This is a genomic window from Roseicella frigidaeris (assembly GCF_003258945.1).
GTDB classification, from domain to species: Bacteria; Pseudomonadota; Alphaproteobacteria; order Acetobacterales; family Acetobacteraceae; genus Paracraurococcus; species Paracraurococcus frigidaeris.
Map to the genome: position 1 here is coordinate 334,380 of NZ_QLIX01000001.1, position 55,424 is coordinate 389,803.

Annotated in this window: 51 protein-coding genes (2 of these 51 cut by a window edge); 40 read left to right on the forward strand and 11 right to left on the reverse strand. The window is 73.5% G+C overall.

Annotation, left to right across the window (positions count from 1 at the left end; translation table 11 throughout):
• Positions 1 to 108, reverse strand: partial view of an ABC transporter substrate-binding protein gene (locus DOO78_RS01530; protein ID WP_111467950.1) — the beginning only. 1,227 nt of this gene lie to the left of the window's left edge; only the first 108 of its 1,335 coding nucleotides appear in the window; it begins with the start codon at positions 106 to 108; the stop codon falls past the left edge of the window.
• A 640-nt stretch (positions 109 to 748) separates the two neighbouring features.
• Between DOO78_RS01530 and DOO78_RS27295 the strand changes: the two genes are divergently transcribed.
• Positions 749 to 1,486, forward strand: a complete 738-nt coding sequence (locus DOO78_RS27295) for a transglycosylase SLT domain-containing protein (RefSeq protein WP_165838668.1) — start codon at positions 749 to 751, stop codon at positions 1,484 to 1,486.
• Between the two features lie 177 nt (positions 1,487 to 1,663).
• Here DOO78_RS27295 and DOO78_RS01540 read toward each other — a convergent pair whose 3' ends face one another.
• Positions 1,664 to 2,635, reverse strand: coding sequence for a Bug family tripartite tricarboxylate transporter substrate binding protein (locus DOO78_RS01540; RefSeq protein ID WP_243634299.1), 972 nt, complete (start codon positions 2,633 to 2,635; stop codon positions 1,664 to 1,666).
• Between the two features lie 160 nt (positions 2,636 to 2,795).
• On the opposite strand from DOO78_RS01540, the gene phnC reads away from it, so the two are divergent.
• The 12 genes from phnC (at position 2,796) to DOO78_RS01600 (ending at position 17,298) form a co-directional block, all read left to right on the forward strand.
• Positions 2,796 to 3,578: a phosphonate ABC transporter ATP-binding protein gene (gene phnC, locus DOO78_RS01545; protein ID WP_111467953.1), complete on the forward strand. Its 783-nt coding sequence runs from the start codon at positions 2,796 to 2,798 to the stop codon at positions 3,576 to 3,578.
• A 179-nt stretch (positions 3,579 to 3,757) separates the two neighbouring features.
• Complete coding sequence (phnD, locus tag DOO78_RS01550) at positions 3,758 to 4,675, forward strand: phosphonate ABC transporter substrate-binding protein (RefSeq protein ID WP_111467954.1); 918 nt, start codon at positions 3,758 to 3,760, stop codon at positions 4,673 to 4,675.
• A gap of 4 nt (positions 4,676 to 4,679) precedes the next feature.
• Entirely contained in the window at positions 4,680 to 5,582 is a 903-nt protein-coding gene (phnE, locus tag DOO78_RS01555; protein WP_111467955.1) for a phosphonate ABC transporter, permease protein PhnE, read from the forward strand.
• The gene (phnE, locus tag DOO78_RS01560; protein WP_111467956.1) at positions 5,579 to 6,451 is read left to right on the forward strand and encodes a phosphonate ABC transporter, permease protein PhnE; all 873 of its coding nucleotides are present in this window, start codon (positions 5,579 to 5,581) and stop codon (positions 6,449 to 6,451) included. The genes phnE (DOO78_RS01555) and phnE (DOO78_RS01560) overlap by 4 nt, the downstream gene beginning before the upstream one ends.
• A gap of 103 nt (positions 6,452 to 6,554) precedes the next feature.
• Positions 6,555 to 8,192: a GMC family oxidoreductase gene (locus DOO78_RS01565; protein ID WP_111467957.1), complete on the forward strand. Its 1,638-nt coding sequence runs from the start codon at positions 6,555 to 6,557 to the stop codon at positions 8,190 to 8,192.
• Positions 8,193 to 8,285: 93 nt separating this feature from the next.
• Positions 8,286 to 8,891, forward strand: coding sequence for a hypothetical protein (locus tag DOO78_RS01570; protein WP_111467958.1), 606 nt, complete (start codon positions 8,286 to 8,288; stop codon positions 8,889 to 8,891).
• A 99-nt stretch (positions 8,892 to 8,990) separates the two neighbouring features.
• Positions 8,991 to 10,619, forward strand: a complete 1,629-nt coding sequence (locus DOO78_RS01575; protein ID WP_279387762.1) for a long-chain fatty acid--CoA ligase — start codon at positions 8,991 to 8,993, stop codon at positions 10,617 to 10,619.
• 89 nt (positions 10,620 to 10,708) lie between these two features.
• Positions 10,709 to 12,325 (forward strand): ABC transporter substrate-binding protein, encoded by a 1,617-nt coding sequence (locus tag DOO78_RS01580; RefSeq protein WP_111467960.1) that lies wholly within the window; start codon positions 10,709 to 10,711, stop codon positions 12,323 to 12,325.
• A gap of 63 nt (positions 12,326 to 12,388) precedes the next feature.
• Positions 12,389 to 13,699 carry an NtaA/DmoA family FMN-dependent monooxygenase gene (locus tag DOO78_RS01585; protein WP_111467961.1) on the forward strand — a complete coding sequence of 437 codons (1,311 nt, stop codon included), beginning with the start codon at positions 12,389 to 12,391 and terminating at the stop codon, positions 13,697 to 13,699.
• A 67-nt stretch (positions 13,700 to 13,766) separates the two neighbouring features.
• Complete coding sequence (locus DOO78_RS01590; protein WP_111467962.1) at positions 13,767 to 15,371, forward strand: ABC transporter substrate-binding protein; 1,605 nt, start codon at positions 13,767 to 13,769, stop codon at positions 15,369 to 15,371.
• 286 nt (positions 15,372 to 15,657) lie between these two features.
• Positions 15,658 to 16,128 carry a GcrA family cell cycle regulator gene (locus tag DOO78_RS01595; protein ID WP_111467963.1) on the forward strand — a complete coding sequence of 157 codons (471 nt, stop codon included), beginning with the start codon at positions 15,658 to 15,660 and terminating at the stop codon, positions 16,126 to 16,128.
• A 525-nt stretch (positions 16,129 to 16,653) separates the two neighbouring features.
• The gene (locus DOO78_RS01600; protein ID WP_111467964.1) at positions 16,654 to 17,298 is read left to right on the forward strand and encodes a class I SAM-dependent methyltransferase; all 645 of its coding nucleotides are present in this window, start codon (positions 16,654 to 16,656) and stop codon (positions 17,296 to 17,298) included.
• Between the two features lie 39 nt (positions 17,299 to 17,337).
• Here the strand turns inward: DOO78_RS01600 and DOO78_RS01605 are convergent, their stop codons facing one another.
• Together DOO78_RS01605 and DOO78_RS01610 are read right to left on the reverse strand one after the other, a co-directional pair.
• Positions 17,338 to 18,060: a transglycosylase SLT domain-containing protein gene (locus tag DOO78_RS01605; protein ID WP_111467965.1), complete on the reverse strand. Its 723-nt coding sequence runs from the start codon at positions 18,058 to 18,060 to the stop codon at positions 17,338 to 17,340.
• Positions 18,060 to 19,391, reverse strand: coding sequence for an Nramp family divalent metal transporter (locus DOO78_RS01610; protein ID WP_111467966.1), 1,332 nt, complete (start codon positions 19,389 to 19,391; stop codon positions 18,060 to 18,062). The genes DOO78_RS01605 and DOO78_RS01610 overlap by 1 nt, the downstream gene beginning before the upstream one ends.
• Before the next feature lie 176 nt (positions 19,392 to 19,567).
• Here DOO78_RS01610 and DOO78_RS01615 point away from each other — a divergent pair, with 176 nt between their 5' ends.
• The 12 genes from DOO78_RS01615 to DOO78_RS01665 all read left to right on the forward strand — a co-directional run bounded on the left by DOO78_RS01615 (position 19,568) and on the right by DOO78_RS01665 (position 31,213).
• Positions 19,568 to 19,894 carry an ArsR/SmtB family transcription factor gene (locus DOO78_RS01615; RefSeq protein ID WP_207802754.1) on the forward strand — a complete coding sequence of 109 codons (327 nt, stop codon included), beginning with the start codon at positions 19,568 to 19,570 and terminating at the stop codon, positions 19,892 to 19,894.
• Positions 19,895 to 20,116: 222 nt separating this feature from the next.
• Positions 20,117 to 20,986, forward strand: coding sequence for a cytochrome c oxidase subunit II (gene coxB, locus DOO78_RS01620; protein ID WP_111467968.1), 870 nt, complete (start codon positions 20,117 to 20,119; stop codon positions 20,984 to 20,986).
• Positions 20,987 to 21,037: 51 nt separating this feature from the next.
• Positions 21,038 to 22,678: a cytochrome c oxidase subunit I gene (ctaD, locus tag DOO78_RS01625; protein ID WP_111467969.1), complete on the forward strand. Its 1,641-nt coding sequence runs from the start codon at positions 21,038 to 21,040 to the stop codon at positions 22,676 to 22,678.
• 121 nt (positions 22,679 to 22,799) lie between these two features.
• Positions 22,800 to 23,738: a heme o synthase gene (locus DOO78_RS01630; RefSeq protein WP_111467970.1), complete on the forward strand. Its 939-nt coding sequence runs from the start codon at positions 22,800 to 22,802 to the stop codon at positions 23,736 to 23,738.
• A gap of 46 nt (positions 23,739 to 23,784) precedes the next feature.
• Positions 23,785 to 23,934, forward strand: a complete 150-nt coding sequence (locus tag DOO78_RS27300) for a hypothetical protein (protein ID WP_165838641.1) — start codon at positions 23,785 to 23,787, stop codon at positions 23,932 to 23,934.
• Positions 23,935 to 23,971: 37 nt separating this feature from the next.
• A complete protein-coding gene (locus DOO78_RS01635; protein WP_111467971.1) occupies positions 23,972 to 24,601 on the forward strand; it encodes a cytochrome c oxidase assembly protein in 630 nt (209 codons plus the stop codon).
• 138 nt (positions 24,602 to 24,739) lie between these two features.
• Positions 24,740 to 25,585 (forward strand): cytochrome c oxidase subunit 3, encoded by an 846-nt coding sequence (locus DOO78_RS01640; protein ID WP_111467972.1) that lies wholly within the window; start codon positions 24,740 to 24,742, stop codon positions 25,583 to 25,585.
• A 1-nt stretch (position 25,586) separates the two neighbouring features.
• Complete coding sequence (locus DOO78_RS01645; RefSeq protein WP_243634300.1) at positions 25,587 to 25,958, forward strand: DUF983 domain-containing protein; 372 nt, start codon at positions 25,587 to 25,589, stop codon at positions 25,956 to 25,958.
• Positions 25,955 to 26,686, forward strand: a complete 732-nt coding sequence (locus DOO78_RS01650) for an SURF1 family protein (protein WP_111467973.1) — start codon at positions 25,955 to 25,957, stop codon at positions 26,684 to 26,686. Before DOO78_RS01645 ends, DOO78_RS01650 begins: the two co-directional genes overlap by 4 nt.
• Positions 26,670 to 28,151 (forward strand): carboxypeptidase M32, encoded by a 1,482-nt coding sequence (locus DOO78_RS01655; RefSeq protein WP_111467974.1) that lies wholly within the window; start codon positions 26,670 to 26,672, stop codon positions 28,149 to 28,151. Before DOO78_RS01650 ends, DOO78_RS01655 begins: the two co-directional genes overlap by 17 nt.
• Positions 28,152 to 28,214: 63 nt before the next feature.
• Positions 28,215 to 29,006, forward strand: a complete 792-nt coding sequence (locus DOO78_RS01660; protein WP_111467975.1) for a hypothetical protein — start codon at positions 28,215 to 28,217, stop codon at positions 29,004 to 29,006.
• 215 nt (positions 29,007 to 29,221) lie between these two features.
• Positions 29,222 to 31,213, forward strand: coding sequence for an HWE histidine kinase domain-containing protein (locus DOO78_RS01665; protein ID WP_165838669.1), 1,992 nt, complete (start codon positions 29,222 to 29,224; stop codon positions 31,211 to 31,213).
• Between the two features lie 54 nt (positions 31,214 to 31,267).
• Here the strand turns inward: DOO78_RS01665 and DOO78_RS01670 are convergent, their stop codons facing one another.
• The 5 genes from DOO78_RS01670 to DOO78_RS01690 form a co-directional block, all read right to left on the reverse strand.
• The gene (locus tag DOO78_RS01670; RefSeq protein WP_207802755.1) at positions 31,268 to 32,020 is read right to left on the reverse strand and encodes an SIR2 family NAD-dependent protein deacylase; all 753 of its coding nucleotides are present in this window, start codon (positions 32,018 to 32,020) and stop codon (positions 31,268 to 31,270) included.
• 172 nt (positions 32,021 to 32,192) lie between these two features.
• The gene (locus DOO78_RS01675) at positions 32,193 to 33,785 is read right to left on the reverse strand and encodes a GMC family oxidoreductase (RefSeq protein ID WP_111467977.1); all 1,593 of its coding nucleotides are present in this window, start codon (positions 33,783 to 33,785) and stop codon (positions 32,193 to 32,195) included.
• Between the two features lie 36 nt (positions 33,786 to 33,821).
• Complete coding sequence (locus DOO78_RS01680) at positions 33,822 to 34,427, reverse strand: DUF938 domain-containing protein (protein ID WP_111467978.1); 606 nt, start codon at positions 34,425 to 34,427, stop codon at positions 33,822 to 33,824.
• Positions 34,428 to 34,448: 21 nt separating this feature from the next.
• Positions 34,449 to 35,420, reverse strand: coding sequence for a tripartite tricarboxylate transporter substrate binding protein (locus DOO78_RS01685; RefSeq protein WP_111467979.1), 972 nt, complete (start codon positions 35,418 to 35,420; stop codon positions 34,449 to 34,451).
• 149 nt (positions 35,421 to 35,569) lie between these two features.
• Positions 35,570 to 37,111: an FAD-dependent monooxygenase gene (locus tag DOO78_RS01690; RefSeq protein ID WP_111467980.1), complete on the reverse strand. Its 1,542-nt coding sequence runs from the start codon at positions 37,109 to 37,111 to the stop codon at positions 35,570 to 35,572.
• A gap of 96 nt (positions 37,112 to 37,207) precedes the next feature.
• On the opposite strand from DOO78_RS01690, the gene DOO78_RS01695 reads away from it, so the two are divergent.
• The 3 genes from DOO78_RS01695 (at position 37,208) to DOO78_RS01705 (ending at position 40,429) form a co-directional block, all read left to right on the forward strand.
• On the forward strand, positions 37,208 to 37,903 hold the full coding sequence (locus tag DOO78_RS01695) for a TetR/AcrR family transcriptional regulator (protein ID WP_207802756.1): 696 nt from the start codon (positions 37,208 to 37,210) through the stop codon (positions 37,901 to 37,903).
• A gap of 12 nt (positions 37,904 to 37,915) precedes the next feature.
• Positions 37,916 to 39,322 carry a threonine synthase gene (gene thrC / locus DOO78_RS01700; RefSeq protein ID WP_111467982.1) on the forward strand — a complete coding sequence of 469 codons (1,407 nt, stop codon included), beginning with the start codon at positions 37,916 to 37,918 and terminating at the stop codon, positions 39,320 to 39,322.
• 258 nt (positions 39,323 to 39,580) lie between these two features.
• On the forward strand, positions 39,581 to 40,429 hold the full coding sequence (locus DOO78_RS01705) for an urea carboxylase-associated family protein (protein WP_111467983.1): 849 nt from the start codon (positions 39,581 to 39,583) through the stop codon (positions 40,427 to 40,429).
• Between the two features lie 10 nt (positions 40,430 to 40,439).
• On the opposite strand, the gene DOO78_RS01710 is transcribed toward DOO78_RS01705, so the two are convergent.
• Complete coding sequence (locus tag DOO78_RS01710) at positions 40,440 to 41,396, reverse strand: TIGR03557 family F420-dependent LLM class oxidoreductase (RefSeq protein WP_111467984.1); 957 nt, start codon at positions 41,394 to 41,396, stop codon at positions 40,440 to 40,442.
• A gap of 151 nt (positions 41,397 to 41,547) precedes the next feature.
• On the opposite strand from DOO78_RS01710, the gene ligD reads away from it, so the two are divergent.
• The 7 genes from ligD (at position 41,548) to DOO78_RS01745 (ending at position 48,596) form a co-directional block, all read left to right on the forward strand.
• On the forward strand, positions 41,548 to 43,098 hold the full coding sequence (gene ligD / locus DOO78_RS01715) for a non-homologous end-joining DNA ligase (protein ID WP_111467985.1): 1,551 nt from the start codon (positions 41,548 to 41,550) through the stop codon (positions 43,096 to 43,098).
• 207 nt (positions 43,099 to 43,305) lie between these two features.
• Positions 43,306 to 44,571, forward strand: coding sequence for a M16 family metallopeptidase (locus DOO78_RS01720; RefSeq protein ID WP_111467986.1), 1,266 nt, complete (start codon positions 43,306 to 43,308; stop codon positions 44,569 to 44,571).
• A gap of 236 nt (positions 44,572 to 44,807) precedes the next feature.
• Positions 44,808 to 46,136, forward strand: coding sequence for a TldD/PmbA family protein (locus DOO78_RS01725; protein WP_111467987.1), 1,329 nt, complete (start codon positions 44,808 to 44,810; stop codon positions 46,134 to 46,136).
• Positions 46,137 to 46,221: 85 nt separating this feature from the next.
• On the forward strand, positions 46,222 to 46,629 hold the full coding sequence (locus tag DOO78_RS01730; RefSeq protein WP_111467988.1) for a hypothetical protein: 408 nt from the start codon (positions 46,222 to 46,224) through the stop codon (positions 46,627 to 46,629).
• A 97-nt stretch (positions 46,630 to 46,726) separates the two neighbouring features.
• Positions 46,727 to 47,737 (forward strand): Tim44 domain-containing protein, encoded by a 1,011-nt coding sequence (locus DOO78_RS01735; protein WP_111467989.1) that lies wholly within the window; start codon positions 46,727 to 46,729, stop codon positions 47,735 to 47,737.
• Between the two features lie 192 nt (positions 47,738 to 47,929).
• The gene (locus tag DOO78_RS01740) at positions 47,930 to 48,112 is read left to right on the forward strand and encodes a hypothetical protein (protein ID WP_111467990.1); all 183 of its coding nucleotides are present in this window, start codon (positions 47,930 to 47,932) and stop codon (positions 48,110 to 48,112) included.
• A gap of 202 nt (positions 48,113 to 48,314) precedes the next feature.
• Positions 48,315 to 48,596, forward strand: a complete 282-nt coding sequence (locus DOO78_RS01745; protein ID WP_207802757.1) for a hypothetical protein — start codon at positions 48,315 to 48,317, stop codon at positions 48,594 to 48,596.
• A 58-nt stretch (positions 48,597 to 48,654) separates the two neighbouring features.
• On the opposite strand, the gene DOO78_RS01750 is transcribed toward DOO78_RS01745, so the two are convergent.
• Positions 48,655 to 49,560 (reverse strand): diacylglycerol/lipid kinase family protein, encoded by a 906-nt coding sequence (locus tag DOO78_RS01750; RefSeq protein WP_111467992.1) that lies wholly within the window; start codon positions 49,558 to 49,560, stop codon positions 48,655 to 48,657.
• Between the two features lie 267 nt (positions 49,561 to 49,827).
• Between DOO78_RS01750 and DOO78_RS01755 the strand changes: the two genes are divergently transcribed.
• The 5 genes from DOO78_RS01755 to DOO78_RS01775 all read left to right on the forward strand — a co-directional run.
• Complete coding sequence (locus tag DOO78_RS01755; RefSeq protein ID WP_111467993.1) at positions 49,828 to 50,637, forward strand: UDP-2,3-diacylglucosamine diphosphatase; 810 nt, start codon at positions 49,828 to 49,830, stop codon at positions 50,635 to 50,637.
• Between the two features lie 11 nt (positions 50,638 to 50,648).
• Entirely contained in the window at positions 50,649 to 51,707 is a 1,059-nt protein-coding gene (locus DOO78_RS01760) for a glycosyltransferase family 4 protein (RefSeq protein WP_408887553.1), read from the forward strand.
• A 242-nt stretch (positions 51,708 to 51,949) separates the two neighbouring features.
• The gene (locus DOO78_RS28355; RefSeq protein WP_165838670.1) at positions 51,950 to 53,194 is read left to right on the forward strand and encodes a hypothetical protein; all 1,245 of its coding nucleotides are present in this window, start codon (positions 51,950 to 51,952) and stop codon (positions 53,192 to 53,194) included.
• 291 nt (positions 53,195 to 53,485) lie between these two features.
• On the forward strand, positions 53,486 to 54,208 hold the full coding sequence (locus DOO78_RS01770; protein ID WP_111467995.1) for a lysophospholipid acyltransferase family protein: 723 nt from the start codon (positions 53,486 to 53,488) through the stop codon (positions 54,206 to 54,208).
• Positions 54,205 to 55,424 carry the 5' portion of a 3-deoxy-D-manno-octulosonic acid transferase gene (locus DOO78_RS01775; protein WP_111467996.1) on the forward strand. Its footprint extends 181 nt past the window's final position, so only the first 1,220 of its 1,401 coding nucleotides appear in the window; it begins with the start codon at positions 54,205 to 54,207; its stop codon lies off the right edge, out of view. Before DOO78_RS01770 ends, DOO78_RS01775 begins: the two co-directional genes overlap by 4 nt.

The window sequence follows — 55,424 nt, forward strand, 5'->3', positions numbered from 1 at the left end:
CGTCTCGGCGCGCGGGATGCCGCCGGGCGGGGCGGTCTGGGCGAAGGCCCGCCCGGCGAGCGCCGCGGCGCCCAGCCCGAATGTCGCGCGGCGCGTGAAATCCTGCATCTGCAACCCTCCCTGGCCGATCTTGGCCGGAGCGGTCCAGGCCGCCCGGCAAACGGAATGATGTGGGCGGCGGGGGAGGGCCATCCAGGAAATCCGCCCGGCGGCCGGTGATGCTCTCTAATTGGTGACATGCGAGGGCGAAGCCCCGCCGGTCCCGCTCCCATCGGCCTTCGAGGCCTCGCAACGCCTGCTGGCGTCGGCGACCTCGCCTGGGCTCGCGGTTGACTCCCGGTGCCGCATGGCTCACCAGATTTGGCGCGACCGCTCTCGTAACCGAGATTGTGGCGGAACCTGCGTCCCCCCCTGGCGCTTTTCCGTCCGCGACGTCGATCCCGCACTCCCCAACCCCCCAGGGAGCTCGGCCATTATGCGACCGACTGATTTACGCGCCGTGCCCCCACGGCGCGGCAGGTTTGCCTGTGCCTTCGCCATGGCGGCGGCACTCCTCACCCTTCCCGGACCGGCCTCCGAGGCCGCGGCGGCATCGCGTTCGGGCAAGAGCCAGTCCGAACACCGCGCCGAGCCGGCGCATCCCCGCCGGGCGGCCGCGTCGCCGGCCCGCGCCGCGCGGTCGAAGCCGGCCATGCCGGCCCGGCAGGCCGCGCGGCGCGGACCTGCGGCACCAGCCAAGCGCCAGGTCATGGCGGCGGCGCCCAGGCCGGCCGCCGCGGCGCCGGCCGAGGAGGTGCCGGGCGTTCGGCCGATCGTCGTCTCCGCCCTCGGCGGCGCCGTCCGGAGCACCGGCATCGAGCCGACCCTGCTCGCCGCCCTGGCCTGGCAGGAAAGCCGCTTCGACCCACAGGCGCGCAACGGCCGCTCGACCGCCCGCGGCCTGATGCAGTTCACCGAGGGCACCTGGCTGCAGGCGGTGCGCGACCATGGGGCGCAGCACGGCCTGCCCTATGAGGCGGCGATGCTCTCGACCGATCCGGCGAGCGGCACGATCAGCGCCCGCAAGCCGAAGGTGCAGGCCCGCATCCTCGCCCTGCGCAACAACCCGCGCTATGCGGCGGCCCTGGCGGCGGCGCGGATCAACCGGGCCCAGGCGGCGCTCGAGCTCGCCCTGATGCGCCCCGTGGGGCCGGCGGATCTCTATCTGGTGCATCTGCTCGGCCCGGCCGGGGCGCAGCGCTTCCTCGCGGCCCTCGACCGCACGCCGAACCGCCCGGCGACCGAGGTGGTCGGCGCCGACAGCGTGGCGCTGAACCGCGAGGTCTTCGCCGATCGCGGCAGCGGCAAGCCGCTCACCCTGGCGGAGGTGCATGCCTGGATCGCCCGCTCCATCGCGGCGCAGCGCCAGATGCATGCGCCGCTCCTCACCGCGCTCGGCGACCGGCCCACGGGGCGGCAGGTCGTCGAGGTCGCGGATGCCCGCTGAGACCGGGCGCAGGACGGTACACCCTCCGGTTTGCCTGGGCCTTCGCGGCGTCGCGCGAACAGCACGCCTTCGGCATGGCGCGCCTTACGGCGCGACCCGCGGCGCCCGTTCAGGCGCTCGGCCCTGCGGGCCGCGGGCCGGCGCGGACCCTGCCGGGCGGCGTAGGCCAGCCGCGCCCTAATCCGGCCGGATGTTGGCCGTACGGATCAGCTCGCCCCACAGCGTCGTCTCCGCCGCCAGGGTCTGGCGCAGCGCCGCCGCATCGCCGGTGGTGATGACCACGCCATGCTCGGCCATCCGGGCGCGCAGCGCGGCATCCCCGGTGGCCGTGGTCAGCGCCCCGCCGAGCCGTGCCAGCACCGGCTCCGGCGTGCCGGCGGGGGCGAAGAGGCCCTGCCAGAACACCACGTCGAAGCCGGGCACCGCCTCGGCCACCGGGGGCAGCTCCGGCAGCAGGGCGCTGCGCTCGGCCGAGGAGATGGCGAGGCCGCGCGTGCCGCCCTCGCGCAGGCTCGGCAGCGCCTCCAGCACCGCCTGGAACATCGCCCCGATCCGTCCCGCCCTGAGGTCGAGCAGCGCCGGCGCGCCGCCCTTGTAGGGGATATGCGTCACCTCGATGCCGGCGCGCTGCGCGAAGAGGGCCAGCGCCAGGTGGTTCACCGCGCCGGTGCCGCTGCTGCCGAAATTGAGCTTGCCGGGATTGGATCTGCACCAGGCGATGAGCTCGGCGGTGGTCTTCGCCGGCACCGAGGGATGGACATGCAGCACGAAGGCGGTGCGGAAGACCATGCCGATCGGCGCCAGCTCGCGCATCGGCTCCTTCGGCGTCAGGCTCGGCTGCAGGGCCGGGTTGATGGCCAGCGTCGAGGTGCCCATCAGCAGCGTGTAGCCATCCGGCCGGGCCTGGGCGACGGCGGTGTTGGCCACCGCCGTCGCCGCGCCGGCGCGGTTCTCCACCACCATCGGCACGCTGAGCGCCTGGCCCATGCGCTCGGCGACGGCGCGGCTGGTGATGTCGGTGACGCCGCCCGGCGCATAGCCCGAGACCACGCTGATCGCGCGCTCGGGGAAGGCCTCGGCGGCGCCGGCGCGGGCGAGGGGCGACAGCAGCAGCGGCGCGGCGAGCAGGGCGCGGCGGTGGAGTGGCATGGGCATCTCTCCCGGAGTCTGGTTGCGCGCAGGCTGCGGGCCGCCCGCCGGCCGATCAAGCCCCCGGTTCGCGCCAGGCATCGCAATAGGTTTGTCATCGCAGCGTCATCGCAGCGTCATCGGCGGCCCGTATAGGCCCCCCTCGGGACGAGGGATGCCGATGCTCGAATTGCAGGGCCTGACCCGGCGCTTCGGCGCCGCGACCGCGGTGGAAGCCGTCGATCTGCGCGTGCCCGAGGGCCAGATGCTCGGCATCATCGGCCGCTCCGGCGCCGGCAAGTCGACCCTGCTGCGGATGATCAACCGGCTGACCGAGCCGAGCGCCGGCCGCATCCTGCATCGCGGCCGCGACGTCACGGCGCTGCGGGGCGCGCCGCTGCGCCGCTGGCGCACGGATTGCGCCATGATCTTCCAGCAATTCAACCTGGTCCCCCGGCTCGACGTGCTGACCAACGTGCTGGTCGGGCGGCTGAACCACCTGCCGGCCTGGCGCAGCCTCAGCGGCGCCTGGCCGGAGGCGGACCGCGCCATCGCGCTGGCGGCGCTGGAGCAGCTCGATATCGGCAACCTGGCCGGGCAGCGCGCCGGCAGCCTCTCCGGCGGCCAGCAGCAGCGCGTGGCGATCGCCCGCGCCCTGGTGCAGGAGCCCTCGATCATCCTGGCCGACGAGCCGGTGGCCTCGCTCGACCCGCGCAACGCCAAGCTGGTGATGGACGCGCTGGCGGAGATCAACCGCCGCTACGGGATCCCGGTGCTGGTGAACATCCATTCCCTCGATCTCGCCCGCACCTATTGCGAGCGGCTGGTCGGCCTCGCCGCCGGGCGGCTGGTCTTCGACGGGCCGCCCGAGGCGCTGACCGAGGAGGCCGCCCGCCGGCTCTACGGGCTGGAGGCGGCGGAGGCGGTCGGCGCCGAGCCGCCGCGCATCCCGGTCGCGGCCTGATGCGGCACGGCCCCACCCCGAAGGACGGGTGCCAACGGACCGGTCGCCCGACCGGTCCGAGGCCCCGAAGGGGGCCCGCAGCCCGTGCTGCAGAGCCAGGCGAACCGGAGGGTCGCGCCCGGCGCCTGAGGGCCGTGCACACGGGCCGCGGCCTGATTCCCTGACGGAGACGAACATCCATGCATAGCCGCCGCACCCTGCTCGGCGCCGGCGCCGGGCTGGCCGCCACCGGCCTGTTCGCGCCGCGCCTCGCCCGCGCCCAGGCCGCGAAGGCCCCGGCCGAGCTGGTCTTCGCCATCATCCCGGCCGAGAACGCCTCCGGCGTGCTGGAGCGCTGGTCGCCCTTCACCGACCATCTGAGCAAGGCGCTCGGCACCAAGGTGGTGCTGCGCATCGCCAGCGACTACGCGGCGGTGATCGAGGGGCAGCGGGCGGGCAACATCCACATCGCCTCCTACGGCCCGGCCTCCTTCGCCCGGGCGCTGAAGACCGGCGCGCCGATCGAGGCCTTCTGCATCGAGGTGAACCAGGACGGCACCAAGGGCTACCACTCGGTCTTCTACGTGAAGAAGGACAGCCCCTACAAAAAGATCGAGGAGCTGAAGGGGAAGAATCTCGGCCTCGTCGATCCGAACAGCACCTCCGGCAACAACGTGCCGCGCTTCGCCCTGCACAAGATGGGCATCAACCCGGACCAGTTCTTCGGCAAGGTGATCTATACCGGCAGCCATGAGAACGCGATCATCGCCCTGCAGCAGGGCACGATCGACATGGCCGCGAACTGGTGGAACAACGCCGAGGAGAGCAACCTGCGCCGCATGGAGCGCAAGGGGATGGCGCAATACGACGACTTCCGCATCCTCTACACCTCGGACCTCATCGTGAACTCGCCGATGGCCTATCTCACCACGCTGCCGGCCGAGCTGCGCGCCGCCATCCGCAGCGCGGTACTGGAGCTGCCGCAGACGCAGCCCGCGCTCTTCGAGCGGCTCTACGACGGCAAGGCGCAGCCCTGGGCGCCGGTCGACAACGCCGCCTACCAGCCGGTGATCGAGCTGATCACCTTCGTCGATGGCCTGCGCCGGCAGAAGAGCTGATCCCATGGCGCAGGGCGGGGCGCGGCCGGAGCCGCCGGCGGCGGACCGGCTGGCGCCGCTCGCCGAGCGATATCGCGGCGGCCAGGGGCGCCGGCGCCGCCAGGCCTGGCTCGCCATCGCCCTGACCCTGCTGCTGGCCTGGCTGGCGGCCTGGGTGGCGCAGGTCGATCCCGGGCTGATCTGGGCCAAGGGCGGCAACATCCTCGACTATTTCCGCCGCCTGCTGACGCTCGAGAGCGGCGCCGCGGCCGGCGCGCCGGTCTGGCAGGACCCGGCGGAGTGGTTCTGGGGCTGGCGGCGCTGGCTGCGGCTGCTCGGCGACACGCTGCTGATGGCCTATCTCGGCACCCTGGCCGGGGCGCTGGGCGGGTTCCTCTGCGGCCTGCTGGCCGCCCGCAACATCGGCCCCGGCCAGGGGCTGCGCTGGGTGGTGACGCGCGGGCTGGAGGTCTGCCGCACCGTGCCCGACATCGTCTTCGCCCTGGTCTTCGTCATCGCCTTCGGCCTCGGGCCGCTGCCCGGCGTGCTGGCGATCGCCATCCACACCCTGGGCGCGCTGGGCAAGCAGATCACCGAGGTGGTGGAGAACATCGACATGCGCCCGGTCGAGGGCGCCATCGCCGCCGGCGCCGCCTGGCCGCAGATGGCCGGCTTCGCGGTCGTGCCGCAGGTGCTGCCGGGCGTGCTCGGCTATGCGCTGCTGCGCTTCGAGATCAATGTCCGCAGCGCCGCGGTGCTGGGCTTCGTGGGCGCGGGCGGCATCGGGCAGGAGCTGATCGAGGCCATCCGCAAGTTCTATTACAACGACGTCTCGGCCCTGCTGGTCCTCATCATCCTGACCGTGATGCTGATCGATGCCACGACCAGCCGGGTGCGCCTTCGGCTGCTGGAAGGGCATGCGGCATGAGCGGCGGCACCGCCTCCCTCTCGCCGCTGCGGGCGGCGGCGCGGGCGCGGCTGCCGGCGCTGCGGGCGGCGCATCCGGCGGCCTTCCGCCGCTTCGGCCCGGGCCAGCGCCGCGCCGCCGCCCTGCTGCTGGCCGGGCTGGCGCTGCTCGGCCTCGGCCTCTGGCGGCTCGATGTCGCCCCGGCGCGGCTGCTCGCCGGCCTCGGCGCGCTCGGGCATTTCCTCACCCTGATGCTGCCGCCCGATCCGGGCTCGCCGGCGCAGTTCCGCGGCATCCTGGCGGCCCTGGCCGAGACGCTCGCCATCGCCTATCTCGGCACCCTGCTCGCCGCCATCCTCGCCCTGCCGCTCGGCCTGCTGGCGGCGCGCAACGCCACGCTGCACGCGCTGGTCCGCTTCGCGTCGCGGCGGCTGCTGGATGGCATCCGCGGCATCGACGCGCTGATCTGGGCGCTGATCTGGGTGAGCGTCGTCGGCCTCGGGCCCTTCGCCGGGGTGCTGGCGATCATGACCTCCGATATCGGCACCTTCGGCAAGCTCTTCTCCGAGGCGATCGAGGCGGCCGACCGGCGGCCGCAGGAGGGGGTGGTGGCCGCCGGCGGCGGCGGCCTCGCCCGGCTGCGCTACGGCGTGCTGCCGCAGGTCCTGCCGGTGATGGCCGGGCAGGTGCTCTACCTGTTCGAATCCAACACCCGCTCCTCCACCATCATCGGCATCGTCGGGGCGGGCGGCATCGGGCTGATGCTGGCGGAGATGATCCGCATGCTGGAATGGCAGAGCGTCTCCTGCATCGTGCTGCTCATCCTCCTCATGGTGGCGGCGATCGACCAGCTCTCCTCCCGGCTGCGGCGGCGCCTCATGGGGGGGTGAGCCCCCAACGACCGCCCCTGTCGCCACCCCCTGTCACCGCCCCTGTCAGCGCCGCGGGCGGCATGCCATCCTCCGGGCAAAAGAACCCAGGAGGAAACGGCGGATGCCCGAAGGCGCCCTGCAGCGCGACCCGGTGGCCACGGTCCACAGCACCGACGTGCTGGTGCTCGGCGCCGGCTCGGCCGGCTGCGTCATCGCAACCCGGCTCAGCGAGGACCCGGCCACGCAGGTGGCGCTGATCGAGGCCGGCCCGACCGCCTGGAACGATCCCTGGATCCGCATCCCGGCCGGCTTCGCCCGGCTCTATTCCAGCGGCCGCTACGACTGGCGCTTCCACACCGAGCCGGAGCCGGGGCTCGACGGCCGCAGCATCCACTGGCCGCGCGGCAAGGTGGTGGGCGGCTCGGGCGCGGTGAACGGCCTCGTCTTCCTGCGCGGCTCGCCGCGCGACTACGACCGCTGGGCGCAGTCCGGCGCCCGCGGCTGGGGCTATGACGACGTGCTGCCCTTCTTCCGGCGGATGGAGACCTGGACCGGCGAGGCCTCGGAGGAGCGCGGCACGGACGGGCCGATCCACGCCGCCGAGGCGCGCCACACCTCGCCCGGCGCCGAGGCCTTCATCGCCGCCGCGCGCGCCATGGGGCACCAGCGGGTGAAGGATTTCAACGGCGCCTGGCACGAGGGCGTCGGGCCGATGCAGATGAACGTCCGGGGCGGCTTCCGCAGCCATTCCGGCGACATGTTCCTCCGCCCGGCGCGCCGGCGGCCCAATCTCCGCATCATGCCGGAGCGGACCATCCAGCGCCTGCTCTTCGAGGGACGCCGCTGCATCGGCGCGCTGGTGCGGGGGCCGGCCGGGCTCGAGCGCTGGGAGGCGCGGCGCCAGGTGGTGCTCTGCGGCGGCGCCATCGGCACGCCGCAGATCCTCATGCTGTCGGGCATCGGCGACGGCGCGCAGCTGCAGGAGATGGGCATCGAGACCCTGGTGCACGCGCCGGGCGTCGGGCAGAACCTGCAGGACCATTTCCTGCAGCGCATGCGCTACCGGGTGAAGCCCTGCCGCACGGTGAACGAGTACTGGCACGGGCCGCTCGGCAAGCTGCGCATGGCCGCCCGCTACGCCTTCGACCGGCGCGGGCCGATGGCGATCGGCGCCGCCGAGGCCAATCTCTTCGCCCGCGTGCTGCCCGGCGCCGAGGAGCCGGATATGCAGTACCTCTTCGTCAACTTCACCGTCACCACCTACGACCAGGGGCCGGATCCCTGGCCGGGCTTCATGTTCAGCGCCTGCCAGTGCCGCCCGGACAGCCGCGGCAGCATCGCGCTGCGCAGCCCCGACCCGGCGGACAAGCCGGTGATCCGCGCCAATTACCTGGAGGCGCCGCACGACCAGCACCTGATGGTCGAGGGGGTGAAATACGCCCGCCGGATCGCCGCCCAGGCGCCGCTCGCCGCGCTGATCGAGGAGGAGCTGACTCCCGGCGCCGGGGTGCAGAGCGACGAGGCGATCCTCGCCCATATCCGCCGCGACGGCGGCACGGTCTACCACCCCTGCGGCACGGCCCGCATGGGCGAGGACGCGCTGGCGCCGGTGGACAGCCATCTCCGGCTCAAGGGGGTGGAGGGGCTGATGGTGGCGGATGCCAGCGTCATGCCGCTGGTGCCCTCCTCCAACATCCAGCCGGCGGCGCTGATGATCGGCGAGCGGGCGGCGGCCTTCCTGCGGGCGGCCGGCCGGTAGGGCGGTTCCCAAGGGCGGCCGGCATGCCCGATGGGGCGCCCGGCGGCAAGGGATGGGTTGCGGTCCCGGCCCCGCTGCCCCGAGGATCGCCGCATGCCCGACGACGCTTCCGCCCGCCCGCTGGTCGCCTTCCTCGGCGGCGCCGGCGACCGCCTCTTCCAGCCCTGCCGCAGCGTCTTCCGGCGCGTCGAGGCCATGCCGGAGGCCGCCGGGTGCGAGCTGCTCTATGCCGTGCACTGGCAGGCGGGGCGCGTCCTCGACCGCATCGAGGCGCGGCCGGCCGGGGCGCTGGTCCGTCTGGTCGGCCATAGCTGGGGCGGCAACGCCGCCGCCCGCCTCGCCGCGCGGCTCGGCGAGGCGGGGCGGCCGGTGGAATTGCTGCTCACCATCGACCCGGTGGCGCGCTGGATCGATCCTGCCTTCCTCGCCAGGGTTCGGGCCGGGGCGCGGGTCTGGGTCAATGCCCGGGCGGTGGGCGGGCCGCATTTCCACTACTCGGACGTCGTCGCCGCGATCGGCGGCCCCTATGGCGAGGCGCCGCGCCGCTTCGCCGACCTGCATCTCGACCTGCCGCAGCCGCATTCGGCCTTCGGGGCCATGCTGGCCGCCCGGCTGCCGGATGGCCGGAGCCTGCTCGACCTCGCGCTGCAGGGCCCCGCCCTGGCCGAACCCGGCGCCGGCGACCCCATCCCGGCCTGACCGCGGCCAGCCTTGCCGCCCGCGGGCGGCCTACCGCATAACGTTGCGAGCCCGCCGGAGCGCGGGACCGAGAGGGAGCTTCCAAGAATGCTGGGCCTGATGCAGGATCGCCCGTTGCTGATCTCCGCCATCCTCGAGCATGCGGCGCGCAACCATGGCGGTGCCAAGATCGTCTCCGCCCGGGCCGATGGCAGCCTGGTCCGGCATAGCTGGCCCGAGGTCGCGGCCCGCGCCGCGCAGCTCGCCCATGCGCTCGCCGCCCGGGGCGTGCGGCAGGGCGAGCGGATCGCCACCCTGGCCTGGAACGACCACCGGCATCTCGAGATCTATTACGGCGTCTCCTCCATGGGCGCGGTGATGCACACCGTGAACCCGCGGCTCTTCCCGGACCAGATCGCCTATATCCTGGCCGATGCCGAGGACACGCATCTCTTCGTCGACCCGACCCTGGTGAAGGGGGCCGAGGCGCTGGCCGACAAGCTGCCGCCGAGCCTCCGGACCATCGTCGTCATGGGGACCGAGGCGGATATCCCGGCCGACTGCCCGCTCCGCGCCCGCTTCGAGGTCCTGGCCCAGGAGAGCCTGATCGCCGGCCAGCCGGAGCGCTACGACTGGCCGGAGCTGGACGAGCGCACCGCCTCCTCGCTCTGCTACACCTCGGGCACCACCGGCGAGCCGAAGGGCGTGCTCTACAGCCACCGCTCCACGGTGATCCATGGCTATGCCGTGCTGCAGAAGGACGTCTTCAACATCGGCGCCGAGGATGTGGTGATGCCGGTGGTGCCGATGTTCCACGTCAATGCCTGGGGCATCCCCTATGCGGCCGGCATCGCCGGCGCCTCGCTGGTGCTGCCCGGGCCGCGGCTCGACCCGGCGAGCCTGCACCGGCTGATCGAGGCGGAGGGCGTGAGCTTCTCCGCCGGCGTGCCGACCATCTGGACGGCGCTGCTGCAATGGCTGCGGGCCGACCCAGGGCGGCGCTTCGCCCGGCCGCCGCGCCTCGTCGTCGGCGGCACCGCCCTGCCGACCGCGATCAATGCCGGCTTCCTCAAGGAATACGGCGTGCGCATCCTGCATGCCTGGGGGATGACCGAGATCAGCCCGCTCGGCTCGACCAATGCCCGGCTGCCGCAGAATGCCGGTTGGGACGAGGACCGCTTCCTCGACTATGCCCGCAAGCAGGGCCGGCCGGTCTTCGGCGTCGAGTTCCGCGTCCGCGATGCCGAGGGGAAGGAGATCCCGCATGACGGGGTGGCCTTCGGCGAGCTCGAGGTGCGCGGCCCCTGGGTGGCCAGGGCCTATTTCAACCGACCGGGCGACCCGGCGCACACCCCGGATGGCTGGTTCCGCACCGGCGACGTGGTGACGGTGGACGAGCTCGGCTGCATCGAGATCGTCGACCGCGCCAAGGACGTGATCAAATCGGGTGGGGAGTGGATCAGCTCCATCACCCTCGAGAACCTGATCATGGGCCATCCGGCGGTGGCCCAGGCGGCGGTCATCGGCATCCATCACAGCAAATGGGATGAGCGGCCGCTGCTGCTGGTGGTGCCGAAGCCGGGGGCGAGCCCGAGCCCGGAGGAGCTACTCGCCTATTACGACGGCAAGGTGGCGAAATGGTGGATCCCCGACCAGGTGGAACTGGTCGAGAGCCTGCCCATGACCGCGACCGGCAAGCTCTGGAAGGCGGATCTGAAGACCCGCTACCGCGAGCGCAGCGCCGGCTGATCCCGGCCGGCCGGGAAGCGGCGGCGGCCCGCCGCCCGGCGCTGCACGATCCTTGCTAGGCCCTGCCCGAACCGGGACCGGAGCCTTGCATGAGAGCCCATCGCCTCGCCCTCGCCGCCCTGCTGGCCGCGCCGCTCGCCGCGCTGCCGGGCGCCGCGGGGGCGCAATCGCAGCCCAGGCTGCTGCGCATCGCCATGACCGCCGCGGATGTGCCGACCACCACCGGCATGCCGAACAACGGCTTCGAGGGCATGCGCTTCCTCGGCTATCCGGTCTTCGAATCGCTCGCCCTCTGGGACCATTCCGACCCGAAGACGCTCTCCGACCTCAGGCCCGGCCTGGCCGAGCGCTGGGAGCAGGATGAGAGCGACCCGCGGAAATGGCGCTTCACCCTGCGCCAGGGCGTGCAATTCCATGACGGCGCGCCCTTCAACGCGGATGCGGTGATCTGGAACCTCGACCGCTACACGAAGAACGACAGCCCGCAATTCGATGCGGCGGGCAGCGCCATCGTCCGCGGCCGGGTGCCGGTGCTCACCGGCTACCGCAAGATCGACGACCGGACGGTCGAGATGGAAACCAGCCGCCCCGTCTCCTACTGGCCCTACCTGACTGCCTATATCCTGTTCACCTCGCCGCAGAGCTTCGAGCAGGCGGGGCGGGACTGGGCGAAGGTGGCCGCCCTGCCGGCCGCCGGCACCGGCCCCTTCCGCATCACCCGCTTCGTGCCGCGGCAATCGGTGGAGCTGGCACGCAACGACCAGTACTGGGACCCGGCGGGCCGGGCGAAGCTCGACCGCGTCCTGCTGCTGCCGATGCCGGAGGCGAACACCCGCCTCGCCGCGCTGCGCTCCGGCCAGGTGGACTGGATCGAGGTGCCGCCGCCGGATGCCCTCGAGTCCCTGAAGGCGGCGAAATTCCAGGTGGTGACCGGCAGCTACCCGCATATCTGGCCCTGGGTCTTCGCCGCCGGCAAGGCGGGCAGCCCGGTCGCCGATATCCGCGTCCGCCAGGGGCTGAATTATTGCTTCGACCGCAAGGAGATGGTGGCGATGCTGAACGGCACCGCCGAGCCCTCGGTCGGCTATTTCAAGGCGGGCGACCCGGCCTTCGGCACGCCGCAGAACCACTACACGCTGGACGCCGCCAAGGGGAAGGCGCTGCTGGCCGCGGCCGGCTACGGGCCGCAGAAGCCGCTCTCGATCAAGATCGGCATCTCCAACAGCGGCTCGGGCCAGATGCTGCCGCTGCCGATGAACGAGTTCCTGCAGCAATCCCTGGCCGAGCATTGCGGCGTGAAGGTCAGCTTCGAGGTGGTGGAGTGGAACACCCTGCTCGGCGGGCTGCGGGCCGAGCCGGGGCAGCCGCAATGGCTGGGCGCGGATGCGCTGAACATCAGCCTGCATTCCTCCGACCCCTCGGCCATGGGGCGCTGGTTCTACGGCGACAATCTCTCGCCGCGCGGCTCCAATGCCGGGCATTGGAAGGATGCCGAGTTCGACGCCGCCTTCCTGGCGCTGGAGACCGAGGCCGATCCGGCCAAGCGCCTGGCCCTGACCCGCAAGGCGCATGAGCGGCTGGTCGACAACCCGCCCTGGCTGTGGATCGTGCACGACCTGAACCCGCGCGCCATGACCGCCCGGGTCAGCGGCTTTGTCAGCCCGCAGAGCTGGTTCATCGACCTCACCCGGGTGGAGGTGAAATAGCCGGGCAGGGCGGGGGCGCCGTCCCCCGCCCATGGCCTCGGGGCAGGGCAGCGGGGGAGAGCGATGGCCGGTCGCCGCAAGATGCATCTGGTCGCCTATCTGAAGGCCGGCCCGAATTTCAGCTATCCGAGCAGCTGGCGGCATCCGGCCGCGACGCTCGACGACCTGTTCGAGCCGACGCGCTGGGAGAATTGCGCCCGGCTGCTGGAGGCCGGGCTGTTCGATGCCTGCTTCTTCGCCGACGGGCTCGGCATCCCCGATCTCTACAAGGGCAGCTATGCCGATTATGTCGGCCGCGGCGGCCAGCTCACCCTGGTCGATCCCATGGTGCTGCTGCCGCAGATGGCGCGGGTGACGGAACGCCTCGGCCTCGGCGTCACCCTCTCGACCAGCTTCACCCCGGCCTATGTGGCGGCGCGCTGGCTGGGCTCGCTCGACCTGCTCAGCAAGGGGCGGGCGGCCTGGAACGTCGTCACCACCGGGCGGGATTTCGAGGCGCGCAACCTCGGCCAGGACGGGCTGCCGCCCAAGGCGGCGCGCTACGACATGGCCGACGAGGTGCTGGAGGCCTGCGACGCCCTCTGGCAGGGCTGGGAGCCGGATGCGCTGGTGCTGGACCGCGCCGCCGGCCGCTTCGCCGATCCGGACAAGATCCACCGGGCCAATTACGAGGGGCGCTACATCCGCACCGAGGGCCCGCTCTCCATCCCGCGCAGCCCGCAGGGCCGGCCGGTGCTGATGCAGGCCGGCGCCTCGCCCCGTGGCCGCGCCTTCGCCGCCCGCTGGGCGGAGATGATCTTCTGCACGCCCGCCACCAAGGCGGATGCGCTGGCCTTCCGCAGCGACATCCGCGCCCGGATGCAGGCGATCGGCCGCGACCCGGACCATTGCGCCGTGCTGCCCTCCGTCACCGTGGTGCTGGGCGAGACCGAGGCCATCGCCCGGGAGCGGGCGGATTACCTGGAATCCCTGGTGGATCCGGAGCTGGTGCTCGCCGCCAGCTCCTGGTCGGTGGTGGCCGATCTCAGCCGCATCGAGGACCCGGCGGCGCTGGAGGGGGCGGGCAGCCACCAGGGCGTGCAGGGCCACCGCGACCGCATGCTGCAGGTGGCGCGGCAGAAGGGGATCAGCTTCGCCGAGGCGGTGCGGCGGCCGCGCGACCTCATCGCCGGCACCGCGGCGCAGGTGGCCGACATGATGGAGGACTGGTTCGCCGCCGGCGCCTGCGACGGCTTCATCCTGCCGCCCACCCTGTTTCCCGGCACCTTCGAGGAGGCGGCGCGGCTGCTGGTGCCGGAGCTGCAGCGGCGCGGCCTCTACCGCACCGCCTATGCCGGGCGGACGCTCCGGGAGAATCTCCGCAACCCGGGCTGACGCCGCGGGCAGGGCGTGGCGTGGTCCTTGCTAACCCCTGGGCCGATCACGCTCGGGAAGGACCAGCATGCGACATCCCCACCGCACCGCGGGCCTCGGCCTGGCGGCGCTGCTCGCCGCCGCCTCGCCGGCGATCGCCGAGACGACCCTGCGCATCGCCATGACCGCGGCCGACGTGCCGACCACCACCGGCATGCCGAACAACGGCTTCGAGGGCATGCGCTTCCTCGGCTACCCGATCTTCGAGGGGCTGGTGCTCTGGGACCTCTCGCGCGCCGACCGGCCGGCGGTGCTGCGCCCGGGCCTGGCCGAGCGCTGGGAGCAGGACCCGGCCGACCCGAAGACCTGGATCTTCCATCTCCGCCAGGGCGTGACCTTCCATGACGGCACGCCGCTGACGGCCGATGCGGTGATCTGGAACCTCGACCGCTTCTTCAAGCCGGACAGCCCGCAATTCGAGCCCGCCGGCGCCGGCATCACCCGCGCCCGCAACCCGATCCTCGCCGGCTACCGCAAGCTCGACGAGGCGACGGTCGCCATCAGCACCAGCCGGGTCGCCAGCTACTTCCCCTACATGGCCGTCTACATCCTGATGGCCAGCCCGCAGAGCTGGGAGAAGGCCGGCCGCGACTGGGCCAAGGTCTCGACGCTGCCGGCGGCCGGCACCGGCCCCTTCAAGCTCGGCAAGTTCAGCCCGCGCGTCTCGGTCGAGCTGCTGAAGAACCCTGCCTATTGGGACCAGGCGCGGGTGCCGAAGCTGGACCGGGTGCTGCTGCTGCCGATGCCGGAGGCGAATACCCGCCTCGCCGCGCTGCGCTCCGGCCAGGTGGACTGGATCGAGGTGCCGCCGCCGGATGCCATCCCCAGCCTGAAGCAGGCCGGGTTCAACATCGTCACCAACTCCTACCCGCATGTCTGGCCCTGGATCTTCCAGCTCGGCGGCGCCGCCACGCCCTTCAAGGATGTCCGCGTCCGCCAGGGGCTGAACTACTGCGTCGACCGCAAGGGCCTGGTCGAGATGCTGAACGGCACGGCCGAGCCCTCGGTCGGCTGGCTGAAGCCGTCGGACCCGAATTTCGGCAAGCCGGAGAACCGCTATGGCTTCGACCCGGCCAAGGGGAAGGCGCTGCTGGCGGCGGCCGGCTACACGCCGCAGAAGCCGCTTGCCTTCAAGGTGATGATCTCGGCCAGCGGCTCCGGCCAGATGCTGCCGCTGCCGATGAACGAGTACATGCAGCAGAACCTGAAGGAGGCCTGCGGCGTCGACGTCACCTTCGAGGTGACGGAGTGGAACACGCTGCTGACCGCGGTGCGCCAGGGGCCGGATGCGCCGATCCTGAACGGCGCGACGGCGACCAACCCCTCCTCGCCCTCCTCCGATGCCGGGGTGATGGCGCGCTACTTCCTGCAGGCCTTCGTGCCGCCGAACGGCTTCAACTGGGGGCAATGGACGGACCCGGGTTTCGAGGGCGCCTTCGCGGCGCTGGAGACGGCCCGCGACGAGGCGGGCTTCAACACCGCCTATGCCAAGGCGCATGAGCGGCTGGTCGACGATCCGCCCTGGCTCTACATCGTGCACGACCTCAATCCGCGGGCCATGTCGCGCAAGGTGAAGGGCTTCACCTCGGCGCAGTCCTGGTTCCAGGATCTGGTGCCGGTCGAGATGCCGTAGGGGAGGCGGCGGCGCGCCCCCCGAAACCGCAGCCGGGCAGGGGGCGCGTCCCTGGCGGCGCGTTTTTCCGGGGATGGAAATGCTCCACCGCCGGGAATCGGTTGGCGTCAGCGTAAAATGAGAAAAGCAAACATATTCTGGTACGGGTTTTCCGGTCCTTCTCCCCATGCTTTTCCACAGTTTTTCGTGTGCAGAATGCCTGCCAGAACTTGTGGCAGAGGCCAGCGTTGGCCTACCGTATGTTGTGGGTGGCAACATCTAGTGGGTCACGCTACGGGAGAACCACATGGACTGGACGGCTGAGGCGATCGATCAGCTCCGCAGCCTCTGGGCGGAAGGGCATTCGACGGCCGAAATCGGTCGCCGCATGGGCATCTCGAAGAATGCCGTGGTCGGCAAGGCGCACCGCCTGAACCTGCCGGCGCGCCCCAGCCCGATCCGCCGCGAGGCCGAGGGCAGTGCCGCGCCGCGTCCGGCGCCGGTGCGCCGCGCCGCGGTGCCGCCGCCGCCGCGCGAGCCGGCGCCGCTGCGCCGCCTGGCCCAGCCCAACGCCGCCCCCGCCGCCCCGGCGCCTGCCGCCGTGGTGCGGCCCTTCCCGCGCGTCGCGGCACGCAGCTGCTGCTGGCCGCTCGGCGAGCCCGGCACGCCGGAGTTCCGCTTCTGCTCGGCCGAGGCGATGACCAGCAAGCCCTATTGCGCCGAGCATGCCTCGGTCGCCTATGTCCGCGTCCGCGACCGCCGCGAGGACGCTGCCTGAGACGGCATCGGGGGCGCATCCAGCCCCCCTGACCGGATGAGCGGGGGCACGCCGGCCGCCGTGCCGCCGGCCCCATCCTCCGTGCCGCCATGGCGCGCCCGGCCCGGCCGGGGCGCCGCGGCCTCGCCGGTGTCGCACGGCCGCCCACCGTGCCCGCCGTCCCTATCGGCCGGAACACCCTGCGCGACGACGCGGCCGGCGCCGGTCATGCGCGCCCGCTCCGGCTCGCCCGCGCCGAGCCGCACCGGGGCGCGCTATCCCGCTGATCCGGATGGCCCTTCCGGCGTATCGCCGCGCGGCGCCCGGCCGGCGCGGGCCGGTCGGTTCGGGCCGCCTGCCCCGGGCGGGCGGGCGCGCAGCAGGCCCGGGGCGTCCTCCTGGCTGCATCGGAGCGCCACGGACGGGCCCCGAGGGTCTGGCGCCAGGCTTGCCTTGGGGCTATCGCTGCTCTAGCCGAGCATCTCCGCTTGCAAGATTCAGGGGGGCAAGAGCATTCGCGAAGCCAGGCTGCTCCAGGACGCCAGGATGGGCCACCCCCGCGCGGCACTGGATGCCGAGGCGGTGCGCGAGGCCTATCGCCGCTGGGCCGGCGTCTATGACGAGGTGTTCGGCTCCGTCTCCGGCCCTGGCCGGCGGCGGGCCGTGGCGGCGGTGAATGCCCTGCCGGGCAGCCGCGTGCTCGAGGTGGGGGTGGGCACCGGCCTGGCCCTGCCGCTCTACGACCCGCGCAAGCGGGTGGTGGGCATCGATCTCTCGCGCGACATGCTGCGCCGGGCGAAGGAACGGGTGGTGACCCGCCGCCTGCGCAACGTGCAGGGGCTGGCGGAGATGGACGCGGAGGCCATGGGCTTCGCCGATGCCAGCTTCGACATCGCGGTCGCCATGTTCACCGCGACCGTGGTGCCCGATGCGCGCCGCCTGTACCGGGAGATGCGCCGCGTGGTGCGCCCGGGCGGGCAGCTCCTCTTCGTCAATCACTTCGCCGCCCAGGGCGGGCTGCGCTGGTGGGCGGAGCGGACCCTGGCGCCGCTCTCCCGCGTGCTCGGCTGGCACCCGGATTTCGCCCTCGGCGACCTGCTCGAGGATCCGCGGGCGGCGGCCGAGATCACGCCCTGCCCGCCCTTCGGCCTCTTCACCCTGGTGCGGGTGCCGCAGCCGGCGCTGGCCTGAGCCTTCCGCCGGGCCACGGCTGTGGCCGGGGAAGGGCGGTCAGCGGCCGCGCCCGCCGCCGCGGCAGGTCAGCCGCGGGCGTGGCGACCGCGGGCCGAGCAGCAGCGAGGGGGCATGCCCGGGCGCGCAGAGCGCCGCCGCGCTGCCCGGCGGCAGCGGCACCGTCCCGCCGCCCGCCTGCCACACCGCGCCGAGCCGGGCCAGCAGCACCCGGCGGTGATAGCCCGCGCCCCGCGCCGCATCCGCCGAGTGATAATTGGCGATCGCCTCCGCCCAATTGCCGAAACGGGCATGCAGGGCGGTCAGGAAGGTGATGGCGTAGCCGATATTGGCCTCGGGCTGCAGGCCGGTCGCGGCATCCGGGAACGCCGCCGGGTGGTGGAGCAGGTTCACCTGCATGCAGCCGATATCGATGGAGCGCCGGCCGGCCGCCTGCAGCGCCGCGACCTCCGCCGCCGCGGCGCCGTGGCTCGGCAGGATGCGCCCCTCGCCCTCCACGTTCAGGGTCCAGGGCCAGGGCTCGAAGCGGGCGGTGCGGGGATCGCTGCGGCCGCTCTCCACCAGGGCGATGGCCAGCAGCAGCCCGCGCGGCAGGCCGGAGCGCGGCTCGGCGGCCGCGATGGCGCGGCGGCAGGCGGTCCAGGGATCCTCCTCGGCCCGCGCCGGACCGGCGAGGACGGGCAGGAGGAGGAGCAGGCCGGCCAGGACAGCGCGCATGGCGGCGATCTCGGCCGGCCGCCGCCCCCGCGTCAATGCCGGCATCAGCCGGCCAGCGCGTCCCAGAGCAGCTTCAGGTTCATCGCCACGATCAGGCCGGTCGCCGCCCAGCCGAGCCAGAGCTGCCAGCCCGGCGTCGCCAGCGCCCCGAGGCGCCGGCGGTCGGAGGCGACCAGCATCAGCGGCACCACCGCGAAGGGCAGCTGCAGGCAGAGGATGACCTGCGAGAGGATCAGCAGCTGCGCCGTGCCGGATTCGCCGTGAAGCCAGGTGACGATCACCGCCGGGACGATGGCGATGAGCCGGGTGACCAGCCGGCGGATGACGGGCGGCAGGCGCAGCCCGAGGAAGCCCTCCATCACCGCCTGGCCGGCCAGCGTCGCGGTCACCGTGGAGTTGAGGCCGCAGGCGAGCAGCGCCACGGCGAAGAGGGTCGCCGCCGCGGCGGTGCCGACCATCGGCGTCAGCAGCTCATGCGCCTCCTGGATCTCGGCGACCTCGGTGCGGCCGCCGGCATGGAAGACCGCGGCGGCGGTGATGAGGATGGCCGAGTTCACCAGCAGCGCCAGCGACAGCGCGATCGAGCTGTCGATGGCGGCGAAGCGGATCGCCTCGCGCTTCGCCGCCACCCCCTCGCCATAGTCGCGGGACTGCACGATGGCGGTGTGCAGGTAGAGGTTGTGCGGCATCACCGTGGCGCCGAGGATGCCGATGGCGATGTAGAGCTGGCGCTGGTCGGTCACGATCGAGGCGCTCGGCAGGTAGCCCGCGAGCACCGCCGCCCAGTCCGGCTGCGCGAGCAGGAGCTGCGCCGCGAAGCAGCCGAAGACGAGGAACATCAGCCCCGCCACCGCCGCCTCCAGCCAGCGCACGCCGCGATGCTGCAGCCAGAGGATCAGCATCGCATCGAGCGCGGTGAGCAGCACGCCGATGAGCAGCGGGATGCCGAAGAGGAGCTGCAGCGCGATGGCGGTGCCGATGAGCTCGGCGAGGTCGGTGGCGCAGATCGCCACCTCGGCCAGGACCCAGAGCCCGAGGCTGGTGGGGCGGGAGAAGCGGTCGCGGCAGAGCTGCGCCAGGTCGCGGCCGGTGGCGATGCCGACGCGCGCGCAGAGCGCCTGCAGCAGCATCGCCATCAGCGAGGAGAGCAGCGCCACGGCGAGCAGCGTGTAGCCGAAGGCCGAGCCGCCGGCGAGGGCGGTGGCCCAGTTGCCCGGATCCATGTAGCCGACGGCGATGAGGTAGCCGGGGCCGATGAAGGCCAGCAGCCGGCGCAGCCAGCCCGCGCCGTCCGGCACGCGGACGCTGCGGTGCATCTCCGGCAGGCTGACGCCCTCCGGCCGCGGGGCGGGCTCGGCTTCGGGGCGGGTCAGCATCGGGGCAGCCCGGCGGGCATGGCTGAACAGATCTTCAACTGTTCAGACGATCCTTGTTTTTCAGGCGGTTATGGGACAAGCAGCAGGTGCCCCCGGGGCCTGGTCGTGTCAAGGCCCGCTTGTGGCGCCACGGGCGCCTCTGCAACTGTGCATGGAGTGGAACCAGGATGGGGATGATGCGCGGACGGCCGAGGATCGGCGACGACCAGGTGGTGGAGCTGGCGGAGATGTTCCGCCTGATGAGCGACCCGACGCGGCTGCGGATCATTCTCGCCTGCCTCGACGCGCCTGCCGCGGTGGGCGAGATGGCGGACCGGCTCGGCATCTCCGCCTCGCTGGTCTCGCATCACCTGCGGCTGCTGCGCGCGGCGCGGCTGCTGCAGGCGGATCGGCGTGGCCGGCAGGTCTTCTACGCCGTCCAGGACGAGCATATCCGATCCATGCTGTCGGACATGGTCGATCATGTCGCCGAGGTCGATGCCGAGGCGGAGACCGGCGGCTGACGGCGACGGGCCGGCCTTGCTGCCGGCCGGCGGCGCCTCACTTGTGCAGGACCATGCCGGGACTTATGGTCCGGCCGCGTCTGTTCTGCCCCTGGCGGCGTGACGCGCCGGCCGCTTCGCGGCCGGCAGGTAAGCGACAGGGCGGCGCGGGTCGCCGGCCCGGACGGGAATGGGAAGCGACGTGTGAACGGGCGATGGTTCGCTAAGGCATCGGGGCTCGCAATGCGGCTCGCACTGGCCGGCCTCTTCGGGGCGTCTTCCCTCATCGGCACGGCCCTGGCGCAGGGCTCGGGGCCCGAGGCCGGCGTCGGCCAGCCGGCCCCCTGGGGGCTCGGCCTGCAGCCGGCGGCGGGCCCGGTGAAGGAGGCCATCCACGACTTCAACACGCTGGTGCTGTGGATCATCATCGCCATCACCGCCTTCGTGCTGGTGCTGCTGGCCTATGTGGTGTTCCGCTTCCGCGAGTCGGCCAACCCGACGCCGTCGCGCACCAGCCACAACACCATCATCGAGATCGCCTGGACGGTGGTGCCGGTGCTGATCCTGGTGGTGATCGCGATCCCGTCCTTCCGCCTCATCTACTATGAGGACCGGGCGCACGACGCCGACCTGACGATCAACGTCCAGGGCCGGCAGTGGTACTGGCACTACGCCTATCCGGACAACGGCAACTTCGCCTTCGACAGCCGGCCCCTGGCGGATGAGGAGCTGAAGCCCGGCCAGCCGCGCAACCTGGCGGTGGACGAGCCGCTGGTGATCCCGGTGGGCGCGACCGTGCGGGTGCTGACGACCGGCCAGGACGTGATCCACAGCTTCTTCGTGCCCTCGCTCGGCGTGCAGAAATACACCATCCCCGGCCGCACGCTGGAGACCTGGTTCAAGGCCGACCGGCCGGGAACCTTCTACGGCCAGTGCAACCAGATCTGTGGCACGAACCACTGGTTCATGCCGATCCAGGTGCATGCGGTGCCGCAGGCCGAATTCGAGGCCTGGGTCGCGCAGGCCAAGACCAAGTATGCCCAGGCGGATGGCGCCCCGGCCCCGCTGGCCACGGCGGCCCCGGCACAGCAACTCGCAGCCCTGCCCCGGTGAGCCCGGCGGCAGGACTGACCACGACGATCGACCTCCAGGCGGGACGGATCCATGGCGACCGCGACTGACAGAGAAGCCCACGACCCGCATGCCGCGCACGGAGATGCGCATGGGCACGGGCACGACGAGCACCACGACCACGCGCCCGGCTTCGTGGCGCGCTGGTTCTTCAGCACGAACCACAAGGACATCGGCACCCTCTACCTGATCTTCTCGGTCTTCGCCGCGGTCATCGGCGTGCTGCTGTCCGTGGTGATGCGGCTTGAGCTGCAGAATCCCGGCCTGCAGTACTTCTCGGACGGCCAGCTCTGGAACTCCGTGGTCAGCGCCCATGGCCTGATCATGGTCTTCTTCGTGGTGATGCCGGCGCTGATCGGTGGGTTCGGCAACTGGTTCGTGCCGATCATGATCGGCGCGCCGGACATGGCCTTCCCGCGCATGAACAACATCAGCTTCTGGCTGCTGGTGCCGGCCTTCATGCTGCTCGCCGCCTCGCCCTTCGTCGGCGAGGGCGCCGGCGCGGGCTGGACGATCTACACCCCGCTCTCGAGCAACGAGTACCACCCGAGCGCCTCGATGGACCTGGCGCTGTTCGCGCTGCACCTCGCGGGCGCCAGCTCGATCATGGGCGCGGCCAATTTCATCACGACCATCTTCAACATGCGCGCGCCGGGCATGACCCTGCACAAGATGCCGCTGTTCGTCTGGTCGATGCTGGTCACCGCCTTCCTGCTGCTGCTCGCGGTGCCGGTGCTCGCCGGCGTGATCACCATGCTGATCACCGACCGCAACTTCGGCACGGCCTTCTTCAAGCCCGAGGGCGGCGGCGACCCGGTGCTGTTCCAGCACCTGTTCTGGTTCTTCGGCCACCCCGAAGTCTACATCATGATCCTGCCGGGCTTCGGGATCATCAGCCACATCGTCTCGACCTTCAGCCGCAAGCCGGTCTTCGGCTATCTCGGCATGGCCTACGCCATGGTGGCGATCGGCGTGGTGGGCTTCATCGTCTGGGCCCACCACATGTTCACCAGCGGCATCGACGTCGACACCCGCGCCTACTTCATGGCGGCGACGATGGTGATCGCGGTGCCGACCGGCGTGAAGATCTTCTCCTGGATCGCCACCATGTGGGGCGGCTCGATCCAGATGCGGGTGCCGATGCTCTGGGCGATCGGCTTCATCTTCCTCTTCACCCTCGGCGGCGTCACCGGCGTGAAGCTGGCCAATGCCGGCGCCGACGTGGTGCTGCACAACACCTATTACGTGGTGGCGCATTTCCACTACGTGCTCAGCCTCGGCGCCGTCTTCTCGATCTTCGCCGGCTTCTACTACTGGATCGGCAAGATGAGCGGGAAGCCCTACCCCGAGTTCTGGGGCAAGGTGCATTTCTGGATGCTGTTCATCGGCGCCAACCTGATCTTCTTCCCGCAGCACTTCCTCGGTGCCCAAGGCATGCCGCGGCGCTACCCGGACTACCCGGACGCCTTCTGGGGCTGGAACATGGTTTCCTCCATCGGCTCCTACATCGCCGCGGCCTCGATGCTGGTGTTCTTCTACGTCTGCTACCGCACCTTCACCTCGAAGGAGCATCTGGCGGACAACTACTGGGGCCCGGGCGCGACCACGCTCGAGTGGCAGGTGAGCAGCCCGCCGCCCTTCCACACCTTCGAGGAACTGCCGCACGTCCGTTGAGGCGTGGCCGCGCCGGGGCCGCGTGCCCCGGCGCCCTTACCTATGACCACAGGTTTCGCCATGCCTCTTTCCCTCCCCCGGGGCATGGCATCCCCCTGGTACAAGGCCCAGACCCGCGATCATGAGTGACGTGACCCTTTCCTCCGCCTCGGATGCCGTCATCCCACAGGACCTGTCCGAGGTCCGCGACTGGGTGACGCTGCTGAAGCCCCGGGTCATCTCGCTCGTCGTGCTGACGGGCCTGGTCGGGATGCTGGTGGCGCCGGGCCGCCTGCCGCCGGCGCTCGCCATCGCCACCGTGCTCTGCATCGCGCTCGGCGCCGGCGCCGCGGGCGCGATCAACATGTGGTACGACCGCGACATCGACGCGCGGATGAAGCGCACCGCGGCCCGCCCCATCCCGGCCGGCCGGATCGAGCCGGGGGCGGCGCTGGCCTATGGCGTGGCGCTCGCCGCCGCCTCGGTCATCATCCTCGGCCTGGCGACCAACTGGGTGGCCGCCGGGGTGCTGGCGCTCTCGATCGGCTTCTACGTCTTCGTCTACACCATGTGGCTGAAGCGCCGGACCAGCCAGAACATCGTCATCGGCGGCGCCGCCGGCGCCTTCCCGCCGGTGATCGGCTGGGCGGCGGTGACCGGCGGCGTGACGCTCGAGCCGCTGCTGCTCTTCGCCATCATCTTCTTCTGGACCCCGCCGCATTTCTGGGCCCTCAGCCTCTTCGCGCATGCCGATTACGAGCGGGTCGGCGTGCCGATGCTGCCGGTCACCCATGGCGCGCGCGAGACCCGGCGGCAGGTGCTGCTCTACACCCTGCTGCTGCTGCCGCTGACGCTGACGCCGGTGCTGCTCGGCTTCGCCGGCTGGGTCTATGCCGCGGTGGCGGCGCTGCTCGGCATCGTCTTCCTCGGGCATGCCCTCGCCGTCTGGCGCGACCGCCAGGATGCGGCGGGGCGCAGCCTGACCGGCGACGCGCCGGCCAGGAAGGCCTTCCGCTACTCGCTCTCCTATCTCGGCCTGCTCTTCATCGCTCTGGCGGTCGACCGGGTGCTGCTCGGATGAGGCCGCCCCGTCCCGAGCCAGGCCGCCGGCGCCCGAGGGCCTTGCCATGCCAGCCGCGCAGGCCGGCATGACGCCGGAGCAGCGCGCCGATTTCGAGCGGCGGCGCCGGCAGAAGAACTGGGCCGTGCTGGGCGTGCTGATCGCCCTCGTCATCCTGTTCTTCTTCATCAGCACAGCCCGCGTGCTGCGCGGCTGACCGTGCCCGATCCCCGCGATCCCGTTCCCTGCGAGCCATGACCCAGATCAGTCCGGAGTCCCGCGCCGCCACGCTTCGCCGCCGCAACCGCCGCATGGCGATCGGCGTCGGCGCCTTCGTCTGCGGCATGGTCGGCCTCGCCTTCGCCTCGGTGCCGCTCTACGACATGTTCTGCCGCGCCACCGGCTACAACGGCACGGTGCAGGTGGGCGGTCCGGCGGCGCCGGGCGCCGCGGCGCAGCAGGTCACCATCCGCTTCAACGCCAACACCCATCCCGGCCTGCCCTGGCGCTTCGCGCCGGACCAGGGGCCAATGCGGCTGCATCTGGGCGAGGAGGGGATGGCCTTCTACAAGGCGGCCAACCTCGCCGCCGAGCCGGTCACCGGCGTCGCCACCTACAACGTCACGCCGGAGGTGGTGGGCAAGTATTTCCACAAGACCGCCTGCTTCTGCTTCAATCAGCAGACGCTCGAGCCGGGGCAGCAGGTGGACATGCCGATCACCTTCTGGGTGGACCCGAAGATGGCCGCGGACCCGGTGACGCGCGACATCCGCACCATCACCATCAACTACACCTTCTTCCGCAGCCTCGACGACGCCGAGCGCTCGGGCGCCCTGGCGAGCGCCGCGCCGCATGTCGGCGCCGCGCCGCGCGCCACGCCATGAGCCGCTCCCGCCGCCCGGCGCCCCCGCCGCGCCCGGTCGGGGCGGGCTTGATCGGGGCCGGGATTTCGGAATTGATGCCCAGCATCGGCGATGCCGCCTCGCAGCGCGGCGCCTGACAGGATCGAACCAGGACGAGACATGGCCAGCACCACGGATCTCGCGGCGGAGCCCGCGCCGCTGCACAAGCACCCCTACCACCTGGTCGATCCCTCGCCCTGGCCGCTGGCCGGCGCCTTCGCGGGCGGCGCCTTCGTGCTCGGGATCGTTCTGCTGTCGCATTACGGCATCCACTGGATGCTCTATCTCGGCGTCGCCAGCGTGCTCGCCACCATGTTCTTCTGGTGGCGCGACGTGATCCGGGAGGCGCGGACGCCCGGCATGCACACCCCGGTGGTGCGCATCGGCCTGCGCTACGGCATGGCGCTGTTCATCGCCTCCGAGGTGATGTTCTTCGTCGCCTTCTTCTGGGCCTATTTCCATTTCGCCCTCTACCCGCAGCACGTCTCCGGCGCGGCGGAGGCGGTGTGGCCGCCCCAGGGCATCCATACCTTCGATCCCTTCGGCCTGCCCTTCCTGAACACCATGATCCTGCTGCTCTCGGGCTGCACGGTCACCTGGGCGCACCATTCGCTGCTGCACAACGACCGCAAGGGCCTGATCGCCGGCCTGGCGCTCACCGTGCTGCTCGGCATCTCCTTCACCACCTTCCAGGTGATCGAGTATTCCGAGGCGCCCTTCGCCTTCACCGGCGGCATCTATCCCTCGACCTTCTTCCTCGCCACCGGCTTCCACGGCTTCCACGTGCTGGTCGGCACCACCTTCCTCCTCGTCTGCCTGATCCGGGCCTCGCGCGGCGCCTTCACGCCGGAGCGGCATTTCGGCTTCGAGGCCGCGGCCTGGTACTGGCACTTCGTCGACGTTGTCTGGCTGTTCCTTTTCGTCTGCATCTACCTCTGGGGTGCCGGCGACATCATGGAGCATTGAGGTGACGGCGGGTTCGGCCCGGGATCGGGCCGCCCCGCTGGTGCCGGCCGTCCTGCTGGGCCGCTGTCCGCGCTGCGGCAGCGGCCCGCTCTTTTCCGGGCTGCTGACGGTGCGCGACACCTGCCCGGAATGCGGCCTGGACCTGCGGGCGCATGATGCCGGCGACGGCCCGGCCATGGCCGGCATCTTCATCGTCGGCGCGCTGGCGGTGATCGCGGCGCTGGTGGTGGATGCGAAGTACCAGCCGCCGCTCTGGCTGCATGCGGTGCTCTGGCCGGTCATCGTGCTGCCGCTCGCGCTGCTGGTGATGCGGCTGGCCAAGGCCCTGCTGGTGGCGCTGCAGTACCGGCACCGGCTGCGGATCTCGGCATGACCCTGCGCCGCTGGGCGCTGGTGCTGCTCGCGCTGCCCCTGCTCGCCGTGCTGCTCGGCCTCGGCACTTGGCAGGTGCGGCGGCTGCACTGGAAGACCGGGCTGCTCGCCAGCATCGCAGCGGCGGAGGCGGGGCCGGCGCAGCCGCTCGGCGCGGCGGTGCCCGCCCCCTTCGCCAAGGTCAGCGCCACCGGCCAGTTCGACCATGGGCGGGAGGGGCTGCTCGGCGTCGAGCTGCGCGGCACCACCATGGGCGCGCATCTGCTGACGCCGCTGCTGCGCCCCGGGGCGCCGCCGCTGCTGGTCGATCGCGGCTGGGTGCCGGTGGAGCGCAGCCAGGGCATCGACCGGCCCGCGGGCGAGGTGACCGTCACCGGCTATGTCCGCGCCCCGGACGAGCGCGACTGGAACTCGCCGCGCGACGACCCGGCGGCGCGCCGCTTCTACCTGCTCGATCCGGCGGCGATCGGCGCGGCGCTCGGCCTGCCGCCGCCGGCGCCCTTCGGCCTGGTGGCGCTGGCGCCCCCCGGCACCCCGCCGCATGTCCTGCCAGCCGCCGCGCGCAGCCTGCCGCGGCCGAACAACCCGCATCTCGGCTATGCCATCACCTGGTACGGCTTGGCCGCGGCGCTGGTCGGCGTCACCATCGCCTTCCTGCTGCGGCGTCCCGCCACCGGGCCGGGGGCGCCCGATTCTGCCTGCGAGACCGCCGATGACCGCCGCCTATGACCGCCTGAAGGCCCGCTTCGCCCGCATCGCCCTGCTCGGCGAGGCGCAATCCATGCTGCACTGGGATGCCAGCGCGATGATGCCGCCGGGCGGCGCCGCGGCGCGCGGCGAGCAGCTCGCGGCGCTCGCCGGCCTCGCCCATGACCTGCTCACCGCGCCGGAGGTGGGGGACGACCTCGCCGCCGCCACGGCCGGGGGCGCGTGGGATGCGCCGAACCTCGCCCTGATGCGCCGCGCCCATGCCCGCGCCGCGGCGCTGCCCACCGCGCTGGTCGAGGCGATGGCGATCGCCAACAGCGCCTGCGAGGCCCGCTGGCGGGAGGCCAAGGCAGCGGCCGACTTCGCCATGGTCCGGCCGCGGCTGGAGGAGGTGGTGCGGCTGCAGCGGGAGATGGCGGCCGCGCTCGCCGCCGCGCTCGGCCTCGATCCCTATGACGCGCTGATGGAGGGCTACCAGCGCGGCGTCACCGCGGCCGAGCTGGAGCCGGTCTTCGCCGCCTACGAGGCCTTCCTGCGCGAGGCCCTGCCGCAGGCCGAGGCGATCCAGGCCCGCCGCCCGGCGCCGGTGCCGCTGCCCGGCCCCTTCCCGGTGGAGCGGCAGCGCGCGCTCTGCCGCGCCCTGTCGGAGCGGGTTGGCCTCGACTACGCCCATGCCCGGCTGGACGAGAGCCTGCACCCCTTCTGCGGCGGCACGCCCACCGATATCCGCCTGACCACCTTCTATGCCGAGGCGGATGTCGCCAAGGCGCTGATGGGCGTGCTGCACGAGACCGGCCACGCCCAGTACGAGCGCGGCCTGCCCGCCGCCTGGGCGCGCCAGCCGGTGGGCGAGGCCGCCGGCATGGCGGCGCATGAGAGCCAGAGCCTGATCGTCGAGATGCAGGCCTGCCGCTCCGACGCCTTCCTCGGCTTCCTCGGCGGCGAGCTGCACCGTGCCTTCGGCGGCGATCCGGCGCTGTATTCCGTGCCGAACCTCGCCGCGCAGTGGCGCCGGGTCGGGCGCGGCTTCATCCGCGTCGATGCCGACGAGCTGACCTATCCGGCGCATGTCATCCTCCGCTTCCGGCTCGAGCGGGCATTGATCGAGGGCCGGCTCGCCGTCGCCGACCTGCCCGCCGCCTGGAACGAGGGGCTGCACGGGCTGCTCGGCATCACCCCGCCGGACGACGCGCAGGGCTGCCTGCAGGACATCCACTGGCATGACGGCGCCTTCGGCTATTTCCCGAGCTACACCCTCGGCGCCATGGCGGCGGCGCAGCTCATGCGCGCGGCGCGGCGCGACCGGCCGGAGATCGACGCGGCGCTGGCCCGGGGCGAGATGCAGCCGCTGATGGGCTGGCTGCGCGAGAAGGTGCACGGCCAGGGGGCGCGCCTCGGCTTCCAGGACCTGCTGCGCCACGCGACGGGCAAGCCGCTCGACCCGGCGGATTTCACCGCGCATCTCCGCGCCCGCTACCTGCAATGAGCCCGGCGGCCGGCTTGCCGCCGGCCGGGGCAGGGGACAGGCTGTGGCGACGGAGGAACTGCCATGGCCATGCGTTACGCGGTGCGCGCCCACAACCTGTCGGCGCAGTCCGAGAACAAGATCCATGACGACGCCGTGGCCCGCCGCTTCGGCTTCCGCGGCGCCCTGGTGCCCGGCGTCGAGGTCTATGCCTATGCCTGCCACCCGGCCGTCGAGCGCTGGGGCCGCGACTGGCTGGAGCGCGGCACCGCGGATTGCCGCTTCCTCTCGCCGGTGCATGACGAGGAGCTGGTCGAGGTCGAAGCGGTGGAGGCGGCCGAGGGGCTGGCGCTGACCGTCCGGCGGGGGGAGACGATCTGCGCCACGGGACATGCGGCGCTGCCGCCCGCCGCCGGGGCGCCCTCCGCCGCCCCCGAGACCCCGCCCTGGCGCGCGCCGCCCGCCGAGCGGCCGCCGGCGAGCGAGGCGAGCCTGGCGCCGGGCACCGTCCTCGGCACCGCCCCGCTCGAGGTCACGCCCGCGGCGGCGGCCGCCTATCTGGCGGCGGTGCGGGAGACCAGCCCGCTCTATGCCGAGGCCGGGCTCGTGCATCCCGGCATGGTGCTGCGTCTGTGCAACCAGGCCCTGGTGCAGAATGTGGTGCTGGGCCCCTGGATCCATACCGGCAGCCGGGTGCGCAACCTGGCGGCGGCCCGGATCGGCGAGAGCCTGGTGGCGCGCGCCCGGGTCACGGCCAATGGCGAGCGCAAGGGGCATCGGATCGTCGAGCTCGTGGTGCAGGTGGTGACCGGCGCGGGCCGGCCCATCGCCCTGGTGGAGCATGCGGCGATCTGGCGGCCCCGCCAGCTCGGCTGAGGCGCCGGCGGGCCATGGGCACGGGCCCTGGGCACGGGCTTCGAGCCGGAATTTTCATCTGGATGGAGGCGCAGGCCGGCGGTATTGGTTGCGAAATCGACTCGAGATATCGCCCCGATGCAGCCGGCCCCCGGTCAGATCCCGCTCTCCGCGGCCGCCATGCGGCCCCGGGCCGGCGCGTCGTCCGGCCCGGGGCCGGACCGGCAGAGGGATGGGTGACCGCGACGACCCTCCGCCTGCAGCAGGCGGTCCTGGCCGCAGCGCTCGCCGTGCCCGCCCTGCTCTTCGCCATGGCGGCGTGGTGGAATTGCGGCGAGGTGCTGCAGGAGGGGGCGGAGACGGTCCAGCGCACCGCCGCGGTCATGCAGGAGCAGGCGGCGAAGGTGCTCGACAGCGCCGACCTCATCCTCGCCCGGGTCGCCGAGCACCTGCGGGACATGGATGCGGCGCGGATCGCCGCGCCCGAGACCAGCGCCTTCCTGCGGGCCACGGAGCGGGCGCTGGACCAGGTGGTCTCGATCTGGGTGACCGATGCCGAGGGCCGTGTCCGCGCCGGCAGCGGGCCTTGGGACCCTGCCGCCTCCATCGCCGACCGCGACTTCTTCCAGGCGCATCGGGAGCGGCCGGATGCCGGCGCCTATGTCAGCGCCGCCTTCGTCGGGCGCGCGACCGGCATCGCCTCCTTCGCCATCAGCCGCCGGCGCTCGAAGGCCACGGGCGCCTTCGCGGGCACGATCCATGTCGCGCTGAGCCCGGACTACTTCGCCCGCTTCTATGCCGAGGCCGCGCCGCCCTTCCGGCATGTCGCCGGCATGCTGCGGGCCGATGGCGCCATCCTGGTGCGCGAGCCGGGCCCGGCCGCCGAGCAGGAGCGCCTCGAGGCCGGGAGCGCGCTGATGCGCCAGATCGCCGCCGGCAGCCGGCGCGGCCTCCTCACCGGCCGCCTCGACACGGAGGGCGGCCCGCGCGTCTGCGCCTATGCGCAGGTCGGCAACTGGCCGGTCTACGTCTTCTTCGGCGCCGATACCGCGGCGCTGCTGCAGCGCTGGCGGACCAACCTGTTCGCCTATGGCATGGTGGCCGCGGCGGCGGCGCTGATCCTGCTGCTCGTCGCCCTGCTCGCGCTGCGCCAGGCCCGGGCGGCGATGGCGGCCGAGGCGGCGCTGCGCCGCGCCGTGGTCGAGCGGGCCGCGGCCGAGGCGCGGCAGGCGGCGGAGGCCCGCTTCCGCGGCGTCTTCGAGAGCCGTGCCATCGGGATGGCGATCTTCGATGCGGTCACCGGCGAGACCCTGGCGGCCAATGACCGGCTGCTGGAGATGACCGGCAGCAGCCGGGCGCAGTTCGAGGCCGGCCCCTGGGACCTGCTGGGCACCACCCCGCCCGGGCAGCGGGCGCTCGACGAGCGGGCGCGGGCGGAGGCGCGGGCGCGCGGCTGGTGGGACCCCTACGAGACCGAGTTCCTCCGCCCGGACGGCTCGCGCCTGCCGGTGCGGCTCTCCACCGCGCCGCTGCCCGGCTCGTCCGGTCGGGTGGTGGTGCTGGTGCAGGACATCGCCGAGCAGCGGGAGGCGGAACGCCGGCGCGACCTGCTGATGCGGGAGGTGGACCACCGGGCCAAGAACGCCCTCGCCACCACCCGCGCCGCGCTGCGGCTGACCCGGGCGCCGGATATCGAGAGCTTCGTGCGCGAGGTGGATGGGCGGATCGGCGCGCTGGCCCAGGCGCTCACCCTGCTCTCCAACACCCAGTGGCACGGCGCGGCCCTCGAGGCGCTGCTGCGGGGCGAGCTGGCGCCCTTCCTCTGCGCCAGGCAGGGCGAGCCGCGGGCGGTGCTGCAGGGGCCGCCGGTGACCATTGCCGCGACGGCGGTGCAGCCGCTGGCCATGGCGATCCACGAGCTGGCGACCAATGCGATGAAGTACGGCGCCCTGTCCCAGCCCAATGGCCGGCTGCTGCTGGACTGGGGCTGGGCCGGCCCGGCCATGGAGACCCTCACCCTGACCTGGCGCGAGCGGGGCGGGCCGGCCGTCGAGGCGCCGCCCGGCAATTGCGGCTTCGGCACCCGCGTGCTGCAGGGCACGGTGACCCGTCAGCTCGGCGGCAGGCTCGAGCTGTGCTGGGACCCCGAGGGGCTGGTCGGCCGGATCGAGCTGCCGGTGGCCCGGGTGGTGGCGGCCGCCGCCGTCCCCGACCCGATCGCCCTGTGACGGCGGCCGGCGGCGCGGGCCGGGATCATACCAGCGGCATGACGGCCGTCCGTATCAGTTCACCCCGACGGCGCCGCCGAGCACCTCGCCGATCCCCGCATGCAGGACGAGGTCGGCGATGTCGTCGAGCCCGGTCTCCTGCCGGTTGACGATGACCAGACCGGCGCCGTTGCGCTTGGCCATCTCCGGGAAGCCGGCCGCCGGATAGACGAGGAGGGAGGAGCCGAGGACGAGGCAGAGATCGGCCGCCAGCACCGCCTCGCGGGCACGCCGCATGGGCTCCTGCGGCATGGCCTGGCCGAAGCTGACCGTCGCGGTCTTCAGCAGCCCGCCGCAACCGCGGCAATCCGGCACCGCATCCGTCTGGGCGAAGGCCGCGTGGATGTCGGCGATCTCGTGCCGCAGCCCGCAGGCGAGGCAGGTGGCGTAGGTGGTGTTGCCGTGCAGCTCGATCACCTGCGCCTCCGGCACGCCGGAGGCCTGGTGCAGGCCATCGATGTTCTGGGTGATGACGTCGCGGACCTTGCCCTCGCGCACCAGCCGGGCGATGGCGCGGTGGCCACGGTTGGGCTCGGCGGCGCGCATGGTGGCGTCGCTCTCGAAGCGCCGCCGCCAGGCCTCCCGCCGCGCCGCCGGTGAGGCGAGGAATTCCTGGAAGTAGATCGGCTTCATCTTCTCCCAGGTGCCGGTGCCCGGGCTGCGGTAGTCGGGGATGCCGGATTCCGTGCTGATCCCGGCGCCGGTGAAGACGACGATGCGGCGGGCGCCCTCGATCATGTCCCGCAGCTGCTCGATCTGGCGGTTCAACACGTGCCGAACTCCTGCGAAGAGGAAGCGACGCCCTCTGATCCCGACGGACCGGTCCTCTGCCCGGTCCGAGGCCCCGAAGGGCGCCGCCACCAGTGTGGCGTAGCCAAGCCGCTGCAAGCGGCGCCGGCGCATGAGAGCATCGATGCGCCGCCATCGATGCAGGCCGGTATCAGGCCGCATCCTCCAGGATCATCGCCGCGGCCTTCTCGCCGATCATGATGGTCGGGGCATTGGTGTTGCCCGTGGTCAGGGTCGGCATGACCGAGGCATCGGCGACCCGGAGCCCGGCGATGCCGCGCAGCCGGAGCCGGCTGTCCACCACGCTCGCCGGGTCCTCGCCCATGCGGCAGGTGCCGACGGGGTGGTAGATGGTGGTGCCGTACTGCCGGTTGAAGGCGAGCATCTCCGCCTCCGAGGCGACGCCCGGGCCGGGCAGCGTCTCCTCGACGCTGTGGCGGGCGATGGCGGGCTGGGCGAAGATCCGCCGCACCATGCGGATGCCCTCGGCGAGCAGCCGCTGGTCGCCGGGGGCCGAGAGGTAGTTCGGGCGGATCGCCGGCCGGGCGAAGGGATCGGGCGAGGTCGCCATCACCGTGCCGCGGCTGTCGGGCTTCACCGGGCAGATGGCGCAGGTCATGCCGGGCGCCGTCTCCAGCACGCCGAACTGGCCGAGCGCGTAGCTCGCCGGCGTGAACAGCAATTGCAGGTCGGGGCTGGCCAGCCCCTCGCGGCTGCGGGCGAAGACCTGCGCGGTGGTGACGCCGAAGGTGAGCGCGCCGCGGCCGAGGGCGAAGAAGCGCGCCACCTCGCCGGCGAGCCGCAGCCCATGCGCGAGCTGGTTGGTGCTGAGGCTGTCCTTCACCCGGTGCTGCACGCGGGAGACGTAGTGGTCCTGCAGGTTGGCGCCGACCTGCGGCATGTCCTGCACCACTTCGATGCCGAGGCCTTGCAGATGCGCCGCCGGGCCGAGGCCCGACAGTTGCAGCAGGTGCGGCGAGTTCACCGCGCCGCCCGAGAGGATGACCTCGCGCCGCGCCCGGATCCGCTTCAGCGCCCCGTGCTGGCGGTATTCCGCGCCGATGCAGCGCCGCCCGTCGAAGAGCAGCCGGCTCGCCTGCGCCTCGGTCTCGACGCGCACCTTGCCCCTGGCCCGGGCGAGGAAGGTGCGGGCGGTCGAGCCGCGCCAGCGGCCGATGCGGGTCATCTGCGAATAGCCGACGCCCTCCTGCTCCTGCCCGTTCAGGTCGCGGCGGAAGGGGTGCCCGGCCTGCTGCGCCGCCTCGATGAAGCGGTGGGTGAGGGGGAGGATGGTGCGGTAGTCCTCCACCTGCAACGGGCCGCCCCGGCCGCGATAGGCCGGGTCGCCGCCCTGGACGTAGTGCTCGCTGCGGCGGAAGAAGGGCAGCACCTCGTCATAAGACCAGCCGCGGCAGCCCATCTGCGCCCAGATGTCGAAATCCGCCGGGTTGCCGCGGACATAGAGCATGCCGTTGATGGAGGAGGAGCCGCCGAGGGTGCGGCCGCGCGGCCAGCGGATCTCGCGGCCCTGGGTCGCCGCCTCCGCCTCGGTGGTGTAGCCCCAGTTCACCAGCTTCTGGTTCTGCAGCAGCTTGATCATGCCGGCCGGGATGTGGATCCAGGGATGCCGGTCCTTCGGCCCCGCCTCCAGCAGCGTCACCCGGGCGCCGCTCTCGCCCAGCCGGGCCGCGACCACGCAGCCGGCCGAGCCGCCGCCGATGACGAGGTAGTCGGTCTCTTCCATAGCCTGGCGTCTCTCCCTGGCCGCCAGGGTGGCGCATCAGGCGGCGCGGCGGAAGGTGAGGGCGAGGTTGTTCGCCGGCATCGCGATGATCTCCGGCGCGCCGAAGCCCGCCGCCGCCGCGGCCTCCGCCACCGCCTCCAGGTCGCGCAGGCCCCAGTCCGGGTCCTGCGCCCGCAGGCTGGCATCGAAGGCGGCGTTGGAGGGCGCGGTGTGCCGCCCGCCCTGCCGGTAGGGACCGTAGAGGATGAGCGGACCGCCCGTCGGCAGCAGCCGCGCGGCGCCGCGCAAGAGGCCGAGCCCCGCCGCCCAGGGGGCGATATGGAGCATGTTGATGCAGACCACCGCATCGGCACGGTCGAGCGGCCAGTCCGGTGCCGCGGCGTCGAGGGCGAGCGGCGGCCGCAGGTTGGGCAGCCGCGCTTCGCCGGCCCAGGCGGCGATGCTGGCGCGGGCGGCGGGGTCCGGGTCGCTCGGCTGCCAAACCAGGCCGGGCAGGGCAGCGGCGACATGCACCGCATGCTCGCCGGTGCCGCTCGAGACCTCCAGCACCAGGCCGCGCGCCGGCAGCACCCGGCGGAGGACGGCGAGGATCGGGTCGCGGTTGCGCTGCGTCGCGGGGGCGTGGCGGCGGGCATTGGTCATCCGCCGAGCATGCCCCCGGCGCTATCGCGCCGCCATGCCGGCGGCCTCGACCACCGGCCGCCAGGCCCGCTGGAAATCCGCGACGAGGCGGCGGTAATCCTCGGCGTCGAGCGGCTGCGGCGGCGGGGTCAGCCCGGCCGCCCGCAGCGCCTCCGCCACCTGCGGCAGGGCGACGACGCGGTTCACCGCGCGATTGAGCTGCACGACCAGATCCGGCGGCAGGTCCCGCGGCCCGCTCAGCCCGGTCCAGGCGGTGGCCGTCAGCTGCGGGAGGCCGAGCGCGGCGAAGCTCGGCACATCGGCCAGCCGCCCGGGGACCGGGCCGCTGACCGCCAGGGCCCGAACCCGCCCCGCCTGCAAGGCCGGCATGGCGCTCGCCAGCGGCGCGATCAGGCTGTCCACCTGGTCGTTGACCAGGTCCTGCATCGCCGCGGCGGTGCCACGGTAGGCGATATGGGTGAGCTGCGCGCCCGTCGCCTTCGCCAGCATCTCCCCCTGCAGGTGCTGCAGGCTGCCGAGCGCCGGGCTGCCATAGGTCAGGCCGCGCCGCCAGCTCTGCGCCGCGCGCAGCCAGGGCTCGAAGCCGGCGAAGCGGCTGCCGGCGGGCACCAGCAGCACGCTCGGGGTCTCGGCGATGAGGGCGACATGGGTGAAGTCGCGGTCGCTGTCATAGGGCGGCCGGTCGACCAGCGGCGCCATGCCGAGCGGCGCGGTGTTGGTCAGGCCGAGGGTGCGGCCATCCGGCGCGGCATGCATCAGCGCCTCCGCCCCCGGGATGCCGCGGCCGCCTGGTCGGTTCTCGATCAGGATGGCGCGGCCGAGCGCATCGGCGAGCGGCGGGGCGAGGATGCGCGCGGCCGTGTCGACGCCGCCGCCGGGGGCGAAGGGGACGATGAGCCGGATCGGGCCGTTGCCGCGGCGCGGCGGATCGGTCGCCTGCGCGGCGGCGAGGCCGGGCAGGAGCAGCAGAGCCAGGGCATGGCGGCGGCGCATCGGGAATCTCCGGCGCAAACGGGCGCCTGGGCGGGAGCTGTCCGCATGCGCGCAAGGCAACGGCCGAGGCCCGTGTGTGGTCGCGTGATCGACGCTGTCCGGCGAGTCCGCCGCACGCGGTCACGCTACATCTGATACGGCACCCGCGCTCATTCCAGGGTCGCCGCCGGCGCTGCCGTGGCGGCACCGAAGCGCAGCCCGTGGCGCGCCGCATAAGCCGCGAGGCGCCCGGCATCCTGCGCCGGATCGGCGAGGCCGACATGCCCGTCCGGCCGCAGCAGATAGGCGGCGTCGCGGTGGAACCCGGCCTGCCCGGCGGCCTCGGTCCAGGGCCAGGCATCGAGCGGCAGGCCCTGGGCGGCGAGCGCCGCGGCGTAGCCGGGGCGGACCGCGCCATGGATCTGCACCCGCCAGGACCGCCCGTCGAGCGGGGCGAAATTATCCACCTCCCCCAGCCAGGGCAGCCGCTCGCCGCCCGCGATGCCGCCGGCCCGCCCCTCGCTGAGGGCGCTGTCGGGATAGGCGATGCGGATCTGCGACAGGATGCGGAAGAAGGCGTGCCGCCCGGCGCCGGTGCTGGCGACGAGCGGCAGCAGATGCGGCAGCAGCCAGCGCCGCAGCAGCCGGCCGCCGAGCCCGCCGGCCACCGCGCCGCGGAAGGCGCGGTCGGTGGTGGCGACGAGCTGGCGGGCGAAGGGGATGCGCTCGTCCTCGTAGCTGTCGAGCAGCGCCGGCGGGGCCCGGCCGCGCACCACCTCCGCCAGCTTCCAGGCGAGGTTCACCGCATCGCCGATGCCGGTGTTCATGCCCTGGCCGCCGGCCGGGCTGTGGATATGGCCGGCATCGCCGGCGAGGAAGGCGCGCCCGCGGCGGAACTGCGCCGCGACGCGGTGGTGCACGTGGTAGGTGGAGAACCAGTTCACCGCCGCGACGCGGATGCCGAGCAGCGCCTCGACCTCGGCGCGGATATCCTCGAAGCCGAGCCCCGCGCGCCCGGCCAGGGCAGGCGGCACCACGCCGATCAGCCGCTGCACGCCGCGGCTGCGCACCGGCAGCATCAGGGCCAGGCCCCGATCCGCGAGATGGATGAAGAGGTCGCGCTGGAAGGTGCCCTCGATGCGGGCGTCGCAGACATAGAAAAGCTGCGCATAGGTGCCGCCCGCGAAGCCGAGGCCGAGCGTCTCCCGCACCCGGCTATGGGCGCCGTCGCAGCCGCAGAGCCAGGCGGCGCGGCATGTGGTCTCGGCCCCGTCGCGGCGCAGCGTGGCGGTGACGCCCTCCGGCGTCTCGGTGAAGCCGGTGAGCTCGGTGCCCCATTCCACCGCGAGGCCCGCCTGCTGCAGCGCCGCCACGAGCAGGCGCTCATGGTCGTCCTGCGGGAAGGCGAGGGCGAAGGGATAGGGGCTGAGCCCGGCGCCGAAATCCCGCAGCGGGAGGCGCGCGGCCTCCGCCCCGGCCTCGATGAGGTGGACCGCCTCGACCGGCACGCCGCCGGCGACGACCCGCTCGGCGAGGCCGAGGGCGCGGTAGAATTCCAACGTGCGGGCCTGCACCACCATGGCGCGCGAGGCCTCGCCCGGGCCCGCCGCCCGGTCGAGGATGCGGCAGGCGATGCCGCGCCGGGCGAGGGAGAGGGCGAGCACGAGGCCGGTCGGGCCGGCGCCGGCGATGAGGATCTCGGTCTCGGACATCGGCTGCTCCCTGGACGGGCCTGGAGACGAGGGTTATGCCGATAAAACTGACCAATGGGTCAGTCATTCATCGCACGTTTCCGGGAGCCCGCCCTGGTGCCTGATTTGCCCGACCCGCTGCCCGACCCGCCGCCGCCCCGCCGCGCCCGCCGCCCGAGCCCGGAGCGCACCGCCCGCACCCGCCAGGCGATCCTGGCGGCGGCGCTCGACGTCTTCCTCGCCCAGGGCTTCGCGGCGACGCGCATGGCCGATGTCGCGGCCCGGGCAGGCCTCGGGAAGGGTACGCTCTACCTGCATTTCGCCGACAAGGCGGCGCTGTTCGAGGGGGTGCTGCAGGCGGCGATCGGCGCCCCCCTGGCCGGCCTCGCCGCCGCCGCCCCCGCGCCGGGCGAGCCGGTGCGCGAGACGCTGCGCCGGGGCCTCGGCCCGGTGCTGCGGGAGATGGAGGCCTCCCGCCGTGCCGCGGTGATCCGTCTGGTGCTGGCCGAGGCCGGGCGCCTGCCCGAGGTGGCGGCGATGTACCGGCGCATCGTCATCGTCCCCGGCCTCGCCGCGATCCGCGCCCTGGCCCGGCTGGCCGCGGTGCGGGGCGAGCTGCGCGGCGAGGCGCTGCTGCGGCACCCGCAGCTTCTGGTCGCGCCGGTGCTGCTGGCGGTGCTGTGGAACGGCTTCTTCGCCGAGGGCGAGCCGATGGACCCGGAGGCGGTCTTCGCGGCCCAGCTCGACCTGCTGTTCCTCCCCCAGCCGGGCGTTCCCGAGCTGGGCGTTCCCGACCCGGGCACTCTGCTCTAGGTTGCGCCCCCCATGCTCTATCTCAGCACCCGCGGCCAGGCCGCGCCCCGCGACTTCGAAGGCGTCCTGCTGGCCGGCCTCGCCGAGGATGGCGGGCTGTTCCTGCCGGCGACCTGGCCCGTCCTGTCGCCGGCCGAATGGCGTGCGCTGCGCGGCCTGCCCTATCCCGAGCTGGCGGCGCGGCTGATGCAGCCCTTTATCGGCGAGGCGCTGACCCCGGCGACGCTGCTCGGCCTCACCGAGGCCGCCTATGCCGGCTTCGGCAGCCCGGCGGTGGCGCCGCTGGTGCAGCTCGACCACCGCAGCTTCATCCTGGAGCTGTTCCACGGGCCGACGCTCGCCTTCAAGGACATGGCGATGCAGCTGCTCGGGCGGCTCTTCGACCAGGTGCTGGCGCGGCGCGGCGAGCGGATCACCATCGTCGGCGCCACCTCGGGCGATACCGGCTCGGCGGCGATCGAGGCCTGCCGCGACCGCGACGCCATCGACATCGTCATCCTCCACCCCGAGGGGCGGACGAGCGAGGTGCAGCGGCGGCAGATGACGACCGTGCTCGCCGGCAACGTCGCCAACCTCGCCGTCCGGGGCAGCTTCGACGACTGCCAGGACCTGGTGAAGGCGATGTTCAACGACGCGCCCTTCCGGCAGGAGATGCGGCTGGCCGCGGTGAACTCCATCAACTGGGCGCGGATCGCGGCGCAGATCCCCTATTACGCCTATGCCGCCCTCTCGCTCGGCGCGCCGGACCGGCCGGTGGCCTTCAGCGTGCCGACCGGCAATTTCGGCAATGTGCTGGCCGCCTGGGCGGTGCGCGAGATGGGGCTGCCGGTGGAGCGGCTGATCGTCGGCTCGAACCGCAACGACATCCTGGCCCGCTTCCTCGCCGCCAACGACATGTCGGTGAAGGGCGTCGAGCCGAGCCTCTCGCCGAGCATGGACATCCAGGTGAGCTCGAATTTCGAGCGCCTGCTCTTCGAGCTGCTCGGCCGCGACGCCGCGGCGACCGCCGAGACCATGCGCCGCTTCCGCGCCGAGGGCCGCATGCCGGTGCCGGAGGCCGCCTGGCGGCGGGCCACCGAGCTGTTCCGCGGCGTCGCGCTCGATGACGAGGCGACGCTGGCCGAGATCCGGCATCTCTGGGACCGCGCCGGCTACCTCGCCGACCCGCATACCGCGATCGGCACCGCCGCCGCCCGGGCGGCGGCGCCGCGCGATCCCGCCATCCCGGTGGTGGTGGCCGCGACGGCGCATCCGGCGAAATTCCCCGATGCGGTGGCGCGCGCGACCGGCCAGCGCCCGCCCCTGCCGCCGCGCCTCGCCGACCTGCCGGCGCGCGAGGAGCGGTTCTCGGTGCTGCCGGCCGAGCTCGACGCGGTCGAGGATTTCGTCCGGGCGCATACCCGCCGCAACCGGGGCTGACCCGACGGCAACCGACTGGAGCAGTCTCCGTTCGCCCGCCTTCACGGCGAATGCTCCGGCCTTCCGTTTCCGGAGCGTCTTCGCCCGTTCGCGTGTTGCCACTCGAGGTGTTTCCACCTCGGGCGATCATGCTCCGACCGCCTGCTGCTGCGTTGCAGCGGCGGCGGCGGGACTGGCCCGCCGCGTCGAGGCGCTGGTCGCGGCGCGGCTGCCCCGCGCCGCCCGCGGCCTGGCGCGGCCACATGCAGGAGCCGAGGCATGAAGGACCATCCCGCCGCCTATCAGGCCAGCCAGGGCGGTGCCCTCGCCCTCGATGCGGCCTTCTACGACCGCATCGCCGCCGAGACCGCCGGCCGCAGCCTGGTCGAGCAATTCACCATCCCGATCCGCACCGGCCGCGCCTGGCGGGTGCCGGCCGGGCATGTCTTCCGCATCGTCGCGGTGGAGGGGCCGCAGGTCGGCGACCTCAACCTGTGGAACGCGGAGGACCCGCGCGAGCGCTTTTGGGCCTCGCGCACCCGGCAGCTCCAGGGCGCGCATGTCAGCACCCATGACCGGTTGTGGTCGACGCTGCCCTTCCTGCGGCCGATGGTGACCATCACCGCCGACAGCCTCGCCGGCTACGGCATCGACGAATACGGCGGGCGGGTCCACGACCTGCTCGGCACCCGCTGCGACCCCTATGTGAACCAGATGCTGAGCGGCGAGAGCTTCGATTTCTGCTGCCACTCCAACCTGACCCGGGCGGTGCTGCCCTTCGGCCTGACCGAGTTCGACGTGCACGACGTGCTGAACGTGTTCCAGTGCACCGGCCTCAACCAGGACGACCTGTACTTCATGCGGGCGAGCCCGGCGCAGGCGGGCGACTACCTGGAATTCTTCGCCGAGATCGATCTGCTCTGTGCCCTCTCCACCTGCCCGGGCGGCGATCTCTCGGTGCCGCTCTGGGGGCCGGAGGCGCGCGACCCGCTGGAGGTGTGCCGGCCGCTCGGGGTCGAGGTGCATCGCCTCGACCCCGCGCTGCTCGCGGGCTGGTCGCCGCCGCGGCGCGCCGCCTATCGCGGCGGCCATGGGCTGCGGCTGGCGCCGCCCCCCTGGGCGCGCTGAGGGCGCCGGCTCAGCGCCGCAGCTTCGGCGCGAGGTCGCGCTCGAAGACGGCGATGAACTCCTCCTGCTGCGGCCCGACCTGGGTCAGGATGATGTGGTCGAAGCCGGCCTCGACGTATTTCGAGATGCTCTCCAGGTGGCGGTCCGCCGAGGGGCCGCAGCTCACCTGCTGCGCCACCACCTCCGGCGTGATGTGGCGCGAGGCCGCCTCGAAGCCGCGCGTCGTCGGCAGCTCCGCCTGCACCGGCCAGCCGGTGACCGACCAGCGGAAGTAGCGATGCGCGGTCTGCTGCGCCTCGGCCTCGGTCTTTGCCCAGCAGAGCGACACCTCGGCATAGCAGGGGCCGCTGCCGCCGGCCTCGCGGAAGGCCTCGATCAGCTCGCGCTTCGGCTCGGTCGCCACCAGCCCGTCGCCCTTGCGCCCGGCCAGCCGCGCCGCCTCCGGCCCGCCGGCGGCGACCGCGACCGGCACCTTGCGCTGCGGCCGGTCGTAGAGCTTCGCCTGGTCGAGGCTGAAATACTGGCCGCGATAGTTGCTGAGCTCGCCCGAGAGCAGGCCCTGGATGATGTCGATGGCCTCCGACAGCCGCTCGTGCCGCTCGCCGATGCCGGGCCAGCCCTGGCCGGCGACATGCTCGTTCAGCCGCTCGCCGGCGCCGAGGCCGAGGGTGAAGCGGTCGTCGCTCAGCAGCGCGACGGTCGCCGCGCCCTGGGCGATGATGGCCGGGTGGTAGCGCATGATCGGGCAGGTGACGGCGGTCATCAGCCCGATGCGCGTGGTCGCCTGGGCCAGCGCCCCGAGCACCGACCAGGCGAGCGGCGCATGCCCCTGCTCCTCGATCCAGGGCGAGAAATGGTCGGAGATGGCGGCGAGGTCGAAGCCGGCCTGCTCGGCCCGCTGCAGGTTGCGCACGAGGTCCTTCGGCCCGTGCTCCTCGGACATCAGCTTGTAGCCGAAATGGGTCATCGGTCGGGGCTCCGTCGGCAGAGCGTCGGCAACGCGGGGCGGCGGCGAATGGTCGCAGCGCCGGCCGCGGCGGCATCGGGCCGCCGCGGCCGGGATGCGGGCCGGCGGGGCGGCCCGAACCGCCCGCCGGGACGGACGTTGTGGGGGCGCCATGACCCGGCCGGACCCGCTCAGCCGCTACCGCGCGAAACGCGACTTCGCCCGCACCGCCGAGCCGCCGGGGGCGGCGCCCAGGCCGGCGGAGGGCCGAGGGGGCCGCTTCGTCGTGCAGAAGCACGCCGCCTCGCGGCTGCATTTCGATCTCCGGCTCGAGTTGGATGGGGTGCTGAAATCCTGGGCGGTGACCCGCGGCCCCTCGCTCGACCCGGCGGAGAAGCGCCTCGCCGTGGAGGTCGAGGACCATCCGATCGACTACCGCAGCTTCGAGGGCGTCATCGCGGAAGGCTATGGCGCCGGCACGGTGATGCTCTGGGACGAGGGGCGCTGGGAGCCGGCGCCGGAGGTGGCCGACCCCGCGGCGGCGCTGGAGGCGGGCAACCTGAAATTCATCCTGCAGGGCGAGCGCCTGCGCGGCGGCTGGGACCTCGTGCGCATGAAGCCGCGGCCGCGCGAGCGGCAGCCGCAATGGCTGCTGATCAAGCGCCGCGATGCCGAGGCGCGGCCGGGCGAGGGCGGGGGGCTGGTGGAGGCGGCGCTGACCTCCGTTGCCACGGGCCGCAGCATGGAGGAGATCGCCGGCGGCCAGCCGGCCGCGAAGCGGCGCGCGGCGGCCAAGCGCCAGGCCGCGCCGCCGCGACGGTCGGAGCCGGCGCCGTCGGCCTCCGCCGGGCGCCGTGCCGGCCCGGCCGCGCCGCGCCTGACCCATCCGGAGAAGCCGCTCTGGCCGGCGGAAGGGATCACCAAGCAGGACCTCGCCGATTACTATGCCGCCGCCGCGCCGCGGCTGCTGCCGCAGATCGCCGGCCGGCCGCTCTCCCTGGTCCGCACCCCGGACGGGATCGAGGGCAAGCGCTTCTTCCAGCGGCACCCGATGCCGGGCCTGCCCGCCGCCATCCGGCGGCTGGAGGTGCCGGGCGAGGCGCGGCCCTGCCTCGGCGTCGACAGCCCCGAGGGGCTGCTCGCCCTGGCGCAGATGGGGGTGACGGAGATCCATCCCTGGGGCGCGCTCGCGGCCGATATCGAGCGTCCCGACCGGCTGGTCTTCGACCTCGACCCGGATGAGGGCCTGCCCTTCGCCCGGGTGGTCGAGGCGGCGCAGGTGCTGCGCGAACGGCTGCGGGGGCAGGGCCTCGCGCCCTTCTGCAAGACCACCGGTGGCAAGGGGCTGCATCTGGTGGTGCCGCTGCGGCCGGCGGCGGGCTGGGCGGCGGTGCGGGCGTTCTGCCAGGGGCTGTGCGAGTCGCTGGCCGCCGAGGCGCCGGAGCGCTTCACGACGGAGGCCGCCCAGGAGGCCCGCCGGGGCCGGATCTATCTCGACTATCTGCGCAACGACCGCAGCGCCTCCGCGGTCGCCGCCTGGTCGCCGCGGGCCCGGCCCGGCGCGACCCTCGCCATGCCGCTCGCCTGGCGGGAGGTCACGGCGCGGCTCGATCCGCGGGCCTTCACCATCGCCACCGCCGCCGCCCGGCTGCGCCGGCCGGATGCCTGGGCCGGGCTGGCGGCGGCGGCCCGGGCGCTGCCGGCGGCGCGCCCCGGCGCCTGACCCCGCCCCCCCCACGCCGCCCCGGTCGGATGACGAAAGGGATAACCGCCCGGCCTGCGCGCAACGGTCGCATTGGCGGCGCATCCGTCCTAGATGGAAGGCTGCCAACGCCTGTCCGGACGGCCCGCTCCCGCTTGCCCACCCCTCCCGCCGGCCCTTCCCGTCGGCCCAAGGGGGGCCCGGCCGTCCCCCGCCCGAGGAACCCGAATGTCCGACGCCGTCCGCCTGACCCGCCTGCCCAGCGGCCTCACCATCGTCTCCGAGACCATGCCGCGGGTCGAGACCGTCTCGATCGGCGCCTATGTCGCCGCCGGCACCCGGCATGAGAGCGCGGCGGAGAACGGCGTCTCCCACTTCCTCGAGCACATGGCCTTCAAGGGCACCGACCGCCGCAGCGCCGCCGACATCGCGCGCGAGATCGAGAATGTCGGCGGCCACCTGAACGCCTACACCTCGCGCGAGAACACCGCCTATTACTGCAAGGTGCTGAAGGAGGATGTCGGCCTCGCCGCCGACATCATCGGCGACATCCTTACCCACAGCACCTTCGTCCCGGAGGAGCTGGAGCGCGAGCGCGGCGTCATCCTGCAGGAGATCGGCCAGGCGAACGACACGCCGGACGACATCATCTTCGACCACTTCCAGCTCACCGCCTTCCCCGGCCAGCCCATGGGCCGCCCGACGCTCGGCACCGAGGAGGTGATCGGCGGCATGAAGCGCGAGGCGCTGACGGGCTACATGCGCCACCATTACGGGCCGGAGCGGATGGTGATCGCCGCCGCCGGCGCCGTGGAGCACGAAGCGGTGGTCGATCTGGTGCAGCGCCACTTCGCCGACCTGCCGCAGGTGGCGCCGCCGCCGCCCGAGGCGGCGCGCTATGTCGGCGGCGAGTTCCGCGAGGAGCGCGACCTCGACCAGGTGCACATCGTCCTCGGCTTCCCCTCCACCGGCTACAAGGACCGGCTGCACTATCCCTCGATGCTGCTCTCGACCCTGCTCGGCGGCGGCATGTCCTCGCGGCTGTTCCAGGAGATCCGCGAGAAGCGCGGCCTGGTCTACTCGATCTACTCCTTCGCGCATCCCTTCGAGGATGGCGGCCTCTTCGCCGTCTATGCCGGCACCGGCGAGAAGGAGGCGGAGGAGCTGGTGCCCGTGACGCTCGAGGAGCTGCGCAAGGTGCAGACCGACGTGACGCGGGACGAGCTGGACCGCGCCAAGGCGCAGCTCCGCGCCTCGCTGCTGATGTCGCTCGAGAGCACCGGCAGCCGCACCGAGCAGCTCGCCCGGCAGATCCAGGTGCATGGCCGCATCATCCCGATCGAGGAGACCAAGGCGAAGATCGCCGCGGTGACCATCGAGGAGGTGCAGGAGGCGGCGCGCGCCGCCTTCCGCGGGGCGCCGACGCTGGCCGCGCTCGGCCCGGCGGGCCGGGTGCCCGGCCTGCCGCAGATCGCCGAGCGGCTGGCGGCCTGAGCCGCTTCCCAGGCGGCCGCCGCCCGGCGCCGCGGGGGCGGTGATCGCCCCTGGCCCAGGGGTGGCCGCCTCGCGGCCGGGCCGCGGCAGGTGGGGCCGGGCGCGGCGGGAGCCCTCCGGCCTCCTCCGCACCCCCTCTCCCTGGCGGGGCGACGTCGCCGCCCGGGCATGGCATATCCGCGCCCCCAGGGCCGGTCCGGCCTGCCGGCCGCCGGCCGGGCCTTCAGGAGACCCCGATGAGCCAGCTCGCCACTCTGCAGGACCTCGTCGCCGCCGCCCGCAAGGCCGGGGCGGATGCCGCCGACGCCATCCTGGTCGGCAGCGCCTCGCTCTCCGTCGCCCGCCGCCTCGGCAAGGTCGAGCAGCTCGAGCGGGCGGAGGGCTTCGACCTCGGGCTCCGCGTCTTCCTCGGCCGCCGCCAGGCCATCGTCTCCACGACCGATCCCGCGCCCTCCGGCTTCGCCGCCCTCGCCGAGCGGGCGGTCGCCATGGCGCGCGTGGTGCCGGAGGACCCCTTCGCCGGGCTGGCGGAGGCGCCGGACGGGCTGGTCGCGGTCGATCTCGACCTCGCCGATGCCGCCGAGCCCGATGCCGCGGCGCTGATCGCCCGCGCCGCCGCCGCCGAGGATGCGGCGCTCGCGGTCGCCGGCGTGAGCAATTCGGAGGGCGCCGAGGCCGGCTGGGCCCGGCACACCATCGCGCTGGCCGCCAGCAACGGCTTCGCCGGCGACTATGTCCGCACCAGCCACTCCGTCTCCGTCACCGCCCTCGCCGGCCAGGGCACCGGCATGGAGCGGGACTACGACTATGCCAGCGCCGTGCACCTCGCCGATCTGGAGGAGGCCAGCCTGCTCGGCCGCCGCGCCGGGCAGCAGGCGGTGGCCCGCCTCAACCCGGTGCGGCCGAAGACCGCCCGCCTGCCGGTGGTCTATGCGCCGCGGGTCGCCACCTCGCTGCTCGGGCATCTCGCCGCGGCGATCAACGGCGCGGCGGTGGCGCGCGGCACCTCCTTCCTGCGCGACCGGCTCGGCCAGCGGGTGATGGCGTCCGGGCTGACGGTGGTGGACGACCCGGTGCGGCACCGTGGCCGCCGCAGCCGCCCCTTCGACGGCGAGGGGATGCAGGGCATGCGCCGGGCCATCGTCGAGGACGGGGTGCTGACGAGCTGGGTGCTCGACTGGCGCAGCGCCCGCCAGCTCGGCCTGGCCTCCACCGGCCATGCCAGCCGCGGCACCCACAGCCCGCCCTCGCCGGGCACCACCAATCTCTGGCTGGAGCCCGGCGCGGCGAGCCCGGCGGCGCTGATGGCCGATATCCGCCTCGGCCTCTACGTAACCGAGCTGATCGGCAGCGGGGTGAACGGCATCACCGGCGACTACAGCCGCGGCGCCGCCGGCTTCCTGATCCGCGACGGGGCGCTGGCCGAGCCGGTGAGCGAGATCACCATCGCCGGCAACCTGCGGGAGATGCTGCTGCATCTGACGCCGGCGGACGACCTGGAATTCCGTCGCGGCACCGACAGCCCGACGGTGCGGGTCGAGGGGCTGACCATGGCGGGGGCGTGAGGGGCGCCCACGTGACCGCGGCGGGCCTGCCGGGGCCGGCGCGCCGCGGGGAGGCATGATGGCTGCGGCCAGGGGAGGGGGTGCGATGGCGATCCAGGACTGGCGCAAGTCGCGCGAGCACATGGAGCGCGAGGCGATTGCCGCGCTGGCCGAGCTGGTGGCGGATACCAAGGCGGCGCTGCCGCTGCGCGAGGTGGCGGCGCTCGCCATCGTCACCGCGCACCAGGTGCCGGAGCTCGTGGAGATGGGCGCCTTCACCGAGGGCGACCTGGACGATGCGGCGATGCAGGCGATGGCCGTGGTGGTCGACATCGCCGCCGGCTGGGAGGACGAGGCCGAGCGCATCGGCACCTATGTGGCGAGCCTCGACGAGCATGATCTCGCCCGCCTCTCCCGCGCGGCGCATGCCTGGGCGGCCGCGGTCTGGGCGCAGATGGTGCCGCTGAGCGAGGCCGAGAAGGAGACCACCCTGGCCTCGCTGCGGCAGGGCTGAGGGGAGGGCTGCGAGGGGCTGGGGGAGACCCGTCGCAATCGCGCCTGGATTTCCTATATTGCAACCAAGAAAGACATTGCCGGAGAGACCTCAGACCATGCGCCGTCCTGCCTTCCTGCTCGCGGCCTTCGCCGCCGCGGCCCTCGCGCTGGCGCCGGCGCTCGCGGATGCGCGGCCGGGCGGCGGCAGTTCCATGGGCAGCCGCGGCTCGCGCACCTGGAGCGCGCCGCCGTCCACCGGCACCGCCCCCGGCACCGCCCGGCAGATGGACCGGAGCTGGACCGAGCCTTCGCGCCCGGGCGGCAGCCTGGGCCAGGCGCCCTACAGCCGGCCGCCGATCGGCCAGCCGGGCGCGGCGGGCGGCCTGTTCTCGCGCTCGCCCTTCATGGCCGGGCTGCTCGGCGGCCTGATCGGCACCGGCCTCGGCGGCCTGCTCTTCGGCCATGGGCTGTTCGGCGGCTTCACCGGCTTCGGCAGCTTCCTCGGCTTCCTGCTGCAGATCGCCATCATCGTGCTGATCGCGCGCTTCGTGCTGAACGCGATCCGGCGGCGGCAGCAGCCGGCCTATGCGGGGGCCGGTGCCCCGGGCGGCATGGCGCGCCAGGCCCAGGGCCCCGGGCAGGGGCCGGGCGACCGGATCGGCCATCCGCCGCGCCCGGGCTATGGCGGCGGCAGCGGCGGCGGCGCCCCGGCCGGGCAGCCGCTCCAGCTCACCCCGGCCGATTTCCAGGCCTTCGAGGCCACGCTGAAGACCGTGAACGAGGCCTGGTCGCGGCAGGATGAGCGGGCGATGCGCGCCGTCGCCACGCCGGAGATGATGCAGTTCTTCGGCAACGACCTCGCCGATCTCGCCCGCCGCGGCTGGCGCAACGAGACGCGCGACACGGTGCTGGAGAAGGGCGACCTCGCCGAGGCCTGGCGGGAGGGCGGCCGCGACTACGCCACGGTCGCCATGCGCTTCTCGCAGATCGACGTCACCCGCCGGATCAGCGACGGCGCGGTGGTGGAAGGCGACCTCAACCGCCGCCAGACGGTGACGGAGCTCTGGACCTTCACCCGCAGCCCGGGTGGCCCCTGGATGCTCTCGGCCATCCAGCAGACGGGCTGACCGGCCCGGGGGCCTGCCCCCGGCGCTCCCGCCGCCTGATATCGCCGCTGTTGCCGCGTTTTGGTCACATTTGCGCCGTTCCAGCCCTTGGCTGGGGCGGCGCGGTCGCAATTGTGGTGGAGAGAGGCCAAATCATGGCATGATCGTGGCAGAGCGCTGCCGCCGGCCCAAATTCCAGGAGGTCCTCGCTGTATGGTCGCCCTGTGCTTCCTCGCTGTTCTCGCTGCCGTCGCCGGGCTGACCATGGTTGCCCTGGCGCTCGTGCCGGCGGCGGCGCTGGCCTCGGGCGCGCTGCTGGCCGCACCGGCCTTCGGTGCCGTCTCCCTGGTCAGCGGCCTCGCCGCGGCCGTCCTGGCGCTCCGCCGCGCCGGCTGAGGCCATGCCCCGTGACCGGCTCCTTGCCGGCGGCGACTCCGCGCCTCCCTGACCGGATCGGCCATGGCACGCGCCAAGCGCGTCCATTCCCCCTCAGCGATCACGCTCCAACGGCGCTATTTCCATGCTGCGATGCGGCATCGGCGCAACGCCCGGACGGCGGCGCCCGTTGAAGCGCATTCGCTGGATGAGGGAGGAATCGTTGCCTCGAACCATTTCCGCCGAGTTCGACGTCCGACGCGAGGCCGAGCTGGCCGTGGAACGGCTGGTGCAGGAATACAAGCTCGACCGCTCCGCCGTGACGGTCACGACGGTCGGCGAGGACAACACCGCCGGCACGCGGCCCTCGGGCGCCGATCGGGACGATGCGACGGGCGACGAGGCGGCGAGCCCGACCCATGGCCGGATCCGGGTCTCGGCCACGGTGGACGATGCCGTCGCCGACAAGGCGCAGGCCGCCATGCGGCAGGCGCGGGACGCCTAGGGCAGATCCCGTTCGAGTGGACACCCGCGAACGGGTGAAGCGGCCTCACCGACAGGCGTCAGGGAGGTGGGATGGCGAGGCCCGCCCGATCCGTCGCCGGGAGCATCACGGCGATCGGCCCCGGCGCATCCTCGATCGTCACCGGCAGGGTCCCGGCGGGGTCGCCATCCGCCTGCGCCGGCACCGCCTCGCCCCGCAGCAGGATGCGCCGCGCCGGCCGCAGCTCCACCCCCGGCAGCCGCGGCAGCAGGTCGAGCGGCAGGGCGGCGCCATACAGCGCCGCCCGCAGCGCCCCGCCCCGCCGGAACAGCGCCACCTGGAAGCCGGCCGCGCCCGGCCGCGCCATCGGCGCCAGCAGGTGCCGCCCGGCATAGAGCCGCCCCTTGCTGACGATGGCGCCCGCCACCTCGACCGGCTCGCCATCCAGCTCGGCGAGGAAGCGCGGATGCCGGTACCGCGGCAGCTCGCGCAGCGCCTGCAGCACATAGGCGCCGCGGCCGAGCCGCCGCTTCAGCCCGAGATCGAGTCCCTGCACCACCGCGGCGTCGAAGCCGGCGCCGAGCATCTGCACGAAGAGCCGCTCCCGGCCATCGGCGAAGCGGGCGAGGCCCGGGCGCAGCAGGCGCGGCCTGCCCTCGGCGAGGATGACGGCGGCGGCATCCGGCCGCAGCGGCAGCCCCAGCTCCCAGGCCAGAACATTGGCAGTGCCGAAGGGCAGGATGCCGAGCCGCGAGGCGCCGCCGGCGAGGCCGGCCGCCACCTCCGCGATGGTGCCGTCGCCGCCGGCCGCGACGACGAGCGGCGTGCCCGCCGCCGCCGCCGCCCGCGCCAGCACCGTGGCATGGCCGGGATGCCGGGTCTCGGCCACCTCCGCCGGCAGGCCGGCGCGCGCCAGGGCGGCGAGGGCGCGGACCAGGCGCCGGCGCCGGCGCGTCCCGGCCGCGGGGTTGAACAGGATGAGCATGCTGGCGTCCCGGTGCTGCGTGGCGGCCGGCGCCGCCGGGCTGGCCGGCGATCCGGCGCCGGGAGGCCCGCCCGGCCGGGGCGCGCGCCGCTGTAGCGAGGTTCGGGAGACAGGCGCGCGACAATCGCGTGTCCGGGCCATGACATTCGCCGGGGCGGGGCGCCTTTCCCGGGCGCGTCATGGAAGCGTCACCGCCCTGTTGCACGGCCCGGTCTACTGCCGGGGCGCGAGCGTCCCCCGGGCCGGGGAGCGCCGAAGGCAGGTGCGATGCAGACGACCGAGACCCGACGCCGCTACCGCACGATCTTCCTCTCGGACGTGCATCTCGGCACCCGCGGCTGCCGCGCGGATTTCCTGCTCGATTTCCTCCGCCGCACCGAATGCGAGCGGCTCTTCCTCGTCGGCGACATCGTCGATGGCTGGCGCCTGCGGAAATCCTGGTACTGGACGGAGGAGTTCGACGAGGTGCTGCGGCAGATCCTGCGCATGGCGCGGCGCGGCGTGGAGGTCACCTACATCCCCGGCAACCACGACGAGATGTTCCGCGGCTGGCTCGGCCTCGGCTTCGAGGTGGCCGGCGTGCGCATGCTGCGCGAGGCGGTGCACGAGGCCGCCGATGGCCGGCGCTACCTCATCATCCATGGCGACGAGTTCGACGGCGTCATCCGCTACGCCAAGGTGCTCGCCCATCTCGGCGACCGGGCCTATGACGGGGCGCTCACCCTGAACCGCTTGTTCAACGCCGCCCGCCGGCGCCTCGGCTACCCCTACTGGTCGCTCTCGCAATGGCTGAAGCGCCAGGTGAAGGAGGCGGTGAAGGCGATCGACCGCTTCGAGATCGCGCTGGCGAACGAGGCGAAGCGGCGCGGCCTCGACGGCGTGGTCTGCGGCCATATCCACCATGCCGAGATGCGGCGGGTGCAGGGCGTGCTCTACATGAACGACGGCGACTGGGTGGAGAGCTGCACCGCGCTGGTCGAGCATGCCGATGGCCGCTTCGAGCTGGTCGACTGGGCGCGCGAGAACCGCCTTTCCTTCTGGCCGGGGGCCGCGCGCCCGGCCATCGCCGCCGCCTGACCCGCCGGCCGATGCTGCTCGATGCGGCCGCGCCCGCGGGCGCGGCGACGGGGCTCGGCGAGGCCGAGGCGCTGCGGCTGCTGATCGTCACCGATGCCTGGCATCCGCAGGTGAACGGCGTGGTGCGCACCCTGGCCACCATCGCGGGCGAGCTGCGCGGGCGCGGCGATGCGGTGGAGGTGATCGGGCCGGACCGCTTCCGCACCCTGCCGCTGCCGAGCTATCCTGAGATCCGCCTGGCGCTGCGGCCGCGCCGCGGGCTCGCCGCCATGGTCGACGCCTTCCGCCCGAGCGCCGTCCACATCGCCACGGAGGGGCCGCTGGGCTGGGCGATGCGCCGGCTCTGCCGCCGCCGCGGCTGGCCCTTCACCACCAGCTTCCACACCAAATTCCCGGATTACCTGGCGGCCCGCACCGGCCTGCCGCCGCGCTTCGCCTGGGCGGTGCTGCGGCATTTCCACGAGGCCGGGCGCGGCACCTTCGCCGCCACCCCCTCGCTGCGCACGGAGCTGGCGGCGCGCGGCTTCACCCGGGTGCGGCCCTGGACCCGCGGCGTCGATCTCGACCTCTTCCGCCCCGCGCCGCGCGAGGAATGGGGGCTGCCGCGGCCGATCTTCCTCTATGCCGGGCGGGTGGCGGTGGAGAAGAACATCGAGGCCTTCCTCGCCCTCGACCTGCCGGGCTCGAAGGTGGTGGTCGGCGACGGGCCGCAGCGCGAGGCCCTGGCACGACGCTTCCCGGCGGCGCATTTCGCCGGCTGGCGACAGGGCGAGGCGCTGGCCCGGGCCTATGCCGGCGCCGATGTCTTCGTCTTTCCCTCCCGCACCGACACCTTCGGGCTGGTGATGCTGGAGGCGATGGCCTGCGGCACGCCGGTCGCGGCCTATCCGGTGACCGGGCCGCGCGACGTCATCCCCGGCTCCGGCGCCGGGGTGGTGGATGAGGATCTGCGCCGCGCCGCGCTGGCGGCGCTCGATTGCGACCGGGGCGCCTGCCGGCGGCATGCCGAGCGCTATTCCTGGGCCGCCTGCGCCGCCGATTTCCGCCGGCAACTGGTGCCGATGGGGTAGGGCGCGACCCGCGCGAAAAGGCAAAGCGCCAGATCGTGGGATGGTGGCCTGGGCGGATTCCGGCCGAGGGGAAGCACGCGAACGGGCAAGGATGCTCCGCAGGCTGCCTCGGAACGGTTCCGGCATGGAGCGCCGCCGCGAGACTGTTCGATCTTTCAATCCTTCCGCGTCGGGCGGAGGATGCCGGCGCGCTTGCGGTGGGGCACGTGGCAGGCGGTGTGCAAAGCGGAAGGGACGCGGCGATGAACCGGACCGGGCCATTCCACGAAGCCGCGTCGCAGCTATGGCATGCCGGCCGCTGGGCCTTGGCCGATGGGCACTACGGAGCCCCGGCGCATGGGGGGCATGGTGCCTCGGCCCAGGCCGACCATGGCGGGCGGTGCGACGATACGGGCGGCGGCGATTCGGCCTCGATGTTCGGCTTCCGCTACTGGGCATTGGCCGATGGGCACTACGGAGCCCCGGCGCATGGGGGGCATGGCGCCTCGGACCAGGCCGACCATGGCGGGCGGTGCGACGATGCGGGCGGTGGCGACCTGGGCGGTGGCGATCCGGGCTCGGTGTTCGGCTTCGTCTATACCGGCGGCTTCCAGACCTTCACCGTGCCGGAGACCGGCAGCTACGCCTTCACCGCGCTGGGCGCCGGGGGCGGAACCGGCAATGCGGGATCGGGCGAGAGCAGCGACGAGGCAGCCGGCGGCGGCGGTGCCATGGTGCAGGGGCTGCTGAGCCTGACCGCGGGAGAGGTCTTGACCATCGCCGTGGGCGGCAGGGGCGGCGACTCCTCCGATTCGATCGGCCCGGCAGGCGGCGGGGGCGGCACGTTCGTCGTGACGTCGGGCGGCGAGCTGCTGCTGGTCGCAGGGGGCGGGGGCGGTGGCGCGGTTGGCGGCGACGAGGCGCAGAGCCTGGGCGTCTCGGCCAGCCAGGCCGCAACGGCCGGCAAGTCCGCGTCTTTCGTTCCGGGCGAGTCCGTGGCCGGCGGCGCGCCCGGCAGCGATGGCAAGGGCGGTGAAGCCGGTCACCCCAAGGGCAGCGGCGATGGGTATGCCGGCGGCGGCGGCGCCGGCTTCCTGACCGATGGCGGCAACGGCGATGAGGTGGGCAACGCAGGCCATGGCGGCGACTCGTTTGCCAGCAAGCTCGCCGGCGGTGCCGGCGGCGGCGGCAATGGCGGGCATGGCGGCTTCGGTGGCGGCGGCGGCGGCGGTTACCTGGGCGGCGGCGGTGGCGGCGGCGGGTATGACGGCGGCGGCGGCGGAGCGGCGGTGCAGAATGTTGGCGGTGGCGGCGGCGCCGGTGGCTCCTACGTCATCGATGGCGCGCAGCACGTGACCTTCGCCGCCTATCCCTATGCCGTGAACGGTTCCATCGTGTTCGAACTGGAGCCGCCCTCGGCGGCGAACGATCCGGACAGCGTGGATTGGGCGGCGCTGGCGACGCATGCGACGGCCAGTCTCTCGGCCGATGGGCTGTGGTTGGCGTAGCAGGCGGTCGAGCCACCGGGGCATTCCTCCATCCGGGGCGGTGACCGGTCGCCGGCAAGGCGGACCCCGGAGGCGCCCGGTGAGGCGCCCGGTCTGCCCGTCCGCTTTCCCGCTCCGGCGCGGTGCGCCGCTCGGCACGCTGGACGGTGAGGCGCGCCCGGGGCCGCGGGCCGGTCCGGCGGAAGCGCCGGGCCGGGCGGGGATGCGCCGGGGAATCGCGGGCCGGGGACCGGCGCTGTTCCCCGCCGCCCGCCCGTGCTACCCGCCGCCATCCGTCATGCGCGCGCATCCATGTTCCGGCGGCTGATCCGCTCCGCACCCGTGCAGGCCCTCTTTGCCCGGGCGCTCGGCCTCTATCTCGCCTGCGTCTACCGCACCACGCGCTGGACCCTGGTGGGGGAGGAGGCCATGCGCGCCGCCTTCCGCGACGCCGAGGGCGCCCCGCGCACCGTCATCGCCGCCTTCTGGCACGAGCGGCTGCCGATGATGCCCATGCTCTGGCAGCGGGCCCGGGGCCTGCTGCCGGAGCTGGCGGGGCGGCGGGCGCATGTCCTCGTCTCCCGCCACCGCGATGGCCGCTTCATCGGCGAGGTGGTGCGCCGCTTCGAGCTCGAGATGGTGCACGCCTCCACCCGCCGCGGCGGCGCCACCGGCATGCGGACGCTGCTGCGGCTGCTGGCGCAGCGGGAGATGGTGGTGATCACCCCGGACGGGCCGCGTGGGCCGCGGCGGGTGGCGGCGCCGGGCGTCGCCCAGCTCGCCGCCGTCTCCGGCCTGCCGGTGCTGCCCTGCGCCGCCCGCACCACCCGGGTCCGGGTGTTGCCGAGCTGGGACCGCATGGTGCTGCCGCTGCCCTTCGCCCGCGGCGTGCTGGTGGTGCGGCCTGCGGTGCCGGTGGATCGCGCCGACCCGCTCGCCGCCCTGCCGGCGATCGAGGCCGCGCTCAGCGCCGCCTGCGCCGAGGCCGATGCCTGGGCCGCCGCGCCGGGCGCGGCCCGGGCGGCGCTGGCATGAGCCGGCGCGCCGGGGCCGGCCTCGCCCCCGCCCGCATCGCCAGCCCCGCCCTGGCCCTCTGGCGGCTGGGCGCCCGGCTGGCGGTGCCGGCACTCGGCTGGCATCTCCGCCGCCGCGCCCGCCGCGGCAAGGAGATCGCGGCGCGGCTGGCCGAGCGGCGGGGGGAGGGGGCGGCGCGGCCCGCCGGCCGGCTGCTCTGGCTGCATGCCGCGAGCGTCGGCGAGACCCTCTCCGTGGTGCCGCTGCTGGAGGCCCTGGCGCGCGCGGCGCCGGAGCTGCACCTGCTGGTCACCACCGGCACCGTCACCGCCGCCGGCGTGCTGCGGCAGCGCCTGCCCGATGCGCTGGAGGGGCGGCTGCTGCACCGCTTCGTGCCGCTCGACGTGCCGGGCTGGGTGGCCCGTTTCCTCGATGGCTGGCGGCCGGATTGCGGCGTGCTGGTCGAATCCGAGCTCTGGCCGAACCTGATCGCCGCCGCCAGGGCGCGCGGCCTGCCGCTGGCGCTGGTCAATGCCCGCTTCAGCCCCCGCTCGGCGCGGCACTGGCGGCTGGCGCCGGGCCTGGCGCGGCAGCTTCTCGGCGCCTTCCGCCTCGTCACCGCGCAGACCGAGGGGGATGCGGCACGGCTGCGGGGCTGCGGCGCGCCGGAGGTGCGCTGCCTCGGCAACCTGAAGGACGCGGCGCCGCCGCTGCCGGCCGAGCCGGCGGCGCTGGCGGCGCTGCGCGCGGCGATCGGCGAGCGGCCCGTCCTCCTCGCCGCCAGCACCCAGCCGGGGGAGGAGGCGCTGGTGGCGGCGGCGCAGGCGCGCCTCCTCGCCGCGCATCCCGGCCTGCTGACCATCCTCGTCCCGCGGCATCCGGAGCGCGGCGCGGCCATCGCCGCCGAGCTCGCCGCAGCGCGGCCGGGCGCGGCCATCGCACGCCGCGCCGCGGGCGCGCTGCCGGGGCCGGAGACGGCCTTCTACCTCGCCGACACCCTGGGCGAGCTCGGCCTGTTCTACCGCCTGGCCGGGGTCTGCCTGGTCGGCGGCTCGCTGGTGCCGCATGGCGGGCAGAACCCGCGCGAGCCGGCGCGGCTCGGCTGCCCGATCTTGCTGGGCCCGCATACCTGGAATTTCACCGAGGTGGTGGCGCGGCTGCTCGCCGCCGGCGGGGCAGAGCGGGTGGCGCCCGATCCGGCGGCGCTGGCCGCCGCCGCCGGGGCCGTGCTATCCGA

Bases quoted from the DNA above. Each gene is read 5' to 3' on its own strand.
- DOO78_RS01750 (WP_111467992.1), bottom strand. From the start codon at position 49,560: ATGCTCATCCTGTTCAACCCCGCGGCCGGGACGCGCCGGCGCCGGCGC.
- DOO78_RS01595 (WP_111467963.1), top strand. From the start codon at position 15,658: ATGGACTGGACGGCTGAGGCGATCGATCAGCTCCGCAGCCTCTGGGCG.
- phnE (WP_111467956.1), top strand. From the start codon at position 5,579: ATGAGCGGCGGCACCGCCTCCCTCTCGCCGCTGCGGGCGGCGGCGCGG.
- DOO78_RS01675 (WP_111467977.1), bottom strand. From the start codon at position 33,785: ATGGAAGAGACCGACTACCTCGTCATCGGCGGCGGCTCGGCCGGCTGC.
- phnD (WP_111467954.1), top strand. From the start codon at position 3,758: ATGCATAGCCGCCGCACCCTGCTCGGCGCCGGCGCCGGGCTGGCCGCC.
- DOO78_RS01580 (WP_111467960.1), top strand. From the start codon at position 10,709: ATGAGAGCCCATCGCCTCGCCCTCGCCGCCCTGCTGGCCGCGCCGCTC.
- phnC (WP_111467953.1), top strand. From the start codon at position 2,796: ATGCTCGAATTGCAGGGCCTGACCCGGCGCTTCGGCGCCGCGACCGCG.
- DOO78_RS01770 (WP_111467995.1), top strand. From the start codon at position 53,486: ATGTTCCGGCGGCTGATCCGCTCCGCACCCGTGCAGGCCCTCTTTGCC.
- DOO78_RS01755 (WP_111467993.1), top strand. From the start codon at position 49,828: ATGCAGACGACCGAGACCCGACGCCGCTACCGCACGATCTTCCTCTCG.
- DOO78_RS01655 (WP_111467974.1), top strand. From the start codon at position 26,670: ATGACCGCCGCCTATGACCGCCTGAAGGCCCGCTTCGCCCGCATCGCC.
- DOO78_RS01660 (WP_111467975.1), top strand. From the start codon at position 28,215: ATGGCCATGCGTTACGCGGTGCGCGCCCACAACCTGTCGGCGCAGTCC.
- thrC (WP_111467982.1), top strand. From the start codon at position 37,916: ATGCTCTATCTCAGCACCCGCGGCCAGGCCGCGCCCCGCGACTTCGAA.
- DOO78_RS01680 (WP_111467978.1), bottom strand. From the start codon at position 34,427: ATGACCAATGCCCGCCGCCACGCCCCCGCGACGCAGCGCAACCGCGAC.
- DOO78_RS28355 (WP_165838670.1), top strand. From the start codon at position 51,950: ATGAACCGGACCGGGCCATTCCACGAAGCCGCGTCGCAGCTATGGCAT.
- DOO78_RS01690 (WP_111467980.1), bottom strand. From the start codon at position 37,111: ATGTCCGAGACCGAGATCCTCATCGCCGGCGCCGGCCCGACCGGCCTC.
- DOO78_RS01735 (WP_111467989.1), top strand. From the start codon at position 46,727: ATGCGCCGTCCTGCCTTCCTGCTCGCGGCCTTCGCCGCCGCGGCCCTC.
- DOO78_RS01740 (WP_111467990.1), top strand. From the start codon at position 47,930: ATGGTCGCCCTGTGCTTCCTCGCTGTTCTCGCTGCCGTCGCCGGGCTG.
- DOO78_RS27300 (WP_165838641.1), top strand. From the start codon at position 23,785: ATGCCAGCCGCGCAGGCCGGCATGACGCCGGAGCAGCGCGCCGATTTC.
- DOO78_RS01630 (WP_111467970.1), top strand. From the start codon at position 22,800: ATGAGTGACGTGACCCTTTCCTCCGCCTCGGATGCCGTCATCCCACAG.
- DOO78_RS01615 (WP_207802754.1), top strand. From the start codon at position 19,568: ATGCGCGGACGGCCGAGGATCGGCGACGACCAGGTGGTGGAGCTGGCG.
- DOO78_RS01590 (WP_111467962.1), top strand. From the start codon at position 13,767: ATGCGACATCCCCACCGCACCGCGGGCCTCGGCCTGGCGGCGCTGCTC.
- DOO78_RS01650 (WP_111467973.1), top strand. From the start codon at position 25,955: ATGACCCTGCGCCGCTGGGCGCTGGTGCTGCTCGCGCTGCCCCTGCTC.
- DOO78_RS01705 (WP_111467983.1), top strand. From the start codon at position 39,581: ATGAAGGACCATCCCGCCGCCTATCAGGCCAGCCAGGGCGGTGCCCTC.
- DOO78_RS01565 (WP_111467957.1), top strand. From the start codon at position 6,555: ATGCCCGAAGGCGCCCTGCAGCGCGACCCGGTGGCCACGGTCCACAGC.
- DOO78_RS27295 (WP_165838668.1), top strand. From the start codon at position 749: ATGGCGGCGGCGCCCAGGCCGGCCGCCGCGGCGCCGGCCGAGGAGGTG.
- DOO78_RS01540 (WP_243634299.1), bottom strand. From the start codon at position 2,635: ATGCCACTCCACCGCCGCGCCCTGCTCGCCGCGCCGCTGCTGCTGTCG.
- coxB (WP_111467968.1), top strand. From the start codon at position 20,117: ATGCGGCTCGCACTGGCCGGCCTCTTCGGGGCGTCTTCCCTCATCGGC.
- DOO78_RS01640 (WP_111467972.1), top strand. From the start codon at position 24,740: ATGGCCAGCACCACGGATCTCGCGGCGGAGCCCGCGCCGCTGCACAAG.
- DOO78_RS01575 (WP_279387762.1), top strand. From the start codon at position 8,991: ATGCAGGATCGCCCGTTGCTGATCTCCGCCATCCTCGAGCATGCGGCG.
- phnE (WP_111467955.1), top strand. From the start codon at position 4,680: ATGGCGCAGGGCGGGGCGCGGCCGGAGCCGCCGGCGGCGGACCGGCTG.
- DOO78_RS01720 (WP_111467986.1), top strand. From the start codon at position 43,306: ATGTCCGACGCCGTCCGCCTGACCCGCCTGCCCAGCGGCCTCACCATC.
- ctaD (WP_111467969.1), top strand. From the start codon at position 21,038: ATGGCGACCGCGACTGACAGAGAAGCCCACGACCCGCATGCCGCGCAC.
- DOO78_RS01610 (WP_111467966.1), bottom strand. From the start codon at position 19,391: ATGCTGACCCGCCCCGAAGCCGAGCCCGCCCCGCGGCCGGAGGGCGTC.
- DOO78_RS01635 (WP_111467971.1), top strand. From the start codon at position 23,972: ATGACCCAGATCAGTCCGGAGTCCCGCGCCGCCACGCTTCGCCGCCGC.
- DOO78_RS01730 (WP_111467988.1), top strand. From the start codon at position 46,222: ATGGCGATCCAGGACTGGCGCAAGTCGCGCGAGCACATGGAGCGCGAG.
- DOO78_RS01710 (WP_111467984.1), bottom strand. From the start codon at position 41,396: ATGACCCATTTCGGCTACAAGCTGATGTCCGAGGAGCACGGGCCGAAG.
- DOO78_RS01725 (WP_111467987.1), top strand. From the start codon at position 44,808: ATGAGCCAGCTCGCCACTCTGCAGGACCTCGTCGCCGCCGCCCGCAAG.
- DOO78_RS01605 (WP_111467965.1), bottom strand. From the start codon at position 18,060: ATGCCGGCATTGACGCGGGGGCGGCGGCCGGCCGAGATCGCCGCCATG.
- DOO78_RS01760 (WP_408887553.1), top strand. From the start codon at position 50,649: ATGCTGCTCGATGCGGCCGCGCCCGCGGGCGCGGCGACGGGGCTCGGC.
- DOO78_RS01685 (WP_111467979.1), bottom strand. From the start codon at position 35,420: ATGCGCCGCCGCCATGCCCTGGCTCTGCTGCTCCTGCCCGGCCTCGCC.
- DOO78_RS01585 (WP_111467961.1), top strand. From the start codon at position 12,389: ATGGCCGGTCGCCGCAAGATGCATCTGGTCGCCTATCTGAAGGCCGGC.
- DOO78_RS01570 (WP_111467958.1), top strand. From the start codon at position 8,286: ATGCCCGACGACGCTTCCGCCCGCCCGCTGGTCGCCTTCCTCGGCGGC.
- DOO78_RS01600 (WP_111467964.1), top strand. From the start codon at position 16,654: ATGGGCCACCCCCGCGCGGCACTGGATGCCGAGGCGGTGCGCGAGGCC.
- ligD (WP_111467985.1), top strand. From the start codon at position 41,548: ATGACCCGGCCGGACCCGCTCAGCCGCTACCGCGCGAAACGCGACTTC.